Annotated in this window: 52 protein-coding genes (1 of these 52 cut by a window edge); 33 read left to right on the forward strand and 19 right to left on the reverse strand. The window is 71.5% G+C overall.

Features of this window, described 5'->3' with window-relative positions:
* The first annotated feature begins 23 nt into the window (after positions 1 to 23).
* Entirely contained in the window at positions 24 to 725 is a 702-nt protein-coding gene (gene dapB, locus LL946_RS14715; RefSeq protein ID WP_404386919.1) for a 4-hydroxy-tetrahydrodipicolinate reductase, read from the forward strand.
* Here the strand turns inward: dapB and LL946_RS14720 are convergent.
* Genes LL946_RS14720 through LL946_RS14735 form a run of 4 tightly spaced genes read right to left on the reverse strand, consistent with a single transcriptional unit; the run spans position 722 to position 3124 of the window.
* A complete protein-coding gene (locus tag LL946_RS14720; RefSeq protein WP_404381907.1) occupies positions 722 to 1039 on the reverse strand; it encodes an AzlD domain-containing protein in 318 nt (105 codons plus the stop codon). The genes dapB and LL946_RS14720 overlap by 4 nt on opposite strands.
* Entirely contained in the window at positions 1036 to 1824 is a 789-nt protein-coding gene (locus LL946_RS14725; RefSeq protein ID WP_404381909.1) for an AzlC family ABC transporter permease, read from the reverse strand. The genes LL946_RS14720 and LL946_RS14725 overlap by 4 nt, the downstream gene beginning before the upstream one ends.
* A complete protein-coding gene (locus LL946_RS14730) occupies positions 1821 to 2399 on the reverse strand; it encodes a GNAT family N-acetyltransferase (protein ID WP_404381911.1) in 579 nt (192 codons plus the stop codon). Before LL946_RS14730 ends, LL946_RS14725 begins: the two co-directional genes overlap by 4 nt.
* Positions 2396 to 3124 carry an enoyl-CoA hydratase-related protein gene (locus LL946_RS14735; protein ID WP_404381913.1) on the reverse strand — a complete coding sequence of 243 codons (729 nt, stop codon included), beginning with the start codon at positions 3122 to 3124 and terminating at the stop codon, positions 2396 to 2398. Before LL946_RS14735 ends, LL946_RS14730 begins: the two co-directional genes overlap by 4 nt.
* 33 nt (positions 3125 to 3157) lie before the next feature.
* Here LL946_RS14735 and LL946_RS14740 point away from each other — a divergent pair, with 33 nt between their 5' ends.
* Positions 3158 to 3982: an FAD-binding oxidoreductase gene (locus tag LL946_RS14740; RefSeq protein ID WP_404381915.1), complete on the forward strand. Its 825-nt coding sequence runs from the start codon at positions 3158 to 3160 to the stop codon at positions 3980 to 3982.
* A 38-nt stretch (positions 3983 to 4020) separates the two neighbouring features.
* Here the strand turns inward: LL946_RS14740 and LL946_RS14745 are convergent, their stop codons facing one another.
* Positions 4021 to 4485 carry a dihydrofolate reductase gene (locus tag LL946_RS14745; RefSeq protein ID WP_404381917.1) on the reverse strand — a complete coding sequence of 155 codons (465 nt, stop codon included), beginning with the start codon at positions 4483 to 4485 and terminating at the stop codon, positions 4021 to 4023.
* A gap of 106 nt (positions 4486 to 4591) precedes the next feature.
* A complete protein-coding gene (locus LL946_RS14750; protein ID WP_404381919.1) occupies positions 4592 to 5401 on the reverse strand; it encodes a thymidylate synthase in 810 nt (269 codons plus the stop codon).
* Positions 5402 to 5474: 73 nt separating this feature from the next.
* On the opposite strand from LL946_RS14750, the gene dapA reads away from it, so the two are divergent.
* From dapA to LL946_RS14765, 3 genes are all read left to right on the forward strand, one after another.
* Positions 5475 to 6362: a 4-hydroxy-tetrahydrodipicolinate synthase gene (gene dapA / locus LL946_RS14755; protein ID WP_404381921.1), complete on the forward strand. Its 888-nt coding sequence runs from the start codon at positions 5475 to 5477 to the stop codon at positions 6360 to 6362.
* Positions 6359 to 8044: a ribonuclease J gene (locus LL946_RS14760; RefSeq protein ID WP_404381923.1), complete on the forward strand. Its 1686-nt coding sequence runs from the start codon at positions 6359 to 6361 to the stop codon at positions 8042 to 8044. Before dapA ends, LL946_RS14760 begins: the two co-directional genes overlap by 4 nt.
* Positions 8045 to 8299: 255 nt before the next feature.
* On the forward strand, positions 8300 to 11032 hold the full coding sequence (locus LL946_RS14765) for a DNA translocase FtsK 4TM domain-containing protein (protein ID WP_404381925.1): 2733 nt from the start codon (positions 8300 to 8302) through the stop codon (positions 11030 to 11032).
* Here LL946_RS14765 and LL946_RS14770 read toward each other — a convergent pair.
* Complete coding sequence (locus LL946_RS14770) at positions 11016 to 12122, reverse strand: MauE/DoxX family redox-associated membrane protein (protein WP_404381927.1); 1107 nt, start codon at positions 12120 to 12122, stop codon at positions 11016 to 11018. The two genes, LL946_RS14765 and LL946_RS14770, sit on opposite strands and share 17 nt — an antisense overlap.
* A gap of 53 nt (positions 12123 to 12175) precedes the next feature.
* Between LL946_RS14770 and LL946_RS14775 the strand changes: the two genes are divergently transcribed.
* Positions 12176 to 12883, forward strand: coding sequence for an ion channel (locus tag LL946_RS14775; protein ID WP_404381929.1), 708 nt, complete (start codon positions 12176 to 12178; stop codon positions 12881 to 12883).
* Between the two features lie 6 nt (positions 12884 to 12889).
* On the opposite strand, the gene LL946_RS14780 is transcribed toward LL946_RS14775, so the two are convergent.
* Positions 12890 to 14083 (reverse strand): dipeptidase, encoded by a 1194-nt coding sequence (locus LL946_RS14780; RefSeq protein ID WP_404381931.1) that lies wholly within the window; start codon positions 14081 to 14083, stop codon positions 12890 to 12892.
* 71 nt (positions 14084 to 14154) lie between these two features.
* Here LL946_RS14780 and rimO point away from each other — a divergent pair, with 71 nt between their 5' ends.
* The 5 genes from rimO (at position 14155) to LL946_RS14805 (ending at position 17683) form a co-directional block, all read left to right on the forward strand.
* The gene (rimO, locus tag LL946_RS14785; protein WP_404381933.1) at positions 14155 to 15570 is read left to right on the forward strand and encodes a 30S ribosomal protein S12 methylthiotransferase RimO; all 1416 of its coding nucleotides are present in this window, start codon (positions 14155 to 14157) and stop codon (positions 15568 to 15570) included.
* Positions 15567 to 16223 (forward strand): CDP-diacylglycerol--glycerol-3-phosphate 3-phosphatidyltransferase, encoded by a 657-nt coding sequence (pgsA, locus tag LL946_RS14790; protein WP_404381935.1) that lies wholly within the window; start codon positions 15567 to 15569, stop codon positions 16221 to 16223. Before rimO ends, pgsA begins: the two co-directional genes overlap by 4 nt.
* Entirely contained in the window at positions 16220 to 16711 is a 492-nt protein-coding gene (locus LL946_RS14795; RefSeq protein ID WP_404381937.1) for a CinA family protein, read from the forward strand. The genes pgsA and LL946_RS14795 overlap by 4 nt, the downstream gene beginning before the upstream one ends.
* 91 nt (positions 16712 to 16802) lie before the next feature.
* On the forward strand, positions 16803 to 17105 hold the full coding sequence (locus tag LL946_RS14800) for a helix-turn-helix domain-containing protein (protein WP_404381939.1): 303 nt from the start codon (positions 16803 to 16805) through the stop codon (positions 17103 to 17105).
* An 11-nt stretch (positions 17106 to 17116) separates the two neighbouring features.
* Positions 17117 to 17683: a GrpB family protein gene (locus LL946_RS14805; protein WP_404381941.1), complete on the forward strand. Its 567-nt coding sequence runs from the start codon at positions 17117 to 17119 to the stop codon at positions 17681 to 17683.
* Here LL946_RS14805 and LL946_RS14810 read toward each other — a convergent pair.
* From LL946_RS14810 to LL946_RS14825, 4 genes are all read right to left on the reverse strand, one after another.
* Positions 17668 to 18534 (reverse strand): Fpg/Nei family DNA glycosylase, encoded by an 867-nt coding sequence (locus LL946_RS14810; RefSeq protein ID WP_404381943.1) that lies wholly within the window; start codon positions 18532 to 18534, stop codon positions 17668 to 17670. The genes LL946_RS14805 and LL946_RS14810 overlap by 16 nt on opposite strands.
* 158 nt (positions 18535 to 18692) lie before the next feature.
* A complete protein-coding gene (locus LL946_RS14815; protein WP_404381945.1) occupies positions 18693 to 23441 on the reverse strand; it encodes an ATP-dependent helicase in 4749 nt (1582 codons plus the stop codon).
* 15 nt (positions 23442 to 23456) lie between these two features.
* Positions 23457 to 24668, reverse strand: a complete 1212-nt coding sequence (locus LL946_RS14820) for an MFS transporter (protein ID WP_404381947.1) — start codon at positions 24666 to 24668, stop codon at positions 23457 to 23459.
* 38 nt (positions 24669 to 24706) lie between these two features.
* Positions 24707 to 25294, reverse strand: a complete 588-nt coding sequence (locus tag LL946_RS14825; protein WP_404381949.1) for a helix-turn-helix domain-containing protein — start codon at positions 25292 to 25294, stop codon at positions 24707 to 24709.
* A gap of 98 nt (positions 25295 to 25392) precedes the next feature.
* On the opposite strand from LL946_RS14825, the gene LL946_RS14830 reads away from it, so the two are divergent.
* Positions 25393 to 25617, forward strand: a complete 225-nt coding sequence (locus LL946_RS14830; RefSeq protein ID WP_404381951.1) for a DUF3046 domain-containing protein — start codon at positions 25393 to 25395, stop codon at positions 25615 to 25617.
* 3 nt (positions 25618 to 25620) lie between these two features.
* On the forward strand, positions 25621 to 26628 hold the full coding sequence (locus tag LL946_RS14835; protein ID WP_404381953.1) for an NAD(P)H-dependent flavin oxidoreductase: 1008 nt from the start codon (positions 25621 to 25623) through the stop codon (positions 26626 to 26628).
* A gap of 33 nt (positions 26629 to 26661) precedes the next feature.
* Here the strand turns inward: LL946_RS14835 and LL946_RS14840 are convergent, their stop codons facing one another.
* On the reverse strand, positions 26662 to 27561 hold the full coding sequence (locus LL946_RS14840; protein WP_404381955.1) for an RNase H family protein: 900 nt from the start codon (positions 27559 to 27561) through the stop codon (positions 26662 to 26664).
* A 35-nt stretch (positions 27562 to 27596) separates the two neighbouring features.
* Here LL946_RS14840 and LL946_RS14845 point away from each other — a divergent pair, with 35 nt between their 5' ends.
* From LL946_RS14845 to LL946_RS14855, 3 genes are all read left to right on the forward strand, one after another.
* Positions 27597 to 28055, forward strand: a complete 459-nt coding sequence (locus LL946_RS14845; RefSeq protein ID WP_404381957.1) for a GNAT family N-acetyltransferase — start codon at positions 27597 to 27599, stop codon at positions 28053 to 28055.
* Between the two features lie 238 nt (positions 28056 to 28293).
* Entirely contained in the window at positions 28294 to 29349 is a 1056-nt protein-coding gene (gene recA, locus LL946_RS14850; protein WP_404381959.1) for a recombinase RecA, read from the forward strand.
* Between the two features lie 161 nt (positions 29350 to 29510).
* Positions 29511 to 30161 (forward strand): regulatory protein RecX, encoded by a 651-nt coding sequence (locus tag LL946_RS14855; protein WP_404381963.1) that lies wholly within the window; start codon positions 29511 to 29513, stop codon positions 30159 to 30161.
* Between the two features lie 78 nt (positions 30162 to 30239).
* Here the strand turns inward: LL946_RS14855 and LL946_RS14860 are convergent, their stop codons facing one another.
* Complete coding sequence (locus LL946_RS14860) at positions 30240 to 30869, reverse strand: YceI family protein (protein WP_404381965.1); 630 nt, start codon at positions 30867 to 30869, stop codon at positions 30240 to 30242.
* Positions 30870 to 31043: 174 nt separating this feature from the next.
* Between LL946_RS14860 and LL946_RS14865 the strand changes: the two genes are divergently transcribed.
* From LL946_RS14865 to miaB, 3 genes are all read left to right on the forward strand, one after another.
* Entirely contained in the window at positions 31044 to 32015 is a 972-nt protein-coding gene (locus LL946_RS14865) for a homocysteine S-methyltransferase family protein (protein ID WP_404381967.1), read from the forward strand.
* Positions 32016 to 32089: 74 nt separating this feature from the next.
* Positions 32090 to 32902, forward strand: coding sequence for a YoaK family protein (locus LL946_RS14870; protein ID WP_404381969.1), 813 nt, complete (start codon positions 32090 to 32092; stop codon positions 32900 to 32902).
* Between the two features lie 20 nt (positions 32903 to 32922).
* Positions 32923 to 34440, forward strand: coding sequence for a tRNA (N6-isopentenyl adenosine(37)-C2)-methylthiotransferase MiaB (miaB, locus tag LL946_RS14875; RefSeq protein ID WP_404381971.1), 1518 nt, complete (start codon positions 32923 to 32925; stop codon positions 34438 to 34440).
* Positions 34441 to 34550: 110 nt separating this feature from the next.
* Here miaB and LL946_RS14880 read toward each other — a convergent pair whose 3' ends face one another.
* Entirely contained in the window at positions 34551 to 34787 is a 237-nt protein-coding gene (locus LL946_RS14880) for an antitoxin (RefSeq protein ID WP_404381973.1), read from the reverse strand.
* Positions 34788 to 34896: 109 nt separating this feature from the next.
* Here LL946_RS14880 and def point away from each other — a divergent pair, with 109 nt between their 5' ends.
* The 4 genes from def to ggt all read left to right on the forward strand — a co-directional run bounded on the left by def (position 34897) and on the right by ggt (position 39289).
* Positions 34897 to 35556, forward strand: coding sequence for a peptide deformylase (gene def, locus LL946_RS14885; RefSeq protein ID WP_404381975.1), 660 nt, complete (start codon positions 34897 to 34899; stop codon positions 35554 to 35556).
* Complete coding sequence (miaA, locus tag LL946_RS14890; protein ID WP_404381977.1) at positions 35546 to 36487, forward strand: tRNA (adenosine(37)-N6)-dimethylallyltransferase MiaA; 942 nt, start codon at positions 35546 to 35548, stop codon at positions 36485 to 36487. Before def ends, miaA begins: the two co-directional genes overlap by 11 nt.
* Positions 36480 to 37364 carry a diaminopimelate epimerase gene (dapF, locus tag LL946_RS14895; RefSeq protein ID WP_404381979.1) on the forward strand — a complete coding sequence of 295 codons (885 nt, stop codon included), beginning with the start codon at positions 36480 to 36482 and terminating at the stop codon, positions 37362 to 37364. Before miaA ends, dapF begins: the two co-directional genes overlap by 8 nt.
* A gap of 92 nt (positions 37365 to 37456) precedes the next feature.
* On the forward strand, positions 37457 to 39289 hold the full coding sequence (gene ggt / locus LL946_RS14900; RefSeq protein ID WP_404381981.1) for a gamma-glutamyltransferase: 1833 nt from the start codon (positions 37457 to 37459) through the stop codon (positions 39287 to 39289).
* A gap of 41 nt (positions 39290 to 39330) precedes the next feature.
* Here ggt and LL946_RS14905 read toward each other — a convergent pair whose 3' ends face one another.
* Complete coding sequence (locus LL946_RS14905) at positions 39331 to 39954, reverse strand: class I SAM-dependent methyltransferase (protein ID WP_404381983.1); 624 nt, start codon at positions 39952 to 39954, stop codon at positions 39331 to 39333.
* Positions 39955 to 39975: 21 nt separating this feature from the next.
* On the opposite strand from LL946_RS14905, the gene hflX reads away from it, so the two are divergent.
* Positions 39976 to 41457, forward strand: a complete 1482-nt coding sequence (hflX, locus tag LL946_RS14910) for a GTPase HflX (protein ID WP_404381985.1) — start codon at positions 39976 to 39978, stop codon at positions 41455 to 41457.
* A 37-nt stretch (positions 41458 to 41494) separates the two neighbouring features.
* Positions 41495 to 42556, forward strand: a complete 1062-nt coding sequence (locus LL946_RS14915) for a GNAT family N-acetyltransferase (protein ID WP_404381987.1) — start codon at positions 41495 to 41497, stop codon at positions 42554 to 42556.
* 201 nt (positions 42557 to 42757) lie between these two features.
* Here LL946_RS14915 and LL946_RS14920 read toward each other — a convergent pair whose 3' ends face one another.
* Positions 42758 to 45352 carry a DEAD/DEAH box helicase gene (locus LL946_RS14920; protein WP_404381989.1) on the reverse strand — a complete coding sequence of 865 codons (2595 nt, stop codon included), beginning with the start codon at positions 45350 to 45352 and terminating at the stop codon, positions 42758 to 42760.
* A gap of 134 nt (positions 45353 to 45486) precedes the next feature.
* Between LL946_RS14920 and LL946_RS14925 the strand changes: the two genes are divergently transcribed.
* The 5 genes from LL946_RS14925 to rpsT all read left to right on the forward strand — a co-directional run bounded on the left by LL946_RS14925 (position 45487) and on the right by rpsT (position 52891).
* A complete protein-coding gene (locus LL946_RS14925) occupies positions 45487 to 46230 on the forward strand; it encodes a hypothetical protein (protein WP_404381991.1) in 744 nt (247 codons plus the stop codon).
* A 55-nt stretch (positions 46231 to 46285) separates the two neighbouring features.
* Entirely contained in the window at positions 46286 to 49006 is a 2721-nt protein-coding gene (locus LL946_RS14930; RefSeq protein ID WP_404381993.1) for an MGH1-like glycoside hydrolase domain-containing protein, read from the forward strand.
* 80 nt (positions 49007 to 49086) lie between these two features.
* Positions 49087 to 51363 carry an ATP-dependent DNA helicase gene (locus tag LL946_RS14935; RefSeq protein ID WP_404381995.1) on the forward strand — a complete coding sequence of 759 codons (2277 nt, stop codon included), beginning with the start codon at positions 49087 to 49089 and terminating at the stop codon, positions 51361 to 51363.
* Between the two features lie 60 nt (positions 51364 to 51423).
* Positions 51424 to 52419: a DNA polymerase III subunit delta gene (gene holA, locus LL946_RS14940; RefSeq protein ID WP_404381997.1), complete on the forward strand. Its 996-nt coding sequence runs from the start codon at positions 51424 to 51426 to the stop codon at positions 52417 to 52419.
* 211 nt (positions 52420 to 52630) lie between these two features.
* Positions 52631 to 52891 (forward strand): 30S ribosomal protein S20, encoded by a 261-nt coding sequence (gene rpsT / locus LL946_RS14945; RefSeq protein ID WP_404381999.1) that lies wholly within the window; start codon positions 52631 to 52633, stop codon positions 52889 to 52891.
* A 74-nt stretch (positions 52892 to 52965) separates the two neighbouring features.
* Here rpsT and LL946_RS14950 read toward each other — a convergent pair whose 3' ends face one another.
* Positions 52966 to 53448 (reverse strand): type II toxin-antitoxin system PemK/MazF family toxin, encoded by a 483-nt coding sequence (locus tag LL946_RS14950; protein ID WP_404382001.1) that lies wholly within the window; start codon positions 53446 to 53448, stop codon positions 52966 to 52968.
* 174 nt (positions 53449 to 53622) lie between these two features.
* On the opposite strand from LL946_RS14950, the gene lepA reads away from it, so the two are divergent.
* The 3 genes from lepA to LL946_RS14965 all read left to right on the forward strand — a co-directional run bounded on the left by lepA (position 53623) and on the right by LL946_RS14965 (position 56514).
* On the forward strand, positions 53623 to 55491 hold the full coding sequence (gene lepA, locus LL946_RS14955) for a translation elongation factor 4 (protein WP_404382003.1): 1869 nt from the start codon (positions 53623 to 53625) through the stop codon (positions 55489 to 55491).
* Between the two features lie 89 nt (positions 55492 to 55580).
* A complete protein-coding gene (locus tag LL946_RS14960; protein ID WP_404382005.1) occupies positions 55581 to 56045 on the forward strand; it encodes a hotdog fold domain-containing protein in 465 nt (154 codons plus the stop codon).
* A gap of 28 nt (positions 56046 to 56073) precedes the next feature.
* Entirely contained in the window at positions 56074 to 56514 is a 441-nt protein-coding gene (locus tag LL946_RS14965) for a nitroreductase/quinone reductase family protein (protein ID WP_404382007.1), read from the forward strand.
* A gap of 15 nt (positions 56515 to 56529) precedes the next feature.
* Here the strand turns inward: LL946_RS14965 and LL946_RS14970 are convergent, their stop codons facing one another.
* Positions 56530 to 56833: the 3' portion of an NUDIX hydrolase gene (locus LL946_RS14970; RefSeq protein WP_404382009.1), read on the reverse strand. Its footprint extends 260 nt past the window's final position; the window shows 304 of its 564 coding nt (coding positions 261-564); the start codon falls outside the window, past its right edge; it ends in the stop codon at positions 56530 to 56532.

The following is a 56833-nucleotide window of genomic DNA, read 5'->3' on the forward strand; positions in this document are numbered from 1 at the left end:
CGGTCATCGGCGCATCCGGTCGCATGGGCTCGGAGGTGTGCCGTGCAGTGGAGTCCGCGGACGGCCTCGCGCTCGTCGGGCGCTTCGACGTCGGTGACGACCTCGGAGACCTCGCCGGCGCGGACGTCGTCGTCGAGTTCTCGGTTCCGGCAGCCTCACCCGCCAACGTGGCGCACTGCGTCGACCGCGGTGTCGACGTCGTCGTGGGCACGACCGGGTGGGATGACTCCCGCCTCGCCGAGCTCCGCAGCCAGCTCGAGGCCCACCCCGACGTCGGCGTCCTCATCGCCCCCAACTTCGCGATCGGTGCGGTGCTCATGATGGCGTTCGCGCAGAAGGCCGCCGAGTTCTACGAGTCCGCCGAGGTCATCGAGCTCCACCACCCCGACAAGGTCGACGCCCCCTCGGGGACGGCGGCGCGGACAGCCGAGCTCATCGGCGCCGCGCGTGAGCGGGCCGGCCTCGCCGACGTCCCGGACGCGACGACGAGCGACCCGGACGGTGCCCGCGGCGCGCGAGTGCACGGCATACCCGTGCACTCGGTGCGCCTGCGCGGCCTCGTGGCGCACCAGGAGGTCCTCTTCGGACAGACCGGCGAGATGTTGACCATCCGGCACGACTCGTTCGACCGGGTCTCGTTCATGCCCGGTGTCGCCGCCGCCGTGCGCGCGGTGGGGGATCACCCCGGTCTCACCGTGGGGCTCGAGCACTACCTCGGGATCTAAGCCGCCCAGCCGAGGGCGCGAAGCCCTCCGGCCACCACGGCCGCCCCGATGACGACCAGCAGGAAGTTCGCCCGGAGCAGCAGCAGGACGATGGCGGCACCGACCGCGGCGAGTCGCGCGTCGACGTGGAGCGAGCCGCCGTCACCCCCGAACGTCTGGATCGCCACGAGCCCGGAGAGCAGGGCCACCGGCAGCAGGGTGAGCACGCGGCTGCGCTTCGGCCCCTCGACCCAGGCCCCGGGCACGAGGTAGCCGGCGAGCTTGGTCGCATAGGCCAGCGCGGACGCGAGCAGCACGACCGTCCACGTCGTCACGACTCGTCCACCTCCGCCCGTTTCTCGTGCCGCCCGCCGCCGCTGAGCCCCACGACGACGGCAGCGACCACGGTGAGGATGACCGGCACCCCCACCGGCAGGAGCGGGGAGGCGAGGAGGGCGATCGCGATGGCGAGCACCATCGTCGCCGCGGCGTCACGGCTACGCAGTCTCGGCCACAGCAGGGCGGTGAAGGCAGCGGCAGCCGCGGCGTCGAGCCCCCACTGCTCCGGGTCGCCGAGCGCGTTGCCGACGAGGGCGCCGAGCAGGGTCATGAGGTTCCACAGGACGAACACCGTGACGCCGGTGACGAAGAACCCGAGCCGGCCTGCGCGCCGGTCCTCGCGTCCCACCGCCACAGCCGTCGACTCGTCGATGGTGAGGTGGGCGGCCCACAGCCGACGCAGGCCGTGGACGTCGAGGACCCGTGAGGTCTGCAGGGCGTAGAGGCCGTTGCGCACGCCGAGCAGGGTCGAGGTCGCCACCGCGGCCGGCCCGGTGCCACCGGCACCGAGGATCCCGACGAGCGCGAACTGCGACCCGCCGCTGAAGAGCAGGACCGACAGGGCCACGGTCTGCAGGATGCTCAGGCCGGACGCGACCCCAAGCGCGCCGAAGCTGATCCCGTAGGCGCCCGTCGCCAACCCGATCGAGAGGGACTGTCGCACCACGCTCCTGCGTGTGTGGTGCTCCAACGGCTCGTCTGCCGGCCCACGCAGCGCGTGGGACCCGCGCTCACTGGCCGCCGCCGTCTCGCCTTCGGCGTCGGCGGCCTCGGTGCTCACTCCGTCTCGTCCGTCGCGAGCGAGGCGACGAGGCGAACCTCCCGCAGGGTCGAGCCGTCGGGGGAGACGACGCGGTCGCGGAACGCACCGTCAGGGCCGAGTCCGGATGCCACGAGGAAGGCCCGGGTGTCCTCGTCGTCGGCGAGCACCCAGATCGCGACGTCGTCGGCGCCTGCGCCGCGCAGGGTGTCGACGCACGCGTTGAGCAGGCGCGACCCGTGGCCGAGGCGACGGGCGCCCGGGTGGACGCCGATGGCGGTGACCTCGCCGCGTGCGGGCCCGGAGTCGGGGTCCTGGCTCGGACCGATGGCGGCGAAGCCGACGACCTGCTCGCCGGCACGCGCCACGAGGAGCCGGTGCACGCCCTCGGGCGGGCTCTCCAGCGACTGTCGCCAGGCCTTCGCGAAGGCCGGAGCCTGGAACAGGGAGACGACCTCGTCGGGCACGCGGCCGGCATACGCCTGCGTCCAGACGGCGGACTGGACGACGCCCACGGCGGGTGCGTCCGTCGGCTTGGCGATGCGGACGCTCGCGTCGGCGACCGGGCCGGGCTCGTGGGAGTGGTCGTGGCTCATCGGCCCTGGAACTCCGGCGTGCGTCGCTCGCGGAAGGCGGAGCGCCCCTCGCTCAGGTCGTCGCTCGACCAGGCGGTGGCGAAGGCGGCCTCGTAGCGGGCCACCTGGGCGTGGTCGCCGCCGTGTGCGTCGAAGCCCAGCTTGGACCCGGCCTGGGTCAGCGGGGCGAGGTCGACGGCGCGGCGGGCGAGCTCCAGGGCTGCGTCGAGGTCGCCGCGGACCTGGGTGAACCCGAGCCGCCACGCGTCGTCCGCGGTGAGGACGGCACCGGTGAGCACCATGTGTCGCGCCGCACCCTCACCCCAGAAGCGGGTGACACGCTCGAGCGTCCAGTGGTTGACCATGAGACCGAGCCTGGCGACGGGCAGCGCGAACGAGGCGTCGTCGCTGACGACCCGGAGGTCGGACGCCACCGCGAGCTGCATGCCGAGCCCCATGCACGACCCCGAGATCGCCGAGATCGTCGTGATCGGGGCCTGCGACAGGCGGGCGAGCACCTCGTCGAGGCGGTCGGTGAAGCCCACGTCCTCGAGCTCGGTGAGATCGGCGCCAGCACAGAAGTGGCCACCGGCGCCGGTGACGACGAGGGCCCTCGAGGTCTCGACTGCACGCGCCACGGCCGCGTCGAGCTCGTCGAGGGCGTCGTGGTTGAGCGCGTTGCGCCGTTCCGGACGGTCGAGGGTGAGGACGGTGACCCGGTCGGAGGTTCGTGAGGTGATCGCCACGCGGTCGAGCCTAACGCTGTGGCGTTTGTGAGGATGGGGGGCGTGTCCCTGCTGCGCCGTCCCTCGAAGCCACACCCGACCTTCCGGCCGCTCGCGGTCGCCGAGGTCGAGCCGGTCGCCGAGCACGCGGTGTCGATCGGGTTCGACGTGAGCGAGATGCCGGGCTTCCTCGACTACCGGGCGGGCCAGTACGTCACCCTGCGGGCGCTCGTCGGCGGCGAGGACGTGCGCCAGTCGTACTCGATCTGGGTGCCGCCGAGCCGCGCTCGCCGCGACGGCGTCATCCGCGTCGCCGCCGCTGCGGTGCAGGGCGGACGGATGTCGCCGTGGCTGGCCAACGAGGTCGAGGTCGGCGAGGTCATGGGGGTGCTGCCTCCGCTCGGTGAGTTCGTGCTCGACGAGGTCGTGGGCCCGCGCCACCACGTCGGTGTCGTCGGCGGCTCCGGCATCACGCCGGTCCTCGCCATCGCGGCCGCGGCGCTCGAGCAGGACCCCGGGTCGACCGTGGACCTCGTCGTCGCCAACCGCACCCGTGAGTCGACCGTGCTCGGGCGCGAGCTCGCCGAGCTGGAGGCTGCCTTCGAGGGCAGGCTGCGGGTCGAGCACGTGCTCAGCCGGGAGCGGGTGCCCGGTGTCCGGCATGGGCGGATCGACCCGCTGCTGCTGCGCAGCGTCCTCGCCCACGTCGGAGGCCTCGACGGGGTCGACGACTGGTGGCTCTGCGGTCCGGAGGGGCTCATCGCCGACGTCGAGGCGTGGCTCGGGGGAGAGGGCATCGCCGCCGAGCACATCCACCGCGAGCGGTTCACCTCGACCGGTCCGGTGGACCCGCGCAGGCCGTCAACGTCCGGCGGCTGAACGGCATACGGCCCGTAGTTGCGGACGCACGGTGAGCGTCACCGCTCGTAGGTCACCCAGGCGAAGCCTTCACGCTCCTCGCGGCCCGTCTCGTGCCACACCGTCGGGTCGATCTCGGGGAACCGCACGTCGCCCTCGGGCTCGTGGTCGACCTCGGTGATGAGCAGCCGGTGCGCGAACGGCATTGCCTGCTCGTAGATCTCGCCGCCACCGGCGACGAACACCTCGCCCACGGGGCCCGCGAGACCCAGCGCATCGTCGAGCGAGTGCACGGTCTCGACGTCGGGGTGGTGCCAGTCGGCCTGCCGCGTGATGACGATCGTGCGCCGGCCCGGCAGCGCCCGCCCGATCGAGTCGAACGTCTTGCGGCCCATGACCATCGCATGGCCCATGGTCGTCCGCTTGAAGAACGCGAAGTCCTCCGGCAGGTGCCACGGCATGTCGTTGTCGGAGCCGATGACGCCGTTGCGCCCGACCGCTGCGATGAGGGTCACCTGGGTCATGCGCCTCACCCTAGGGGCGTGGGACCCACGACGTCTCGTATGCCGTGAGCGCGCCGTGCGCCGACGTCACCCACACTCAGCGTGGGCCGGCATACGGACGCCTTGCTCAGACGGCGATCGGCGCCTTGATCGGCGGGTGCGGGTCGTAGCCGACGAGCTCGAAGTCACCGAGGTCGTAGTCGTCGATCGCGCCCCGGGGGGTGATGCGCATCGTCGGCAGCGGGCGCGGCTCGCGGGTCAGCTGGAGGCGGGCCTGCTCGAGGTGGTTGGAGTAGAGGTGGGCGTCACCGAGCGTGTGCACGAACTCGCCGGGCTCGAGATCGGTGAGCTGGGCGACCATCATCGTGAGCAGCGCGTACGAGGCGATGTTGAAGGGCACGCCGAGGAAGACGTCGGCCGAGCGCTGGTAGAGCTGGCAGTGCAGCTTCGCTGCCCGGCCGTCGGCGGCTGGGCTCACATAGAACTGGAAGAGCGCGTGGCACGGAGGCAGCGCCATGTCGTCGACGTCGGCGACGTTCCAGGCGCTGACGATGTGGCGTCGGCTGTCGGGGTTGGTGCGGATCGACTCGATGACCCTGGCGATCTGGTCGACCTGTCGCCCGTCCGGCGTGGGCCACGAGCGCCACTGGTGGCCGTAGACCGGACCGAGGTCACCGAGCTCGTCCGCCCACTCGTCCCAGATCGAGATCCCGCGCTCCTGGAGCCAGCGCACGTTGGTGTCGCCACGCAGGAACCACAGCAGCTCGCCGATGATCGACCTGAGGTGGAGCTTCTTGGTCGTGACGACCGGGAAACCCTCGGACAGGTCGAACCGCATCTGGTGGCCGAAGACCGAGCGCGTGCCCGTGCCGGTGCGGTCGGACTTCTCGACTCCCTCGTCGAGGATGCGGTCGAGGAGGTCGAGGTACTGGCGCATGGCTCCAGAGCGTAACCGCGTGCGCCGACGACGGCGGGAGGACCCCGTGTCGTCAGCGACTACCCTGAGGGCCATGACGACGAACCCCTTCGGCCGGGTCATCACGGCCATGGTCACACCCATGCGCCCCGACGGATCGATGGACGAGGCCGGGGTGCGCGCCGTTGTCGAGCACCTCATCGCGAGCGGGCACGACGGCATCGTGGTCAACGGGACGACGGGGGAGTCGGCCACCCTCACCGACGACGAGAGCATCGAGGCGGTCCGCATCGCCGTCGACGCCGCCGGTGGGCGCGCGGCGATCACCGCCGGTGTCGGGTCGAACGCCACGGCCCACAGCATCGACATGGCCGCTCGCGCCGTCGAGGTGGGCGCCGACGCCCTGCTCCTCGTCTCGCCCTACTACAACAGGCCGACCCAGGCCGGATTGCTCGCGCACTGTCGCGCCGTCGCCGACTCGACCGACCTGCCGGTCATGCTCTACGACATCCCCGGTCGCACCGCCACGGCGTTCAGCACCGAGACGCTGCTCGCGCTGGCCGAGCACCCGCGGATCCTCGCGGTCAAGGACGCCAAGGCCGACCTCTGGGCCTCGACCCACGTCATGGCGGCGACCGACCTCCTCTGGTTCAGCGGCGACGACGTCCTCTCGCTCGCGCACCTCGCACAGGGTGCCGTCGGCGTCGTCTCCGTGGTCGGTCACGTCGCGGGCAAGGAGTATGCCGCGATGATCGCCGCCGTGGACGGCGGCGACCTCGCCACGGCGCGCGAGATCCACCAGCGGCTCATCCCGGCGGTCGACGCGATCATGACGACGTCCCAGGGTGCGATCATGGCCAAGGCCGCGCTGGCGGAGCTCGGGGTGATCGAGTCCGCGTTCGTGCGGCTGCCGCTCGTCGAGTCGCCACCGGAGCACCTCGAGATCCTGCGCAAGGGTCTCGCGGAAGCAGGCCTGCGATGAGCCACCCGCACCCCGAGCTCTCCCTGCCCGCCCCTCTGAAGGACGGCGGCGTCCGCGTCGTCGCTCTGGGAGGCCTCGGCGAGGTCGGCCGCAACATGGCGGTCATCGAGCACAAGGGCCAGCTGCTCATCATCGACTGCGGCGTGCTCTTCCCCGACGACCACCACCCGGGCATCGACCTCATCCTCCCGGACTTCAGCTACATCAAGGACCGGCTCGACGACGTCCAGGCGATCGTCCTCACCCACGGCCACGAGGACCACATCGGCGCCGTGCCGTTCCTGCTTCGCCTCAAGCCCGACATCCCGCTCATCGGCTCCCAGCTGACCCTGGCCCTCATCGAGGCCAAGCTCAAGGAGCACCGGATCAAGCCCTACACGCTCTCGGTCAAGGAGGGCGGGCGCGAGACCTTCGGCGTCTTCGACTGCGAGTTCGTCGCGGTCAACCACTCGATCCCCGACGCGCTCGCCGTGTTCGTGCGGACCTCCGGCGGCACCCTGCTCCACACGGGCGACTTCAAGATGGACCAGCTGCCCCTCGACGGACGGCTCACCGACCTGCGGGCCTTCGCCCGTCTCGGCGAGGAGGGGGTCGACCTCTTCCTCACCGACTCCACCAATGCCGAGGTCCCGGGGTTCACGACTCCGGAGAAGGACATCGCGCCGGCCATCGACCGCGTCTTCCGGCACGCCAATCGCCGGATCATCGTGGCCTGCTTCTCCTCCCACGTGCATCGCGTGCAGCAGGTGCTCGACGCCGCCGAGAAGTCGGGCCGCAAGGTCGCGATGGTCGGGCGCTCGATGGTGCGCAACATGGGCATCGCCGCCGACCTGGGCTACCTCCACGTCCCCGACGGGATCCTCGTCGACTTCAAGAAGCTCGGCGACCTGCCGGACAACAAGGTCACGCTCATCTGCACCGGCTCGCAGGGCGAGCCGATGGCGGCGCTGTCGCGGATGGCCAACCGCGACCACCAGATCGAGGTGGGGGAGGGCGACACCGTCCTCCTGGCCTCCTCGCTCATCCCGGGCAACGAGAACGCCGTCTACCGCGTCATCAACGGGCTCATGCGGCTCGGGGCCGACGTCGTCCACAAGGGCAACGCCAAGGTCCACGTCTCGGGCCACGCCAGTGCCGGCGAGCTCCTCTACTGCTACAACATCGTCAAGCCGCGCAACGTCATGCCGGTGCACGGCGAGTGGCGCCACCTGCGCGCCAACGCCGACCTCGCGCTCGCGACGGGCGTGCACCCCCGGGGTGTCGTCGTCGTCGAGGACGGTGTCGTCGTCGACCTCGTCAACGGCAAGGTCAAGGTCGCCGGTGCGGTCGAGTGCGGCTACGTCTACGTCGACGGCTCGTCCGTGGGCGAGGCCGACGACGCCCTGCTCAAGGACCGGCGGATCCTGCGCGACGAGGGCTTCGTGTCCGTCATCGTCGTCATGGACGCCTCGACCGGCAAGATCGTCGCCGGTCCCGAGATCACGGCGCGCGGCTTCGTCGAGGATGACGTCATCTTCGACGACGTCATGCCCCAGCTCACCCGAGCCCTCGACGACGCCACCTCACAGGGCGTGACCGACACCTACCAGCTCGAGCAGGTCATGCGCCGCACGGTCGGTGGCTGGGTCGGTCGCAAGATCCGCCGTCGCCCGATGATCATCCCCGTCGTCATCGAGGCGTGACCGCCTCGCTGAGCTCCGTGGGCCCGCCCGTCGTCATCGAAGCGTGACCGCCTCGCCCCATCAGCCTCACCAGCCTCACCAGTCTCACCGCCCGGCTGCCGCATTATCGGGTCACCCGAGAAACGTCCTCTTGACCCGGGGTGCCAACTCGGGTCGAGGACCCCTTTATCGGGTGACCCGATAAAGGGGCGAGCGCGGGCGCGTGGTGCGCGTGTGACACGTGTGTCTGTGGTGACTTTGGCCTAGGGTGCGAGCATGGCCTCCCGTCCGACATCACCTGCGCGTTCCCGCACGGCCTCCTCCCGGCCGGCGAACCGCCGCGCACCTGCTCGCACGAGCACCCGCGAGAAGGCTCCGGCCAAGGGCGGCACGCCCATGCCGGTCGCGGCCGTGCGGGGCGCCTGGATGGGGTTGGCCCACGTCACCGGCGGCACCGTCCGCAAGGTGTCGCACGTCGGTCAGGACCTCGAGCCCGAGCACCGCCGCGACGGTGCCGGGCTCACGCTCATCGCCCTCGCGGTCGTCGTCGCCGCGCGGGAGTGGTGGGGACTCGACGGCATGGTCGGTGAGGCCACCCACGCCGTCGTGGCCGGCACGTTCGGTCGCGTCGGCTACGCGCTGCCCATCGTCCTGCTGCTCTTCGGCCTGCACCTGTGGCGCACCCCGCGTGAGCATCCCGCGACCAACCGGATGGCCATCGGCACCGCGATCCTCGCGTTCGCCGCCTGCGGCGTGGTCCACGTGGCCGCCGGCATCCCCGAGCCCCCGGCCGGGGCCGACGGCATGCGTGCCGGCGGCGGGATCATCGGCTTCCTCGCCTCGAGCCCGCTCGAGGCCGCGGTCTCGATCTACGGCACCATCCCGCTGCTCATCCTCATCGGCATCTTCGGGCTGCTGGTCCTCACGGCCACGCCCGTCCACGAGATCCCCGAGCGACTCGACCACCTGCGGGCCACGCTCCTGGGGCGGCCGGCATACGAGGACTCCGACGACACGGACGAGGTGCCGGTCAAGAAGCCGCGCCGCTCGCGCGCCTCGAGCGACGAGCCGATGGTCGGGGACGAGGCCTACGAACAGGCCGCGATCGTCGACTACGAGGACAGCAAGGGCCGCAAGTCCCGGCGCGTCCCCCCGCCCGCGGAGGTCGACGAGGGTGGCCCGCGCCCCGGCGAGAAGCGCCCGACCGCACCCGGGGTCCTCGCCCCGGCCGCCAAGACCGTGGCCGAGCAGGTCAGGCTCGAGGCGCCGCCGACGACCCCGCTCCCTCAGCGCGTCGAGCAGCTGTCGCTGGCCGGTGACATCACCTACACGCTCCCCGACAACGCCGCCCTCAAGCAGGGCGCCCCGCACAAGGAACGCTCCGAGGCCAACGACCGCGTCGTCGAGTCGCTCACGACGGTGCTCGACGAGTTCGGCATCGACGCCCAGGTCACCGGCTTCACCCGTGGGCCGACGGTCACCCGCTACATCGTCGAGCTCGGACCCGGCATCAAGGTCGAGCGCGTCACCGCGCTCTCCAAGAACATCGCGTATGCCGTCGCGTCGGCCGACGTGCGCATCCTCAGCCCGATCCCGGGCAAGTCCGCCATCGGCATCGAGATCCCGAACCCGGACAAGGAGATGGTCTGCCTCGGCGACGTCCTCCGCAGCCGGGTCGCCCGGGACAACCACCACCCGATGGTCATGGGCGTCGGCAAGGACGTCGAGGGCGGCTACGTCATCGCCAACCTCGCCAAGATGCCGCACCTCCTCGTCGCCGGTGCGACCGGCTCCGGCAAGTCGAGCTTCGTCAACTCGATGATCACGTCGGTGCTCATGCGGTCGACCCCCGACGAGGTCCGCATGGTCCTCGTCGACCCGAAGCGGGTCGAGCTCACGGCATACGAGGGCATCCCGCACCTCATCACCCCGATCATCACCAACCCCAAGAAGGCCGCGGAGGCCCTCCAGTGGGTCGTGCGTGAGATGGACGCGCGCTACGACGACCTCGCGGCCTACGGCTACAAGCACGTCGACGACTTCAACAAGGCGGTGAAGTCCGGCAAGGTCCAGCCGCTGCCGGGTTCGGAGCGGGTCATCCACCCCTATCCGTACCTCCTCGTCGTCGTCGACGAGCTCGCCGACCTCATGATGGTCGCGCCGCGCGACGTCGAGGAGTCGATCGTCCGCATCACCCAGCTCGCCCGCGCCGCCGGCATCCACCTCGTCCTCGCGACGCAGCGTCCCTCCGTCGACGTCGTCACCGGCCTCATCAAGGCCAACGTGCCGAGTCGCATGGCGTTCGCCACGTCCTCGCTCGCGGACAGCCGCGTCGTCCTCGACCAGCCGGGAGCCGAGAAGCTCCTGGGCCAGGGTGACGGGCTCTTCCTGCCGATGGGCGCGAGCAAGCCGATGCGCGTCCAGGGCGCCTGGGTCACCGAGTCCGAGATCCAGGAGATCGTCGCCCACGTCACCGGCCAGCTCAAGCCCACCTACCGCGAGGACGTCACCGTCGTCGCTGCCAAGAAGCAGATCGACGACGACATCGGCGACGACCTCGACCTGCTGCTGCAGGCGACCGAGCTCGTCGTCACGACACAGTTCGGGTCGACGTCGATGCTCCAGCGCAAGCTGCGCGTCGGGTTCGCCAAGGCCGGGCGGCTCATGGACCTGCTCGAGTCACGGGGTGTCGTCGGTCCGTCCGAGGGCTCCAAGGCGCGCGACGTGCTCGTGCGCCCCGACGACCTGCCGACCACGCTCGCGCTCATGCGGGGTGAGGACGTGCCCGAGACCGAGGTCGCCTTCGACAACGAGGCGGACGACGGCTCGGGAGCCCGGGACCAGGCCGACCCGGCGCCCCAGGAGTCGGCTCCGACGCAGCAGCTCCCTCATGACCGCTACGGCAAGGACGCCGTGGCCGACGACCTCGCGCGTCGTCCCCAGGTCGCGGCGTGGGACGAGGACGAGGACGACAGCGAGGACGCGTGGGAGCTCACCGGTCGCCGGTGAGCTGACCGTCCTCGGTGAGCCGAGCGTCCTCGGAGAGCCGACCGTCCTGGGCGGGGTCGGGTGCCGCCCCGGCCACCGACTCCTGCAGCGCGTCGACCACGTCGTCGACGAACTCCCTCACCTCGGCGGTCCCGGACACCGGGCCGCCCGCGAGGTGGTCGTCGACACCGAGGAGCACCGCACTCGGTGACCCGCGGAGCCCGAGCGCGAGCCAGGCCAGACCCCGGTGGTCGAGCAGGGTTCGAGGCGGCGGTGGGCCGACGAACTTCTCGGCGATCGGGACCGCGAAGACGAGCCGCACGTCGACGAGGTCGCTGCGCGCGTCCCACGCGGTGATCTCGGCCATGACCTCCTTGGTGGAGGCGCAGTAGCAGTTGACGAAGACGAGGAGCTGCGCACGCCGACGGGTCAGCTCCTGCAACGTCACCGGCCCGGACGCCGGGTCGTGGATGGCGAGCACGGGAGTGGGGGTGCGGACGTAGTCCTCCTCGTCGTCCCCGTCGCCGAGCTCGGTCGCGGGGTCAGCCGCGGCGGTCGCGGTCGCGGTCGCGGCAGGCTCGTCAGGGTCCGGGGAGCCACCCAGCACGAGGCCGGTGACGAGGCAGGCGAGGGCGCCCAGCCCGAGCCACAGCCAGTCGCCGGTGGCGGACCCCTCGAGCAGAGACCACACTGTGCGCCCGGACAGCCCGACGGCGAGGGATGCGGTCGCGGCGGCGACGAGCAGGGTGTTGCGCACGAGGGTCCGGACCGAGATGCGCTGGTCGCCCACCTCTCCGAAGCAGCCGCAGTGCGGCCTGGGGGTGAGGCTCAACCCGCGGGCGATGAGCGCCCAGTAGGTGAGCATGAGGACGAGCGTTCCCGCTGCGGCGATCGTGAAGGTGGCGCGCCACGGCGTGAGCAGCCCTGCGGCGAGCGCCAGCTCGATGCCGGGGACGGCCCGCGCGAGCTGGCGCGGCAGCACCCACTCGGGCAGCTCGAGGTTGCGGATGATCGTGCGCAGGGACTCGCCCTTGCCGAGCTTGGTGACGGCGCTGAAGCCGATGACGGCGACGAGGACCAGGGGAGCGACGACCCACGCGACGTGGTGCATGTCGTCATCCTAGGTCGGGGCCCCGGCGCCGCGTCCGCGCCTAGAGTGGCGGGATGGAGACCAAGCTCTGGGACGACCTGCGCGAGCCGCCGACGCGGATGGAACGCTGGGGCGCCATCCTGCGCAAGCAGCCGTCTGCGTTCCTTCTCGCGGTCCAGCTCCTCGTCATCGTCCTGCTTCCATGGCTGCAGGACCTTGATTACGGCCGCGTCGCCCTCACGGTGCTCAGCCTGTGCGCCCTCACGGTCGCGGTCTTCACCGTTCGCAGCACGCCAGCGCTGACCTGGCTCTCGATCCTCATCGGTCTCCCCGCGGCCGTCCTCGAGGTCTGGTCGGTCGCGTCGCCGGGGAATGCGCTCATCGTCGCCCTGGCGCACACGGCGCTGTCGATGTTCTACTTCTACACGGCCTACGGGCTCGTGTCCTACATGTTCGAGGACGCGTGGGTGACCAAGGACGAGCTCTTCGCGGTGGGTGCGGCGTTCACGGTGCTGCTCTTCGCCTTCGCCTACCTCTTCCTGGCCATCCAGGAGGTGTGGCCGGGGTCGTTTGTCGGTCACAGCCAGGCCGAAAACCGCACCTTCCTCGAGTTGCTCTTCTTCTCGGCCGCCAACCTCACGAGTGTCGGTCTCTCGGATGTGGGAGCCGTGGGGGCCCAGGCGCGGTCGGTCACGATCTTGGAGCAGCTCGGCGGTGTCATGTACATCGCCATGGTGATCTCTCGCCTCGTCGCACTCACCGTCATGCGCAACCGGGGCTGACCCGGGTCAGGAGTCGCCCGCGACGTCGGTGTCCTCGATCCTGGCGTTGCTCGGTCCCCGGGTCGCGGACACCTCCCGTGACACCGCCTCCACGCCCTCGAGCACGCGCAGCGCGTTGCTCCACGTGAGCCGGCCGAGGTCCTCGTCGGACCAGCCGCGCTCGGCCAGGGCCTCGAGCAGCCGCGGGTAGCCGGCGACGTCCTCGAGCCCGGTCGGGAGCTGGCCCACGCCGTCGTAATCGCCGCCGAGCCCGATGTGCTCGACCCCGGCGACCTCGCGTACGTGCTCGACGTGAGCGACGACGTCGTCGATCGTGGCGTGCGGCTGTGGTCGAGCCTGTGTGTAGCGCTCGATGAACGCGCTGTATGCCGTGTGGTCGGCCCAGTGGACGTCCTCCGCGGCTGCCGCCTCGGCTGCCTCGAGGTCCCACTCGCGCACCGCCGGCGAGATGAACTTGGGCACGAACGTGACCATGCAGACCCCGCCGTTGTCGGCGAGCATGGCGAGCACGTCGTCGGGGACGTTGCGCGGGTGGTCGCACACAGCCCTCGCCGACGAGTGCGAGAACATCACCGGCGCCACCGAGGTCTCGAGCGCGTGACGCATCGTGTCGGCGGAGACGTGCGAGATGTCGACGACCATGCCGATGCGGTTCATCTCCCGGACCACCTCGCGCCCGAAGGGGGACAGGCCCCCCAGCACGGGCTCGTCGGTCGCCGAGTCGGCCCAGGGCACGTTGTCGTTGTGGGTGAGCGTGAGGTAGCGCACGCCGAGGGCGTGCAGCATGCGCAGTGCCCCGAGCGAGCTGTCGATGCTGTGGCCGCCCTCGGCCCCCATGAGGGAGGCGATGCGTCCCGACTCCCGGGCGGCCCGCACGTCCGCCGCGCTGACCGCGAGAGCCAGCTCGCCGGCATACCGGCTCGTCATGGTGCGGACGAAGTCGACCTGTTCGAGCGTGGCCGTGACGGCCTTCTGGCCGGCCCACTTGGCATCGACGTAGACCGACCAGAACTGCGCACCCACGCCACCGCGGCGCAGGCGGGGCAGGTCGGTGTGGGTCGAGGCGACGTCGCCGCCGATGTCGAGGCGGTCGAGGTCGTACGCCACCTGCTCGCGCGCGGCCCACGGGAGGTCGTTGTGGCCGTCCCAGACCGGATGCGTCTCGAGGAGGTCGGTGATGCGCTGGGCCGTCGTGTTCATCGCCCCAACCTAGAGGCCTCCCACGCTCGTGCGCGTGCGGGAGGTCCCGGTCCGGCAACTACAGTGGGCGCATGCCTGCACCCGACACGACCACGCGTTCGGTGGCCGTCGTCACCTTGGGATGCACCCGCAACGACGTCGACTCCGAGGAGCTCGCCGGGCGGCTGGCGGCCGGCGGGTGGACGCTGGTCGACGACGCCGCCGAGGCCGACGTCGCGGTCGTCAACACGTGCGGGTTCGTCGAGCAGGCCAAGAAGGACTCCATCGACAGCCTCCTCGAGGTGTCCACGCTCAAGGAGCACGGACGCACCCAGAAGGTCGTGGCGGTGGGCTGCCTCGCCGAGCGCTACGGCCAGACCCTGGCCGACGAGCTGCCCGAGGCCGACGCCGTGCTCGGCTTCGACACCTACGCCGACATGTCGACGCACCTGCGCACGATCCTCGACGGTGGCAGCGTCCCGAGCCACGTGCCCAGCGACCGGCGCAAGCTCCTCCCGCTGTCGCCGGCGACCCGCCAGGTGGCGTCGGCCGACGTGGCGCTGCCGGGTCACTCGGCCCCCCGCGCCCGCCTCGGGACCGGTCCGTGGGCCCCGCTCAAGATCGCCTCGGGGTGCGACCGCCGCTGCGCGTTCTGCGCGATCCCGATGTTCCGTGGCTCGTTCGTCTCCCGACGACCGACCGACGTCATCGAGGAGGCGCGCTGGCTCGCCGCCGAGGGCGTGCGCGAGCTCTTCCTCGTGAGCGAGAACTCCACGTCCTACGGCAAGGACCTCGGTGACCTCGGCCTCATGGACGCGCTCCTGCCCGAGCTCGCCGACATCGAGGGGATCGAGCGGGTCCGCGTGTCCTACCTCCAGCCGGCCGAGGTGCGACCCGGCCTGCTCGACGCGATGGTCGCGGTGCCCGAGGTCATGCCGTGGTTCGACCTCTCCTTCCAGCACGCCTCGGCTCCGCTGCTGCGCCGGATGCGTCGCTTCGGCGGGACCGAGAGCTTCCTGGGGCTCATCGACGACGTTCGACGCCGCTCGCCGCTCGCCGGCATCCGGAGCAACGTCATCGTCGGCTTCCCGGGGGAGACCGAGGACGAGGTCGACGAGCTCGCCGCGTTCCTCACCGCAGCGCGTCTCGACGTGGTCGGGGTGTTCGGCTACTCCGACGAGGACGGGACGGAGGGCGAGCTCCTGCCGGACAAGGTGGCCGCCGAGGAGATCGCCGAAAGGGTGGCGCGCATCACCGACCTCGTCGAGGAGCTCACCGCGCAGCGTGCCGAGGACCGGATCGGCGAGACCGTCCGCGTTCTCGTCGAGGAGGCCGCAGAGGCCGGCGACGAGGGCCGCGACCGAGGCGTGGTCGGGCGCGCGGAGCACCAGGGGCCAGACGTCGACGGGACCACCCGGGTGACCGGGACCAGTGCTCGTGTCGGGGAGACCGTGGTCGCCACGGTGGTGGGGACAGAGGGCATCGACCTCGTCGCGGAACCGACATGAGCGACCGGCCCTCGCCGGTCGCGCGCATGGCGCCCAGCGCGTGGAACATCGCCAACGGGCTGACCGTCCTGCGCCTGCTGCTCGTGCCCGTCTTCGGGTGGCTGCTCCTGTGGGGTGACGGGCAGGACGCGGGCACGCGCTGGTGGGCGTTCGCCGTCTTCACTGTGGCCATGGTCACCGACCGGATCGACGGCGACATCGCGCGCAGCCGGGGGCTCATCACCGACTTCGGCAAGGTCGCCGACCCGATCGCCGACAAGGCGCTCGTGACGATGGCCCTCGTCGGGCTGTCGATGATCGGCGACATCCCGTGGTGGATCACCCTCGTCATCCTCGTTCGCGAGTGGGGCATCACCGCCATGCGCTTCTGGGTGATCCGGCACGGCGTCATGGCGGCCGGGCGTGGCGGCAAGGTCAAGACCCTCCTGCAGGCGCTGGCCCTCGGCTTCTTCGTCATCCCGCGCTTCTCGCTGCCGCTCACCGAGGTCCTCGACGCCGTCGCGTGGGTCACCCTGGTCGCCGCGCTCGTCGTCACCGTCGTCACGGGCGTCGACTACGCCGTCGACGCCTTCCGCCTGCGCCGGACCAGCCCGCGCGCGCTCGCCAAGAGGGCTGCGCGGGCCGCCGCCCGAGACCGAGGCCGCGACACGTGAGCTCGCCCGACGCCGTCGTCGGGGCGCTCGTCGCCCGTGGTCTCACCGTGGCCACGGCGGAGTCCCTCACCGGCGGCCTTGTCTGTGCGGCGCTGACCTCTGTCGCCGGCTCGTCCCGCACCGTGCGGGGCGGGGTCGTGTCCTACGCGACCGACGTCAAGGCCGACCTCCTGGGTGTCGATGTCGAGCGCCTGCGGCAGGTCGGCCCGGTGGACGCCGTCGTGGCGGAACAGATGGCAACCGGAGCGGCTCGCCTTCTCGGGGCGGACGTCGGACTGTCGACGACGGGCGTCGCCGGTCCCGGACCTGCGGAGGGTATGCCGGCCGGCACCGTCTTCGTCGCGGCCCACGGCCCGTGGCCCTCCGGCGTCCAGAGCCGGCGGCTGCACCTCGGGGGTGACCGGGAGGCCGTGCGGGCGGCGACGGTGGATGCGGTCCTCGAGCTCGTCGCGGAGCTGCTGCGGGGGTGGCCGCGACCCGGGGAATAGCCCGGGTCGGGGAAGTCTGGGACGAGAGGTCACCCTCTCGATGTAGCGTGGAGGCTGACGACCACCGGTCACGACGAAGGGAGGCCCGATCATGATCCTGCTCCGACACGAGCTCGGTGAGGCGCTGCGCGAGCGGCGCCAGGAGCAAGGGCGCACCCTGCGTGACGTCGCCGCGGCGGCATCGGTGTCCCTGGGCTACCTCAGCGAGATCGAGCGCGGCGTCAAGGAGGCCTCCTCCGAGCTGCTCTCCGCGGTGTGCCTCGCCCTCGACGTGCCCCTGTCCGTCGTGCTCGACGACGTGAGTCGCCGGGCCGCCCACATCGAGTCGCTCGGCGCCCCGGTGTCGCTCCCGGTCGCCGGCCGGTCGCAGGACGTCTCCGCCTCGGCGGCCTGAGCCGCCCCATCGTGCCGGCCGAGTACGTCCAGGGCCGGGAGGAACCGTGGTCCGTCGCCGTCGTCCTGCACGAGCCCGACCCACGGTGGCCGGTGCTGTTCGACGCCGACGCCGCCGAGATCCGCGACGCCCTCGGTGACACCGCGCTCGCCGTGGACCACGTGGGCTCCACGTCGGTCCCGGGACTGCCGGCCAAGCCGATTGTCGACATCCTCCTGCAGGTGGCCGACCCCGCCGACGAGGAGGCCTACGTGCCGGCGCTGGTCGAGCGGGGCTACACCCTGCAGATCCGCGAGCCCGACTGGCTGGAGCACCGGGTCCTGTACCAACGCATCGAGCGCGGGAACTCGCACGGCGTCAACCTGCACGTGCTGGCCCCGGACACCGGGCGCGAGGAGATCGGGCGGATGATCGGACTGAGGGACTGGCTGCGCTCGCACCCCGACGACCGGGATCTCTACGCGGCGGAGAAGCGTCGTCTCGCCGGCCAGCGCTGGCGCTACGTGCAGGACTACGCCGACGCGAAGTCGACGGTCGTCGAGGAGATCCTCGGGCGCGTGGCTCAGGCCCGCCGGTAGGGAGTCCCGCGGCCACCTGCGGACCCGAGCGGGCGTTGGGGACGACCGTCGTCGCCCGGTGCCAGCCCTCCCTGGCAGGTGGGGCAGTAGAACATCGTCCGCTCGCGTCCCGGTGGCCCGATCATCGCGACCCGCACGGGGTCCCCACACCGGCGGCAGGGGCGCCCGGACCGGGCGTGGACGTAGTGCTCCTCACCCTTGCGGCGCACACCGGTGCTGGACTGGACGGCGTGGTGCCGGGACGTGTCGAGCAGCCGGTGGGCCCGGGCCACGAGTGCGTCGATGCGCTCGGGACCGACGTCGGCCGTCGCGGTCCACGGTCCGATGCGCTCGAGGAAGAGCGACTCGGAGGCCCAGAGCGTCCCCACTCCCGCGAGGACTCGCTGGTCGAGCAGGGCCGCGCCGATGACGGTGCCGGAGGCCAGCAGCCGCGCCGCAGCCTCCCTGGGGTCCCAGTCAGGGCCCAGGACGTCGGGGCCGAGGTGTCCCACGACCTCGTCCTCACGTCCGGTCGGCAGGACCTCGAGCATCCCCAGACGCAGCCCGAGCGCCGACCACGTGTCGGTGCCCACGGCGGCACGCAGGTCGGCGCGGCGCAGCCACGAGGCGGTATCCGCCGGACGCGCCACCCGCCACTGGCCCTCCATCTTGAGGTGGGAGTGGATGGTCAGGCCGGAGTCGACGCGGTGCAGGAGGTGCTTGCCTCGGCTGACCACCTCGCTCGTGATGCTCCCTCTCAGGTCGAGGGTCGCGATCTCGGGGAAGCGGAAGTCGCTGAGCGTGATCGTCTCTCCGGCCAGTGCGCGGTGCAGCCGGTCGGCCGTGCGCCAGACCGTGTCGCCCTCAGGCATGCTGAAGCTCGCGGGGGCTCCTGGACGCTTGGGCCGGCGAGCGGGTCGGCGTGGGCGTGGGCGTCCGGGTGCAGGTCGGCGTGTGCGTGGAGGTCGGCGGCGTCCACCTCTCCGGCGTCCACCTCTCCGGCGTCCGTGTCGCGGCGTGCGTCACGGTGTCACCGCCGCAGGCGCAGGCCGCGCGGCGTCGCGTGGAAACCGGCCTGCGCCAGGGCGTCGACGAGGGGATGCCCGGAGCCGAGCAACGCGTCTCCGTCGGCCTTCTCGACGGTGAGCCGACCGAGAGCGCCCTCGCGCACGGCCAGGGCCAGGGCGTCGGCTGCTGCCTGCAGTCGCATCGGGTCGTCGGTCCACGACAGCAGCGTCTTGCCGCCGCGCTCGACGTAGAGGACGAGGTCGCCGTCGACGAGGACGACGAGGGCGCCCGCCTTGCGCCCCGGCTGGTGACCCTTGCGGCCGGCACCTGCCGAGTCGTCCGTCGTCGGAGCCACCGGCCGGTCGGGCCAGGGCAGGGCCGCGCCGTAGGCGTTGGCCGGGTCGGTGGCGGCGAGCACGAGGGCGTGCTGGGTGCTCGCGTCGGGCGCGGCTCCGAGGGTGCGCGCCCCGGCTCGCAGCCGGTCGATGGCGCCGGTGGTGGCGAACTGGGCAGCCCCCAGCGACTCGACGAAGTAGCCGCGCCGCACCCGGCCGGACTCCTCGGCGGCCGCGAGCACGCGGTAGACGGCCGCGAAGCCACCGGTGACGTCCTCGGCGACGACGCTGCCCCGGGTGAGGACGCCGTAACGGTCCTGGAGGATCTCGGCGGTCGCGAGCGTGCGCACCGTGGCGTCCGCCTCGACCTCGGGCAGCAGCGACCACCGGCCGGCCGCAGCGCCCGGTGCGGAGCGCGCGACCGCCGGTAGGGGCCGGGAGGCGCCCCGCCGCCCGCCGAGGGTGCCGAGCGCACCGGCGCGGCCGGCATACCGAGTCGACCGCGGACCGGAGGAAGCGCGCTTGTGCGCGGTCCGACCGCCGGCGAGAAGTGCGCGCACGGGGGCGAAGGTGTCGCCGGAGACGTGACCGGACCAGACGAGCGACCAGAGGTCGTCCAGGACCTCGGAGTCCGAGCCCTCGACGGCGTCGGCGAGCGCCCGGAAGAAATAGGCGCCACCTCGGGCGAGGACGTCGAGGATGGCTTGGGCCCGGTCGCCGAGCTCCGCGTCGTCGGGGGCCGTCATCGTCAGGTGTGCGGTGTCGGCGAGGTGCAGCGAGACCCAGCCGTCGTCCCCGGGCAGCGAGCCGTGGCCCCGCCAGACGACCTCGCCGATGCTCATGAGCTCGTCGAGCATCGCGGGGGAGTAGCCGACCACACGCGCGGGGAGCACGAGCGTCTCGAGGGCGCTCGCGGGCAGGAGCGCTCCGGCCAGCTGCTCGATGGCCCGGACGAGACCCTCGCGACCGCGCAGGCCCCCGCCCACCGACTGCCACTGCGGCAGGAACCTCGCCAGCTCGACGGCGGCCACCGGCTCCACCTCGGCGCGCAGTGCCGCGAGCGAACGACGACGCAGGGTCCGCAGCACCTCGGCGTCGCAGTAGTCGAGACCATGCACACCACCCCCGCTCTCGGTCGGGAGCAGCTCACCCTCGACGACGCGGCCGGAGGAGACGAGGCGGCGCAGCGCGTCGAGGGCCACGGCCGGGCCGACGCCCCACCACTGGGCGACGGCGGAGACCGGGAAGGGCGCGTGGGTGCGGGCGTAGCGGGCGACGAGGTCGCCGAGCGGGTCCGGGACGGGGTCGAGGAACGCCTGGGGCACTCCGACGGGAAGCGAGGCTCCGAGGGCGTCGCGCAGCCGTGAGGCGTCCTCGATGGCAGCCCAGCGCTCTTCGCCGGCGATCCGCACACGGATGACGCGGCGGGCGCCCTCGAGGTCCACGAGCCAGGACCCGAGGTCACGGGCGCTCGCGCCGTCGCGGGTCCGTCGCTCGATCTCTGGCAGCGACATCGGCCCGAGGGTGCGCAGCAGGTCGGCGACGTCCTCGCCGTCGCGGCAGCGACGCTCCTCGGCGAGCCGCTGCAGCTCGGACTCGGTGCGTGCCACGGCCTCCGGGTCGAGCAGGTCGCGCAGCGACAGACCCTCGCCGCGGCCGAGCAGCTCGGCGAGGAGGGTGGGGTCGAGCGAGAGGGCCGCGGCCCTCTTCTCGGCGAGTGGGCTGTCGCCCTCGTAGAGGAACTGGGCGACGTAGCCGAACATCAACGAGCGCGCGAACGGCGAGGGCTGGGACGACTCGACGTCGACGAGCGTCACCTCGCGCGAGGCGATGGACGACATGAGGGCGGTGAGGCCCGGCACGTCGAAGACGTCCTGGACGCACTCGCGCACGGTCTCGAGGACGATGGGGAACGAGGCGTACTGGCTTGCGACCTGCAGCAGCTGGGCGGCCCGCTGGCGCTGCTGCCAGAGCGGCTGACGCCGATCGGGGCGACGACGCGGCAGCAGCAGTGCCCTCGAGGCGCACTCGCGGAAGCGGGCGGCGAAGAGGGCCGACCCGCCGATCTCGCCGGTGACGAGGTCGTGCACGTCGTCGGGGTCGAGCCGGACGAGGTCGAGGAGCTCGGCCGCAGCGCCGCGTCCGCCCGCGCCCTCGCCGTCGAGCTCGAGGTCGGGCAGGCGGAAAACGATGCCGTCGTCGCCGTGCATCGCCTGGACGTCGACGCCGAAGCGTTCGCGCATGCGTGCCGAGACGCACAGCGCCCACGGTGCGTGCACCTGCCCGCCGAAGGGGCTGTGCACGGCGACCCGCCAGTCACCGATCTCGTCGCGGAAGCGCTCGACGACGATCGTCCGGTCGTCGGGGACGTGCCCGGTCGCGGCTCGCTGCTCCTCGAGGTAGCCGACGAGGTTGTCGGTCGCCCACTCGTCCAGACCGGCTGCGCGCACGCGCTTGCGCGCCTGGGCGGGCGTCGACGCCGCGACCTCGCGCACGAAGGCCCCGACCGCCTTGCCGAGCTCGGCGGGCCGACCGAGCTGGTCGCCCTTCCAGAAGGGGAGCCGGCCGGGCTGCCCCGGCGCGGGCGTCACGAGCACCCGGTCGTGGGTGATGTCCTCGATCCGCCACGTCGAGGTGCCGAGGGTGAAGAGGTCACCGACCCGCGACTCGTAGACCATCTCCTCGTCGAGCTCGCCGACGCGGCGCCCCGTGCCCTCCCCGGTGGCGAGGAACACGGCATACAGGCCGCGGTCCGGGATCGTTCCGCCGGAGGTGACCGCGAGGCGCTGGGCACCCGGGCGGCCCGACAGCACCCCGGTGACGCGGTCCCAGACGATGCGCGGGCGGAGCTCGGCGAACTCGTCGCTCGGGTAGCGCCCCGACAGCATGTCGAGCACCGACTCGAGGATGGCGCGGGGGAGCGAGGCGAACGGCGCCGCGCGGCGCACGACCTGCTCGAGGTCGTCGACGGCCCAGTCGTCGAGGGCGGTCATGGCGACGACCTGCTGGGCGAGCACGTCGACGGGGTTGGCCGGGACACGCAGCGACTCGATCGCTCCGGCCCTCATGCGCTCGACGACGACCGCGGTCTGGACGAGGTCGCCGCGGAACTTGGGGAAGAGGACGCCACGGGACACGGCCCCCACCTGGTGGCCGGCGCGACCGACGCGCTGCAGGCCGCTGGCCACCGACGGCGGCGACTCGACCTGCACGACGAGGTCGACCGCACCCATGTCGATGCCGAGCTCGAGGCTGGACGTCGCGACGACCGCGGGGAGGCGCCCGGCCTTGAGGTCCTCCTCGATGAGCTGCCGGTGCTCCTTGCTCACCGAGCCGTGGTGCGCGCGGGCGAGCACGGGCGGGGCCCCGGACGACGCTCCCGACTGGGCCATGACCTGGGCGGGGGTGCGGGACGAGCCGGTGTGCCGGCCGCCCTGGTCTGCGGCCACCGCGCCTTCGCCGGCCGAGCCGTCGAGCTCGGCGGCCTCCGCGGCGGCGCTCAGGCGCTCGTCCCAGATCTCGTTGAGCCGGGCGGTGAGCCGCTCGGCGAGGCGGCGGGAGTTGGCGAAGACGAGGGTGGACCGGTGTGAGGCCACGAGGTCGACGATGCGCTCCTCGACGTGCGGCCAGATCGAGGCCCGCCGCTCCGCACCCGACGCCGGGCCGCTGAGGTCGTCCTCGATGACCTCGCCGAGCGAGGACATGTCGGCGATGGGCACCACGACGTTGAGGTCCCACTCCTTGGTGGACGGGGGCCGCACGACGTCGACGGGCCGACCCCCGGCGAGGTAGCGCGCGACCTCGTCCACGGGCTCGACGGTCGCGGACAGCCCGATGCGCTGTGCCGGCTGGTCGAGCAGCGCGTCGAGCCGCTCGAGTGAGAGCGCGAGGTGAGCGCCGCGCTTGGTGCCGGCGACGGCGTGCACCTCGTCGAGGATGACCGTCTCGACGCCGCGCAGCGCCTCGCGCGCCTGCGAGGTGAGGATGAGGAAGAGCGACTCCGGGGTCGTGATGAGGATGTCGCTGGGGGTGCGAGCGAACGCCCGGCGCTCGTTGGCGGGGGTGTCGCCGCTGCGCACCGACACGGTGATGTCGGGCTGGGCCTGGCCGAGACGGGTCGCGGCGTGCCCGATGCCGACGAGCGGGCTGCGCAGGTTGCGCTCCACGTCGACAGCGAGGGCCTTCATCGGCGAGACGTAGAGGACGCGGCACCGCTTGAGCCGCTCCTCGGGCACCGGCTCGGTGCCCAGCCGGTCGAGGGCCCAGAGGAAGGCCGAGAGCGTCTTGCCCGAACCGGTCGGTGCCACGACGAGCGCATGGTGGCCCGAGCTGATCGCCTCCCACGCCCCGGCCTGGGCGGCCGTGGGCGCGCTGAACGAGTCCCGGAACCACGTCGCCGTGGCCGGGGAGAACCGCTCGAGAACGTCAGAGGTCATGAGAGGGCAAGCCTCTCACTCGGGACCGACACCCGACCGGGAGCGGTCCATCTCCCGCCACTCCGGCCGGACCCCCGGGACCACGGTCGAGACGAGGTATGCCGTCCCCGCGACTCCGAGCGCCGGCGCGGCTCCCAGCGCCGTCACCGCCACGCCTCCGACGACCCCGCCGACCGGGAGGCCGACCCATGCCAGGGCGTCGGCGAGCGAGCCGACGCGCCCGACGAGGTGCCGGGGGACCCGCTCGAAGAAGAGCGCGTTGACGGTCGGGTTGACGAACCCCGCGCCCAGCCCGGCGACGACGTTGGCGGCCAGGATGAGCCAGAGCGGGGCGCCGAGGGCGAGGGCGAGGTAGCGAGGCGCGCCGGAGAGCGTGAAGCCGGCGAGGAAGGCCGTCCGGCGGCTGAAGCGACCGGCCATGGTCGTGGCGACGACGCTGGCGGCCACCGCCGAACCGCCGTAGAGGACGCCGACGAGTCCGACGAGGCTGGCGTCGTAGCCGTTGTCGTAGGCCCACGAGGGCAGCATGACGCCGATGTAGGCGGCCTCGAGCAGGTTGGTCACCGCGATCATCGCCAGGATGCTGCGCAGGAGCTTGTCACCGCGCAGGTAGTCGACCCCGGCGCGCAGCTGCTGGAGGTAGGAGCCCTGGTCCTCCGCGTGCCCGGACCGGAGGTGGGGCACGAGCGTGGCCACGACGAGGGCGCTGATGAACGATGCTCCCGCGGTGAAGGCGACGGTCTGGGCCGCACCGAAGCCGGCGACGAGCAGGCCGCCCACCCCGGCACCGAGCAGACCGCTGGCCCGGTCGATCGTGCTGTCGAGGCCCGTGATCCGTTCGACCGGCATCCCCACGTGGTCGGCCACCCCGGGGATCATCGCGTTGCGCGCGCCGTCACCGGGACCACGGACCGCACCGGCCAGGGCCACGAGGGCCAGCAGCAGCGGCAGCCGGTCGGGCAGCGAGAGCTGGCCCACGGCATACAGGATCGGGATGAGGGCGAGGAAGGCGCCACTGAGGATGTCACCGGCGATGCTGATGAGCCGAGGCCCGTAGCGGTCGACGAGAGGGCCGCCCAGGGCCTTCGAGACGACGTACGGCGCCATCTCCGCGGTGAGCACGAGACCGGCGTAGGCCGGCGACCCGGTCTCGGTGAGGACGAGCCACGGCAGCGCGATCGTCGCGATGCGCGTGCCCGCGATCGACACGCCCGAGGCCAGGAGCATGCCGTGCAGACTGCGCCTGGACGGGCGCGGGTGCGTGCTCACTCCGTGGGCATCCCGGGGGAGAGGAAGACCTCGAGGTTGACGGACACGGGGCGGGCGTCGTCCGGAGCGTCGGTCGTGCCCTGGTGCGGGCGGTAGCCGCGGATGAGCGAAGTGAGCTCGGTGATGAGCCGGGCCGCCTCGTCGGGGGTGAGGCGCAGGGTGAAGTTGCTGAAGGTGCCGGCGTCCTCCCACTCGGGAGGGAGGGTCGCGATCTCGGCGATGGCGCGCTGTGCGCTGTCGGCGTAGCCCGCGGCCACGGCCGAGAGGTAGGCGGCGGACGTCTCGGTGTCGGCGTCGTGGGTGTCGAAGTAGGTGCGGGCGTGGGCCGCCCGCCACCACCGGTCACGCGCGTTGCCCATCTCGGTCGCCTCGACGACGAACCCCGCCTCGGCGAGCTGGCGGACGTGGTAGCTCGTGGCACCGGTGTTGACGCCGAGGTGCTCGGCCAGACGGGAGGCGGTGGCGGGTCCGTGGAGGCGCAGGGCGCTGAGGATCCGGGGGCGCAGGGGGTGGGTCAGGGCCTTGAGGGTCGTCGCGGTGAGGACGAGATCCCGCCTCGGGTCCGGCTCCAGTGCACGCGACATGTCGATGACCTTACAAAGGAAGTTCTGGAAACGCAGTATAGAACCGGCGAGTTGCCCGCGGCAGCGTTTTGACGGGACGGTGTGACACACTCGCGGCCATGCGGATCAGCCATTTCTGGACGCTGATGAACGACGAGTTCGGCGAGACCTACGCACCGACCCTGGCGCGAGACCACGTCCTCGGAGTCCTCGGCGGTCGCAGTGTCGCCCAGGCGCTCGAGGACGGCATGCACCCCCGGCTCGTGTGGCTCGCCCTGTGCGACGACATGGACGTCCCGCCGGAGCGCCGGCTCGGCCGGGTCGACGCCCCGCGGCGCGGCTGAGCGGTGACCCTCCTCGACCGGCGGCTCGTCCTCGCGCCCATGGCCGGAGGTCCCAGCACGGTCGAGCTCGCGGCGGCGGTCACGGCGGCCGGAGGCTTCGGCTTCCTCGCCGGCGCCTACCTCGCCCCGGACCGGCTCCGCGACGACATCGTGCTGCTGCGCGCCGCGGTCGGCGGTGCCCCCTTCGGTGTCAACCTCTTCGCGCCCTCGCCCTACGAGCCGGGCAGCGCGGCGCGTGTCCTCGAGTACGCCACCCGGCTCCAGCCCCTGGCCGACAAGGCTGGCGTCTCGCTCGGTGAGGCGATCCACGACGACGACTCCTTCGACGCCAAGATCGAGGTCGTCCTCGCCGAGCGTCCGCCCGTCGTCTCCTTCGCCTTCGCGTGGCCGCCGGCCGACGTGGTCGACCGCCTCCGCGCTGCCGGCATCGAGGTGTGGGTCACCGTCAACGACCCCGGCGAGACCGCCTGGGCCGAGGAGCTCGGGGTGGACGCCGTCGTGGCACAGGGCTGGGAGGCCGGAGGGCACCGTGGGGGTCCTGTCGACACCGGCCACCACCAGGCGCCGACCCGGATGCTGCTCCAGGGCATCAGCCGCCTCACCTCGCTTCCGGTCATCGCCGCCGGCGGGGTAGGCGACGGTGCGCACGTGGCCGCCCTTCTGTCAGCCGGTGCCCACGCGGTCGCCTGCGGCACCGCGTTCCTGAGGGCCCACGAGGCCGGCACCGCCGAGGTGCACCGCCACGAGCTCTCGAGGCGGTCGGACACGGTCGTGACGCGGGCCTTCACCGGGCGCAGCGCACGAGCGCTCGTGACGTCGTGGACGGAGGTGTTCACCGAGGTCGCTCCCGCGGCCTACCCGCAGGTGCACCACCTCACGGCTCCGCTGCGCCGCCACGGCCGGGCCACCGGCCAGCCGGACCTCGTGCACCTGTGGGCGGGCACCGGCCACCGCAGCGCCCGCGAGGCCCCCGCGGCCGAGATCGTCGGCGACCTGCTCTCGCACGCCTGAGCGCGGCCCGAGCCGCGCGAGGGCGCGGTGGAGTCAGGCCGTCTCCGGGGTGCCCTGGTGGTGGAGCTGCTGCCAGTGGCCCTTGTCCCTGACCCAGAGCGACGAGCGCAGGGTCGACCCCGAGTCCGTCACCGAGCGCCAGGTGAGGAGCATCGCGTCCGGGCCGACCGGCATACAGGCCAGGACGTCGAGGGACGCCTCCTCGTCGAGAGGACCGATCTCGTCGAGGATCTCCTCGCGGGACCACAGCCGGCCCGACCGGCCGACCTCGGTCCACTGCGGATGGAGCAGCGCGGCGACCGCGGCCGGGTCGCTGCGGACCTCGTCGGTCAACAGGGAGCGTTCGAGGGCGATGACGTGCTCGGCCTCGGAGGCGGGGGAGGACTCCGCCGCGAGCTGCGAGAAGAGGTCCGGCTCCACCGCGGCGGCAGATGGCTTCGGAGCGGGTCGCTCGGGGGCGGGCGTGCCGCGGCCGGCCCACCCGGGACCGGGGTCCGGGGCACTGCCCTTCTGGTATGCCGTCGCGGCACCGTTGGCGAGCCGGTCCGCCGCCTCGTTGAGCACGTGGCCCGAGTGCCCCTTGACCCACTCGAAGCGGACGCGGCGCCCGGCCATCGCCGCGTCGAGCGCCTGCATGATCTCGACGTTGAGCACGGGCTTGCCGTCACCCTTGCGCCAGCCCTTGCGCTTCCAGCCGGGCATCCACTGGGTGACCGAGTTGATGACGTACTTGCTGTCGCAGTGGATGACGAGGTCCTCGTCGGAGCTCGCGGTCTGCTGGAGCAGGTCGAGGACGGCGGTGAGCTCGCCCTGGTTGTTCGTGCCGTGGGGCCATCCGCCCGCGGCCCAGTGGTCGTCGTCGACGTACCAGGCCCAGCCTGCCGGTCCGGGGTTGCCGAGGGCCGAGCCGTCCGCTGCCGCAATGATCGTCACGGCGCAGGAGTCTGCCAGTTGCCTAGGGTGGGCTCGTGGACCAGCCGCAGCCCGACCTCCGCGTCCAGCGCTTCGCCGACCTCGATCCGGTTGTCGCATACCGGTTGTGGGCGTTGCGCTCGGAGGTGTTCGTCGTCGAGCAGGCGGCTGCCTACCTCGACCTCGACGGGCGCGACGCCGAGCCCGGGACGTGGCACGTGTGGTGCGCCGACGCTGACGGCTCGCCCGTGGCGACCCTGCGGGTGCTCGCCGACGGCGGTGAGTGGCGGGTCGGTCGGGTGGCCACGGACGTGGCCCACCGGGGGCGTGGCCTCGCCGGCGCGATGATGCGGGAGGTGCTGTCTCGCTGGGGGAGCGAACCCGTCGTCCTCGACGCGCAGGTGTACCTGCAGCAGTGGTATGCCGGCTTCGGCTTCGTCGTGACCGGTGACCCCTACGAGGACGAGGACGGCATCCCACACGTCCCGATGCGACGCGAGGGCTCGCCCGGCTGAGGGTGCGCGAAAAGGCTGCGGCGTGTCGCCGTGTCGATCGCCGTGTCGAACACGTGTTCGTCTACTGTTGTCCACAGGTCGCCGCACCCGCAGCACTCGTCCACAGCCTCTTCGGCAGCTGCAGACGGCTGTCGGTGCGACGACCTAGCGTCTGACCCGAGATCGCGACGAGACCGACCGCGGACACGGGTCGCCGGCGGGCGCGCACATCGAACGACACAGGAAGAGCAGGTGCGACATGGCTGCAGCAGCCGTCACGAACGACCGCGCGAAGTCGCTGGGAGTGGTCCTCGGACAGATCGAGAAGCAGCACGGCAAGGGTGCGGTCATGCGCCTCGGCGACGACGTGCGTCCGCCCATCGAGGTCATCCCCACGGGGTCGATCGCCCTCGACGTCGCGCTCGGCATCGGCGGGCTGCCCCGCGGCCGGGTCGTCGAGATCTACGGCCCCGAGAGCTCGGGCAAGACGACGGTCGCCCTCCACGCGGTGGCCAACGCGCAGCGGGCCGGTGGCATCGCGGCGTTCATCGACGCCGAGCACGCCCTCGACCCGGAGTACGCCGCGAAGCTCGGTGTCGACACCGACAACCTGCTCGTGTCCCAGCCCGACACCGGTGAGCAGGCGCTCGAGATCGCCGACATGCTCATCCGCTCCGGCGCCCTCGACATCATCGTCATCGACTCCGTCGCCGCCCTCGTGCCGCGCGCCGAGATCGAGGGCGAGATGGGTGACAGCCACGTCGGTCTCCAGGCCCGTCTCATGAGCCAGGCGCTCCGCAAGATCACCGGTGCCCTCAACAACACGGGCACGACCGCGATCTTCATCAACCAGCTCCGCGAGAAGATCGGCGTGATGTTCGGCTCGCCCGAGACCACGACCGGTGGCAAGGCCCTGAAGTTCTACGCGTCGGTGCGCCTCGACGTGCGCCGGATCGAGACCCTCAAGGACGGCACCGACCCGGTCGGCAACCGCACCCGCGTCAAGGTCGTCAAGAACAAGGTCTCGCCGCCGTTCAAGCAGGCCGAGTTCGACATCCTCTACGGCCACGGCATCTCCCGCGAGGGCGGGCTCATCGACATGGGTGTCGACCAGGGCTTCGTCCGCAAGGCCGGCGCCTGGTACACGTACGAGGGCGACCAGCTCGGTCAGGGCAAGGAGAACGCCCGCAACTTCCTCAAGGACAACCCCGACCTCGCCGACGAGATCGAGAAGAAGATCAAGGAGAAGCTCGGTATCGGGCCGCAGGTCGACAAGCCCCTCGAGGCCGTGCCCGACGTCCCGGTCGACTTCTGAGCCGGCTTCCGATCCTCGACCCGAGTTCCCGGATGCCGTTCGCGGACTCTTCGTCCCCGCCGCCCGAGTGGGCGGCGGGGACGACGCCGTTCACCGACCAGGGGGACACTGCGACACCGTCTCCCGACCAGCCGGCGGGGGCGGCCCCATCTCCGGACCCGGTGACTGGGGCGGCCACCTCTCCCGACGAGCTTCGGGCGGCTCTCGACCGGCACGTCGCGTCGGCGTCGTCGGCGCGACCGACGGCGCGCCGCTCACGCCGTGGGGCAGGCCTGTCGGCCGCCTCCGCGCCCCCTCCGCCGGACGACGCGGCCGAGGGGGTCGAGCCGGACGCGCACGACGTCGCGCGCCAGATCGTCCTGCGGCAGCTGACGAACTCACCCAAGTCGCGCGCCCAGCTCGAGCAGGCGCTCGCCCGCAAGGGGTGTGACCCGGCGGTCGCGGCCTCGGTGCTCGACCGCATGGAGGAGGTCGGCCTCGTCGACGACGAGGCCTATGCCGGCATGCTCGTCCGGTCGCAGCAGGTGGGGCGTGGTCTGGCCCGCCGGGCCCTCGCCAAGACACTGCGCCAGAAGGGCGTGAGCGACGAGGTCGCCGAGTCAGTCCTCGACGACGAGGTCGACCCGGCCGACGAGGAGGAGCGCGCGCGAGAGCTCGTCGACAAGCGGCTTCGGCGGCTGCACGGTCTCGACCCCGTGGTGCAGACCCGGCGGCTCGCCGGGATGCTCGCCCGCAAGGGCTACCCGTCGGAGGTGTCCATGAGGGTCATCCGCGAGGCCGTGGCCTCCGCCGAGGAGCACCGGCGCGACTGAGCGTTTGACGCCCCCAGGGGCACGCGAGAGGGGCGAGGACCGGTCGGTCCTCGCCCCTCTCGACGGACGGTGTGTCGGTCAGGCGACGGCCGGGACCTGGGCGATCGCCGAGATGTCGAACTCGAGCTTGACCTTCTCGCTCACGAGCACGCCACCGGTCTCGAGGGCGGCGTTGAAGCTGAGGTCCCACTCGGTGCGGTCGATGGTCGTGTCGCCCTCGAAGCCAATGCGGGTGTTGCCGTACGGGTCCTTGGCCGAGCCGGTCTCCTCGAAGTCGATGGTGACCGGCTTGGTGACGGCGTTGATCGTGAGGTCACCGGTGATGGACCACTGCGAGCCCTGACGCGTGACGTCGGTCGACACGAAGGTGATCGTCGGGTAGTTCTCGACGTCGAAGAAGTCCGCGGTCTTGAGGTGACCGTCGCGCTGCTCGTTGCCCGTGGTGACGGAGGCGGCCTGGATCGTGACCTCGACCTTGGACGCGGCCGGGTTGGCGGTGTCGACGTGGGCAGTGCCCTCGAACTCCTCGAAACTGCCGCGGACCTTGGTGACCATCGCGTGGCGGGCCGAGAAGCCGAGACGCGAGTGGCTCGGGTCGAGGACGTAGTCGCCGGCGATGTCGGAGACGAAGGTGCTGGCGGGCTGAGCGGCCGCAGCGACGGGCTGGGCGGCGGGGACGGACGACTTGGAGCGGTTGAACAGACCCATGAGAGGTTCCTTCGTGGAGGGGTAGTTGTACTTTCAATAAAGACGATGACACGGATAAGTTGTTGTGTCAAGTATTGATCTGGCCAGTCGGGCGCCATCCGGACGGGCTCTGGTGCGCGACCCCCTCCGGTCGCCACGCTGGGGGCTCCGGACCGACAGGAAGTCGAGGCCTTCATGAGTCATGGAACGGTGTCGATGGGCGAACCCCAGCGAGCCGGCGGCGGCCCGAGCTGGGTGACCGACGGAGGGCTGGAGACCGACCTGATCTTCCATCGCGGCGTCGACCTGCCGCACTTCGCCGCCTACCCGCTGCTCGACACCCCCGAGGGCCGTGCCCTGCTCACGGACTACTACACGGCCTACGCCGAGGTGGCGCGCCGCGCCGGAGCCGGACTCCTGCTCGAGACGCCGACCTGGCGGGCGAACCCCGACTGGGTCGCCACCGTCGGTGGTCCTGCCGACGACGTGCGTCGGGTCAACCTCGAGAGCGTCGTCTTCCTCGCCGCGCTGGGGGAGTCCCTGGTCGCGGCGGGAGTGCTCCGCACCGACTCCGACGACCAGTACGGCGGCTTCCGGGTCTGCGGGGTGGTGGGCCCACGAGGGGACGGCTACGTGCCCGGCGAGAAGATCTCCGCCGACGAGTTTGCCACCTACCACTCGAGCCAGGTGGCGGCCTTCGCCGACAGCGGGGCCGCAAGGGTCACGGCATACACGCTCACGACGGTCTCCGAGGCGGTGGGCGTGGTGCAGGCGGCCCGTGCCCACGACGTGGACGTCTCCGTGTCGTTCACGGTCGAGACCGACGGCCGACTCCCCGACGGGACGCCGCTCGGCGAGGCGGTCGCCTCGCTGTGGGACCAGGCGGCGCCGGACGGCTTCCTCGTCAACTGTGCGCACCCGAGCCACGTCGCCCGGGCGCTCGACGACGACGTCTGGACCGACCGCGTCACGGGCCTGCGGGTCAACGCGTCCCGGCAGTCGCACGCCGAGCTCGACGCTGCGGAGGAGCTCGACGAGGGCGACATCGCCGACCTCGTGCGTGAGCACGACCTGCTCGCAGCCCGACTCCCGAACGTCGACGTCGTCGGTGGCTGCTGCGGCACTGACGCCCGACACGTGGGCGCCCTGTGGGGCGTGGCGGTGTGACGGTCGGCGGCCTGTCCGCGGGGCGAGGCCGGGGAACCGCGGAGACGTCGCGACCAGCCGCGTAGCGTCGACGCGTGAGCGGAACGCGTCCTGACCCCGACGAAGGTCGGCTGAACACCACCGCCGCGCGGGTCGGGCGCCTGGCGGGTGCGGATCGCACCGTCCGCCGCAACCAGTGGCTCGCGGCGGTCCTGGCCCTGGTCGCCGGTGTGCTGAACTCCGTGGGGTTCGTCGCGGTCTCGGTCTACACCTCGCACATGACCGGCATCACCGCCCTCATCGCCGACCACCTCGTCCTCGGATCGCTCGGTCTGGTCCTCGTCGGCGTGGAGGCCCTCACGGCCTTCGTCCTCGGCGCCATGACCTGCGCCGTCGTCTTCAACTGGGGTCGGCGGCGAGGCCTTCGGAGCCGGTTCGCCAACGTCCTGCTCCTGGAGGCCGCCCTGGTCCTCGCGTTCGGGGGACTGGCCGACCAGCTGACCTGGTCGGGTAGGGAGCACGTCTTCGTCGTCGTGCTCTGCTTCACCATGGGACTGCAGAACGCGACCATCACCAAGGTGTCGAACGCGCAGATCAGGACGACCCACGTCACGGGGATGGTCACCGACATCGGCATCGAGCTCGGCAAGCTCGGATACCGCAACCGCCTCACCGGCCAGCCGCCGGTGCAGGCCGACCTCGGCCGGCTCGGCATGCTCTCGGGACTCGTGGCCCTCTTCTTCCTCGGGGGAGTACTCGGGGCGGCCGGCTACCTCGCACTCGGGTTCCGGATCCTTCTCGCCCCCGCCCTGGCGCTGTTCGCAGTGGCCATCCCACCCGTGGCCGCCGATCTCCTCCGGCGTGGGCAGCCGTCGCAGCCGGACCACAGCGGGAGGTGGTCGCGATGAGACGTACCCTTGTGCGTGCCATGAGTGACCTGAAGACCTACGACGTGCGCACGCACGGCTGCCAGATGAACGTCCACGACTCCGAGCGCCTCGCAGGCTTGCTCGAGACCGCCGGGTACGTCGACCTGGCCAGCGTGCCCGCGCACGACCGTCCCGCCACCGCCGACGTCGTCGTGTTCAACACGTGCGCCGTGCGCGAGAACGCCGACAACAAGCTCTACGGCAACCTCGGTCAGCTGCGCCCCGCCAAGACGCTCAACCCCGACATGCAGATCGCCGTCGGCGGCTGCATGGCTCAGAAGGACCGCGCGACCATCGTCCAGCGGGCGCCGTGGGTCGACGTCGTCTTCGGCACCCACAACATCGGCAGCCTGCCAGCGCTGCTGGACCGTGCCCGCCACAACAAGCGTGCCGAGGTCGAGATCCTCGAGTCGCTCGAGACCTTCCCCTCGACGCTCCCCACGAGGCGCGACTCCGCGTACGCCGCGTGGGTCTCGATCTCGGTCGGGTGCAACAACACCTGCACGTTCTGCATCGTCCCGAGCCTGCGCGGCAAGGAGACCGACCGCCGACCCGGCGAGATCCTCGCCGAGATCCAGGCGCTCGTCGACCAGGGCGTCGTCGAGATCACCCTGCTCGGGCAGAACGTCAACACCTACGGCGTCGAGTTCGGCGACCGCCTCGCCTTCGGCAAGCTGCTGCGCGCCTGCGGCGAGATCGAGGGGCTCGAGCGGGTTCGGTTCACCAGCCCGCACCCGGCGGCGTTCACCGATGACGTCATCACGGCGATGGCGCAGACGCCCAACGTCATGCCCAGCCTGCACATGCCGCTGCAGTCGGGCTCGGACAAGGTGCTCAAGGACATGCGCCGCTCCTACCGCAGCGCGAAGTTCCTCGGCATCATCGACCGCGTCCGCGAGCAGATCCCCGACGCGGCGATCACGACCGACATCATCGTGGGCTTCCCCGGCGAGACCGAGGAGGACTTCGCCGAGACGCTCCGCGTCGTCGAGCAGTCGCGGTTCTCGAGCGCCTTCACCTTCCAGTACTCCATCCGCCCGGGCACGCCCGCGGCGACGATGGAGGACCAGGTCCCCAAGCCCGTCGTCCAGGAGCGCTTCGAGCGCCTCGTCGCCCTGCAGGACGAGCTGTCCTGGGCCGAGAACCGCGCGATCGAGGGGCGTACCGTCGAGGTGCTCGTCGCACCGTTGGAGGGGCGCAAGGACACCGAAACGGCCCGCATGAGCGGCCGCGCCAGGGACAACCGTCTCGTCCACTTCTCCGTCCCCGACGGTGGCGAGCGTCCCCGTCCCGGTGACGTCGTGAGCGTCGACGTCACGTACGGCGCGCCGCACCACCTCGTCGCCGACGGCGCCCTCCACGGTGGCACCTATGCCGTGCGCCGCACCTCGGGCGGCGACGCCTGGGAGGCGCTGCAGGACGCACCGGTGCCGGGCAAGCCGGGCGTGAGCCTCGGTATGCCGTCGATCGGCAGGCCTGCCGCCGCACCCGTGACTGCCCCGGCCTGCGGGGCCTGACCGGCACGTCTCGCACCGCTCACCGACAACGAGCGCGTCGCAGATCAGCACACCGGAAGGCTCCGATCCCTCAACGGGGATCGGGGCCTTCTCGTGTGTCCGGGGCGGGATCAGGGTTGTTCGGACGTCCCGGCTTCGGGGTTCGTCGCCTCGCCGCGCTCGCCGATGCGCTCGTCGAGGACGTCGCGGCCCTGGTCGACGTGGTCGGCGCCGAGGCCCTTGCTCTCGGCGAAGTCACCCGCCTGGTCGAGACCGCGGTCGCTGTGCTGCTCGATCGCCTCGCTGTGCTCGTCGAGCTTGTCGCTGTGCTCGGCGATGAACTCCTTCGCCTTGTCGAACATGCTCATGGTCGCTCCTCACGTCTCGGGACACGGACAGTTCCACTGTGCCGCACCTCCCTCGCCGCGTGCACCCGGAGGCGTCGGCCATCTCCGTCGATCTGAGAGAATCGGGCCCATGACGATCCGCCCCATCACCATCACCGGCGAGCCGGTGCTCCACCGCCGGGCCGAGCCGGTCGAGGTCATCGACGACGGCATCCGCGAGCTCGTGGCCGACATGTTCGAGACGATGGACGCCGCGCGAGGCGTCGGCCTGGCCGCGCCGCAGGTGGGTGTGGGCCTGCGGATCTTCACCTGGCAGATGGACAACCGCGACGGCATCCCGCCGCGTGGCGTCGTCATCAACCCGTTCGTCTCGGCGAGCAAGCCGGCCGTTGGTGACCCGGATCCGCACGAGGAGTCCGAGGGCTGCCTGTCCGTGCCGGGGGAGTCGTTCCCGCTGCGTCGCGGCGAGTCGGCCACGCTCACCGGCCTCGACCTCGACGGCAACGAGGTCTCCTACACCGCGACCGGGTGGTTCGCCCGGATGTTCCAGCACGAGTACGACCACCTCAACGGCTTCCTCTACGTCGACCGGCTCCAGGGCAAGTGGGCACGCAAGGCCAAGAAGGCCGTGAAGTCGAACGAGTGGGGCAAGCCCGGCCTCACCTGGATGCCGGGTCAGGACCGCGACCCGTTCGGTCACGACGACGTGGACTCCGAGGACACTGACGAGTTCGGCACCGTGCCCGAGGGCGGCCACACCGAGGCGTCCGAGGACGAGCTTGCCCGCTGACGGTCCCAGCGGCGGGCCGCTGGTCGTCGCGGTGGTCGGTCCCACCGCCAGTGGCAAGTCCGATCTCGCCCTGCGCCTCGCGGAGACGGTCGGCGGCGAGGTGGTCGGCGCCGACGCGATGCAGCTCTACCGCGGCATGGACATCGGCACCGCCAAGCTGTCCCTCGCCGAGCGCCGAGGCATCCCGCACCACCAGGTCGACGTCCTCGACGTCACCGACGAGGCGACGATCGCCCGCTACCAGGTCGAGGCCCGGGCCTCGATCGACGACGTCCGTGGCCGCGACCTCCATCCGGTGGTGGCCGGCGGATCGGGTCTCTACGTGCGCGCGGCGGTGGACCACCTCGACATCCCGCCCACGGACCCATCCGTCCGCGCCCGCCTCGAGGATGAGGCCGAACAGCGCGGCGGAGATGCCCTGTATGCCGTCCTCTCCGAACGCGATCCCGTTGCGGCACAGGCGATCGAGCCACGCAACGTGCGCCGGGTCATCCGGGCGCTCGAGGTCATCGAGATCACTGGCCGGCCGTTCAGTGCCTCGATGCCGGAACGCCGTCACCTGCACCCGACGGTGACCGTCGGCCTGCGGCCACCCCGGGCCCTGCTCGACGAGCGCATCGACCTCAGGGTGGCGCAGATGTGGCGCGACGGTCTCGTCGACGAGGTCCGAGGCCTCGTGCCGCGGGGCCTCAGGGAGGGCCGGACCGCGTCGCGAGCGCTGGGCTACGCGCAGGCCCTCGCCGAGATCGACGGCACGATGAGTGAGGCCGAGGCCCAGGCCGAGACCGCGCAGCTCACTCGGCGCTATGCCCGTCGCCAGGAGTCGTGGTTCCGCCCCGACCCGCGCATCACGTGGTTCGACCCGACGGTCGACGGCGCCCTCGACGAGGCGGTGGCCCACGTCGAGCGAGCCATCACGGACAATGGCTGACATGTCTGCCGAGCTGCGCTTCACCAAGGGTCACGGCACCGAGAACGACTTCGTCCTCGTGCCCGACGTCGACGCAGGCCTCGACCTCGATGCAGACCTTGTCCGACGGCTGGCCGACCGGCATGCCGGCGTGGGGGGAGACGGTGTCATCCGCGTCGTGCCGACGGCCGCCGCGGCCGAGGAGTCCGTGCGTGCGATGGCCGACCGTGCGCCGTGGTTCATGGACTACCGCAACGCCAACGGCTCCGTCGCCGAGATGTGCGGCAACGGCACTCGGGTCTTCGCGGCATACCTGCGTCGTCAAGGCCTCGAGACGTCGGGTGAGTTCGAGATCGCCACGCGCGCCGGAATCAAGGGCATCCGCTTCGAGGGCGACCTCATCGCGACCAACATGGGACCGTGGCGCTTCCCCGAGGAGGCGCGGGCCCAGAGCGATGGCTTCGACGCTCTCGTGCACGTCGCCGGCCACACCGAGCCGTGGTCAGCGCTCTCCGTCGACATGGGCAACCCGCACACCGTCGTGGCCCTGCCCGAGGGCGTGGACCTCGACGGCCTCGACCTCCTGCACGCCCCCGAGGTGCGCCCGGTGCCGCCGCACGGCACGAACGTCGAGCTCGTCCGGATCCTGGGGCCCGGGCACATCGCCATGCGCGTGCACGAGCGTGGCGTGGGCGAGACGCGGTCCTGCGGGACCGGCGTGTGTGCCGCGGCCCTGGCGACGAGCTTCTGGGCCGGGGAGCCCGAGCCCACCCGGGACTGGACCGTCGACGTCCCGGGTGGCCGCCTGCGCGTGCGTGCCCTCCCGCGGCACGAGGTCGAGCTGGCCGGGCCGGCGGCACTCGTGGCCGACGGCACGATCGACCTCGCTTCGCTCTGAGGCGACCTCAGCCGGCCACCTACGGGTGACCTTGCGCTGGGCGCCGACCGCTCCGGATGCGGTACTCGTCGGTCACTTCTAGCGTCGAGGGCATGAGAGCTCCCACCACGTTCCTCACCCTCGTCACCGCCGGCGGAGTGGCCGCGGCACTCGCCCTGCCGGCCACCGCTGCACCCGCAGCCCCACCCTTCCGGGGCGGGCCTCCACCTGTCGGTCACGAGCTGCCCAAGGTCCCGGTGATGACCGGTGGCGGCGGAGCCGTCGCCTCGGTCGACCCGATCGCCTCGCAGGTCGGGATCGACATCCTCGAGAAGGGCGGCACGGCCGCCGACGCGGCGGTCGCCACGGCAGCCGCGGTCGCGACGGTCGAGCCGTACTCCTCGGGCATCGGCGGCGGCGGGTTCTTCGTCCACTACGACGCCGAGACCCAGAAGGTCACGACTCTCGATGGGCGCGAGACAGCGCCCGCGACCTTCGACGAGAAGGTCTTCCTCAACCCCGACGGTTCGCAGATGGACTTCAACACGGTCGTGAACTCCGGTCTCTCCGTGGGCACCCCGGGCACCGCGGCGACGTGGGACGAGGCCCTGAGGACCTACGGGACGATGGACCTCAACACCGTGCTCAAGCCCTCCGAGGAGATCGCCCGCAAGGGCTTCGTCGTCGACGCGACCTTCCACCAGGACACGCTCGACAACGCCAAGCGGTTCTCGATGTTCCCCGCGACCGCCGAGATATACCTGCCGGGGGGCGCTCCGGTTCCCGTCGGCGGTGTCCAGCGCAACCCCGACCTCGCCAGGGCCTACCGCGAGCTCCGCACCCACGGCGTCGAGTCGCTGCACGCGGGTCGCATGGGCCAGGACCTCCTCAGGGAGGTCCAGAACCCGACGACCGCGCCCGGCGTCACCGTGCCCAAGGGGCAGCTGACCGCGGCAGACCTCGCGGCCTACGAGGTCAACCACAGGGCGCCGACGCACACGGAGCACCAGGGTGTCGACGTCTACGGAATGGACACCCCGAGCAGCGGAGGCATCGCCGTCTCCGAGATTCTCAACCTGCTCGAGGCGTTCGAGGAGCGCACCGGCAAGACGGTCAAGGACCTCAGCGAGGCCGAGTACCTGCACTGGTTCAGCGAGGCGTCCGCGATGGCCTTCGCCGACCGCAACCGCTACGTCGGTGACGTGCCCGGCGTGCCGACCGCCGAGCTCACCTCGCAGGAGTTCGCCGACGAGCGGTCCTGCCTGTTCAGCGACGACACGGCGCAGAAGAGGCCGGTGCCGTTCGGCTCGCCCGACGGCGACTACGACGAGGAGTGCGCCGCCGCCGGCACCTCGCTCCTGCCCGGGGACGGGCAGTCGACGACCTCGCTCACCGTCACCGACAGGTGGGGTGACGTCGTCACCTACACCCTGACCATCGAGCAGTACGGCGGCTCCGGCATCGTCGTGCCGGGCTGGGGTTTCCTGCTCAACAACGAGCTCACCGACTTCAACTTCGCACCGACGACGCCGGGCGTGCCGGACCCGAACCTGCCCGGTCCCGGCAAGCGGCCACGCAGCTCGATGAGCCCGTCGATCGTGCTCGAGGACGGCAAGCCGTACCTGACCGCCGGCAGTCCGGGCGGCGCCACGATCATCACGACCGTCGCGCAGATCATCGCCGGCGTCGTGGACCGCGGCCTCCCGGTCGGGGACGCGGTCGCCGCGCCGCGGCTCTCGTCGCGCAACGGCACCGAGGAGGCCGAGACGGCCATCTTCGCCACCGCCATCGGCGACGAGCTCCGCGCCAAGGGGCACGTGCTCCGGTCCCGGCCGGTCATCGGCAACGGCACGGCGATCCGCAGCCTGTCACCCTCGCTCTGGACGGCCGCGGCCGAGCCGGTGCGCCGCGGTGGCGGCTCTGCCATGGTCGTCGACCCGCAGTAGCCGACGAGATGGACCCGGGCGGCACCGCCGCCCGGGTCCTCTCACGTCGCCTTGACCTCGAGGACGCGGAAGCCCTTGCTCGTCGCGAACCGGGCGCACGGCATACGGAGGTCCGACTCGATCCAGCGCTGCAGGCTGTCCGAGCCGAGGTTCTTCTGGACGACGAGGTAGGCCGTCCCGTCGGGGGCCAGCCGCCGCAGCCAGGTGCGCAGAAGATCGTGCAGGGCGGCCTTGCCGATGCGGATCGGGGGGTTGGACCAGATGAGGTCGTATGCCGTCCCGTCGTCGACCGCGTCCGGCGTCACCGCGCGCACGTGGTCGAGTCCGAGCGCGGCGGCGTTGCGGCTGGTGAGGTCGACGCTGCGCTCGTTGACGTCGACGCCGGTGACGTCCGCGTGCTCCGACAGCAGGCCCAGGGTCAGCGCGATGGGTCCCCACCCGCAGCCGAGGTCGAGGAAGCGGCCCGAGGGCGGGGGGTCGGGGACCTCGTCGAGGAGGACGGCGGTGCCCTTGTCGAGCCCGCCGGGGCTGAAGATGCCGCCGGCGACCTCGACGGTGACCCGTCGCCCTGCGAGCGTGACGTCGAGGGGGCGGCGTTCGTCCGGGGTGGCCGGATGGGCGGTGAAGTAGTGCTCGCGCGAATCCGTTCGCCCCGAGTCGGTCATAGGTGAGACCCTAGACGGAACATGACAGAACGACACGACATCTTCTCCGACCAGGCCGACGCACTCTCGGGGGACGCCTACGACGACGACGGCTTCGAGTTCGAGGGCGACGACGACGAGTCGCGGCCCTCGGCCCTCTACGACGGCGACCAGCTCGAACGCGAGGAGCGCGCGGCCCTGCGACGCGTCGCCGGCCTCTCGACCGAGCTCGAGGACGTCACCGAGGTCGAGTATCGCCAGCTGCGACTCGAGCGGGTGGTGCTCGCCAGCGTCTGGTCCGAGGGGACCCTCGTCGACGCCGAGAACTCCCTGCGAGAGCTCGCCGCCCTGGCCGAGACCGCGGGAGCCCTCGTGCTCGATGGCCTCATCCAGCGGCGCCAGAAGCCCGACACCGCGACCTACCTCGGCAAGGGCAAGGCCGAGGAGCTGCGCGACGTCGTCATCAACGAGGGCGCCGACACCGTCATCTGCGACACCGAGCTCGCTCCGTCCCAGCGACGCGCCCTCGAGGACGTCGTCAAGGTCAAGGTCATCGACCGGACCGCTCTCATCCTCGACATCTTCGCCCAGCACGCCAAGAGCCGGGAGGGCAAGGCGCAGGTCGAGCTCGCCCAGCTCCAGTACCTCCTGCCGCGGCTTCGTGGATGGGGTGAGTCGATGTCGCGCCAGGCCGGTGGTCAGGCCGCCGGTGGTCAGGGCATGGGCTCGCGCGGTCCGGGTGAGACCAAGATCGAGCTCGACCGTCGCCGCATCAACACCCGCGTCTCCAAGCTCAAGCGCGACATCGCGGGCATGAAGACGCACCGCGACACCAAGCGGGGGAGCCGTCGCGCCAACGGCATCCCGAGCGTCGCGATCGCCGGCTACACCAACGCCGGCAAGTCCTCGATCCTCAACCGGCTCACCGGTGCCGGCGTCCTCGTCCAGAACCAGCTCTTCGCCACCCTCGACCCGACGGTGCGCCGCAGCGAGACGCCGGACGGGCGCGAGTTCACCTTCGCCGACACCGTCGGCTTCGTGCGCCAGCTGCCGCACCAGCTGGTCGAGGCGTTCAGGTCCACGCTCGAGGAGGTGGCCGACTCCGACCTGCTGCTCCACGTCGTCGACGGGTCGCACCCCGACCCGGAGGGCCAGATCTCGGCCGTGCGCGCGGTGCTCGCCGACGTCGGCGCGACCGACGTCAAGGAGATCATCGTCGTCAACAAGGCCGACATCGCCGACCCCGAGGTCGTCGACCGGCTGCTCCGCCAGGAGAAGCACGCCGTGGCCGTCTCGGCGCGCACCGGCGAAGGGCTCGACGCCCTGCGCCAGCTCATCGCCGACGAGCTGCCGAGCCCGGACATCGACGTCGACGTCCTCCTGCCCTACGGCCGGGGCGACCTGCTGAGCCGGATCCACGACGAGGGAGAGATCCTCGCGAGCGAGCACGTCGGCGAGGGGACCCGCGTCACCGCACGCGTCAACCCCGACCTCGCAGCCGAGCTCACGGGCTACCGGGCCTGAGGCGCTTGTTGCGAATCCTTCGCAATAAAATCGTCGTATGCCGTCCCCGCGCGTCGTCGAGACTGCCCACCTGACCCTCCGGCCGCCGACCACGGCGGACCGCGACGCCTGGGTGAGCCTGCACCGGGACCCCCGCACCTACTGGCACGCGCCGCACGCGATGTCACAGACCGACGACGACGCGGTCGCCTTCTTCGAGCGGTCCCGGCAGCACTGGGCCGAGCGAGGGTTCGGCTTCTGGCTGGCCGAGGACCGCGTCACCCGTGACGTCGTCGGCGTCTGCGGCCTCAAGGACATCGAGGGTGCCTTCCTCAACCTCTACTACCGCCTGACCTTCGACCACCTCGGCCGGGGGATGGGCCGCGAGATGGCACGGGCCTCGGCGGCGCACGCGGTCGAGTTCCTTCCCGCGCTGCCGGTCCGAGCCCTCGTCAAGGAGATCAACACGCCGTCGGTGCGCACGGCGCTGGGCTCGGGCTTGGAGCGGGTCGGCACCAGGGCGCTCCACGACGACCTGCCCGACGAGCCGCCGTCCACGGTGTTCGAGGCACCCCTCGCCGACGCGGTCACGACGTTCGACGAGGCGACCCGCGAGCAGGTGCTCGACCTCTGGATGCGCACCAACGACGCCGGCGGAGCCGTCGGCTTCCTCCCCGGAGCCCAGCGAGACATGGTGGACGAGGCGCTCGCACAGCACGAGCACTCGATGGCGGTCGGCAGCACGGTCGCGGTCCTCCTGCGGTCCGCCGCCGACGACCGCGTCCTCGGCCTGTCGTTCCTCGTGCAGGGCAGCAACCCGCTGCTCGACCACACGCGCACCGTCTACCGCTTCATGATCGACCCGGACCGCCGCGGCCAGAACCTCGGGCGGCTCCTCATGGCAGCCACCCACCGGGTCGCCCGCGAGTCCGTCGTCGAGATCCTCACCCTCGGCGTCCGCAGCGGCACGGGCACGTCCGCCTTCTACGAGGCCTGCGGCTACCGCGAGTCCGGCCGCGTCCTCGGCGCCATCCGTGTCGCACCCGGCGACGAGCGCGACGACATCACCATGACCCGCCGCCTCGACGACCGCACCCTCGCCCCTGACGCGCGCAGCTAACTCGCCTGAGCGCGCGGGTCACGCAGCACTGTCGATTCGCCGCAGTCCCATCCGACGCTCGCGCGCTGAGCGCGCTTCGCGTCTCCCGCCAGGCCCAGCCAGCGGCGAATCGGCAGTGCTGCGTTCCCTGGGCCCCCTCGCCCGCGCCTCAGCGGCGGTCGTCGCCGGGCCGCCAGTGCGGTGAGCTCGGCACAACGAGGACTACAGGCGGCGGAGACCGGTGGTCACGAGGACGAGCTCGCCGGCGGCATCGCTGGCGTCGAGGTCGACGACGGCCTCGATGACCCAGTCACGGTCGTCGGCAGGGTCGGCCAGGACCTGGCGCACGCGCCAGATCCGGTGCTCGGTGTCGTCGTCGAGGCCGGGCACGACGTCCAGGGTCGGCTCGACCTGGAGCAGCTCGGGGCCGCGCGCGTCGGCGTCCTTGCCGATCGAGCCGTGTTCGTCCCAGTACGCACCGAGTGCCTCGTCCCACGCTGCGTACGTCATGACCGCGCTGCGGCCGTCCTCCGGGACATCCGCCGCCGCCACTTCCAGCAGGGCCAGGCCGTTGACGTCGTCCTGCTCGGCGAGCTCGACCCGGCGCCACATCGCCTGACGCACCATCGCGCGGAAGGCCCTGTCGTTGGCCGTGATCGGTCGAGGGGGAGGCGGTGCGTCGCCGTGCGCGGCGGCGGCGTTGCGGACCGACTCGGGGTCGGTGAGGGCGGCCCATTCGTCGATGAGGGACGAGTCGGTCTGGCGGATCGTCTCGCCGAGCCAGTCGATGAGCGTGTCCAGCTCCTCGTCGCGGTACGTCTCGGGCACGGTCTGGCGCAGCGTGCGATAGGCGTCGGAGAGGTAGCGCAGCACCACGCCCTCGGACCGGGTGAGGCCGTAGCGACGGATGAGGTCGCCGAAGCTCATCGCCTGCTCCCACATCTCGCGCACGATGCTCTTGGGGTCGAGGGCCTCGTCGGGCAGCCACGGGTGCGTCTGCCGGTAGGTCTCGTAGGCCGGCTCGAGCATCTCGAGGAGCGGGCGCGGCCAGGTGATCTCCTCGACGATCGCGGTGCGCTCGTCGTACTCGACACCCTCGGCCTTGAGCTCGGCGATCCGCTCCCCTCGAGCGGCCCACTGCTGGGCACGCAGCACCGGCCGCGGCGAGTCGAGGACCGCTTCGACGACCGAGACGACGTCGAGGGCATGGGTGGGCGAGTCGGGGTCGAGGAGGTCCAGGGCTGCCAGGGCGAAGTGGGCCAGCGGCTGGTTGAGCGCGAAGTCGGCGGGCAGGTCCACCGTCAGCTCGACCGTGCGACCGTCGGCGGCCGGTTCCGGCAGCCTCACGACGACGCCGGAGTCGAGCAGCGAGCGCCCGAGCCGGATGGCGCGGCGGGCCAGCCGGGCCTGGCCGGCGAGCGTCTCGTGGTTGTCGCGCACGAGCCGGCTCACCGCGGCGACCGGGTCGCCGGGGCGGGCCATGAGAGCGAGGATCATCGAGTTGTCGATCCGCATCTTCGAGGTGAGGGCCTCCGGCTCGCTCGCGACGAGCTTGTCGAAGGTCTGCTCGGTCCAGACGATCGACCCCTCCGGGGCCTTGCGCCGCTGCACCTTGCGCAGCTTCTTGGGGTCGTCGCCGGCCTTGGCGAGGTTGCGCTCGTTCTCGATGACGTGGGGTGGCGCCTGGACGATGACGGAGCCGCTCGTGTCGAACCCCGCGCGACCGGCGCGACCGGCGATCTGGTGGAACTCGCGGGAGCGGAACACGCGGTCGCGCTGCCCGTCGAACTTGGCGAGCCCGGTGAAGAGCACCGTCCGGATGGGCACGTTGATGCCGACGCCGAGGGTGTCCGTGCCGGCGATGACCTTGAGCAGTCCCGCCTGCGCGAGCTGCTCGACGATGCGCCGATAGCGGGGGAGCAGGCCGGCGTGGTGCACGCCGATCCCTCGACGGAGCAGGCCCGACAGGGTCTTGCCGAACCCGGCGGCGAACCGCACCGGCGCGAGCCGCTCCGCGATCGCCACCTTCTCCTCGGGTGTGAGGAGCTTGAGCGTGATGAGGGATGCCGCGTGCTCGGCCGCCAGCTGCTGGGTGGGGTGCACGACGTAGACCGGCGCCTGGTGGGTCGTGACGATCTCCTCGACCATCTCGGCGAGGGGAGTGAGCGACCACGTGAAGGACAGCGGCACGGGACGCTCGGCGGTCGTCACCAGTGCCACGTCGCGACCCGTGCGCGAGCTGAGGTCCTCCGAGATCTGGCTCATGTCACCGAGCGTCGCCGACATGAGGAGGAACTGTGCCTGTGGCAGCTCGAGCAGCGGCACCTGCCACGCCCACCCGCGCTGGCCGTCGGCGTAGTAGTGGAACTCGTCCATGACGACGAGCCCCACGTCGGCCGAGCGGCCCTCTCGCAGAGCGATGTTGGCGAGCACCTCGGCGGTGCAGCAGATGATGGGGGCGTCCGCGTTGACCGCGGCGTCGCCAGTGAGGAGCCCGACGTTCTCGGCGCCGAACACGTCGCAGAGGGCGAAGAACTTCTCGTTGACCAGTGCCTTGATGGGCGCGGTGTAGAAGCTGACCCGGTCGCCGGCCAGCGCCGCGAAGTGGGCGGCGACCCCCACGAGCGACTTGCCCGACCCGGTGGGTGTCGCCAGCACGACGTTGCGGCCCGACACCACCTCGATGACCGCCTCGTCCTGGTGGGGGTACAACGCGATCCCGGACTCCTCCGCCCACGCCGAGAAGACGGCATACAGGGTGTCGGGATCGGTCGTGACGGACGTCAGGGCGCGCTCGGCCAGCGGGTGGGAGGTCATCGTGCTGCATCCTCCCACCTCGCGCACCGGCCGAGGTGCCCGTGAAGTCGGGACGGCTGCCTCTGCCGGGCGGGACGCCGGGCGCGACAGGCTCCGACGCATCACAGCACCCCGACCAGGAAGGACGGTGCGCCATGCGGAACCTCCGCAGCAATCCCGACACGATCCGCCGCTGGACCACCGGTGGCGTCCTCTGCCTCGCGGCAGTGCTCATGATTGGCGCCCTGTTCGTCGACCCGGGCACCTGGGGCGACGACCGTGAGGCGGTCAGCTACCAGGACAACCCCGCGCTGGCCCAGCTCCAGTCCGCGATGTACCACTTCGCCTACCTGCTCATGGCGATCGCCGTGCTCGGGCTGGCCCACTTCACCCGACTGCGTGCCACGCTGGCCGGCCACGTCACCGCGGGCCTGGCGGCGATCGGCTGGATCAACCTCTCGGCGCTGCTCCTCACCGACCCGATCGCGTGGTGGTTCGGGGCGCGTCACCCCGCCGAGGAAGCCGAACGTCTCACCGACGAGATGCTCGAGCTGCCGAACGTCATCTTCGGGTTCATGATCCCCGGGCCGTTCCTCGCCCTCGGTGGGACTGCACTGCTGCTGGTCGTGCTCTGGCGTGCCGGGTTCGTCCACTGGCTGGCGCCGCTGATGTTTGCCGCGTGGTGCGCGGGCAGCTTCGTCGTGCCGTACGGCCCTGCCGCCATCCCGCTGTGGCTCGCCGGTGCCGGTGTGCTCACCTACCTCGGTGTCCGCATCCTGCGGATGGGCGACGACGTGTATGCCGCCTACTACCGGCCGCGGCCGGCGCCGGTCGTCGAGACGGCAGCGCACGCAGAGCCGGCGCTGCCGCCGGAGCAGCAGGTGACCGCCGACGCCTGAGCCTGCACCGACGTCATGCCCCCACCTCGGTCACCCCGCGTGCCAAGGTGGGGGCATGACGTCGGTCGAGCCCGAGGAGCCCGCTCAGACCGAGGAGCACCGACGACTGGCGCACTCTCCGGACGACGGGGATGCGTGGAGGGCGTGGGGGCCCTACGTCTCCGGTCGGCAGTGGGGGACCGTCCGGGAGGACTACTCGGCGGACGGCGACGCGTGGTCGTTCTTCCCGTTCGACCACTCGCACGCCCGCGCCTACCGGTGGGGCGAGGACGGGATCGCCGGCCTGTACGACCGCTACGGCTTCCTCAACCTCGCTGTGTCGATGTGGAACGGCCGCGACGACCGGCTCAAGGAGCGCTACTTCGGCCTCACCAACGGCGAGGGCAACCACGGCGAGGACGCCAAGGAGTACTGGTGGCACCTCGACGCGACACCGACCCACAGCTGGGCACAGCACCTCTACCGCTACCCGCAGGCCGCCTTCCCGTATGCCGTCCTGCGCGAGCAGAACGCCGCTCGCGGTCACGACCAGCCCGAGGTCCAGCTCGTCGACACCGGCGTGCTCGACGAGGACCGGTTCTTCGACGTCGTGACGACCCACGCCAAGGCCGCGCCGGGTGACGTCCTCGTCACCCTCGAGGCAACGAATCACGGGCCTGACGCGGCGCCGCTCGACCTCGTGCCGCAGCTCTGGTTCCGCAACACCTGGGCGTGGGGCAGGGACGACCGCACCCCCGTGATCGAGGTCGTCGGTGAGGGGCCCGAGGGCAGTGTGCAGCTGCGGGCCGTCCACGCCCACATCGGCGTCGTCGAGCTGTTCGCGGAGGGCGCGCCGGAGGTTCTCGTCTGCGACAACGAGACCCACGTCGAGGCCGTGTTCGGCGAGGGCGAGAGCCTCAGCCCGCACCCCAAGGACGCCGTCGGCAGGGCGATCGTCCACGGCGACCGCAGCCTCCTGGCTGCCGACGGCCGCGGCACGAAGGTGGCGCTGCGCTACCACTTCGAGGCCGTCGCGTCCGGTGAGACCGTGCGGGTGTGCCTGCGCCTGCGCGACGACGCCTGGGGCGAGGGCTCGACCGGTGACGTGGGGGCAGAGCAGGCCTTCGGGCGCGGCTTCGACGACGTGCTGGCCGCACGACGGGCCGAGGCGGACGCTTTCTACGGCGCCGTCATCCCTGAAGGTGTGACCGAGGAGGAGCGCCTCGTCGCGCGCCGCGCCTTTGCCGGGCTCAACTGGTGCAAGCAGCTCTACCGCTACGACGTGCGCGAGTGGCTCGAGGGCGACCCCGCGGGTCCGCCCCCACCGGACTCGCGCCGGGCCCGCGAGCCCGAAGGGCGCAACACCTCGTGGAACCACCTCGCGCTCGCCGACGTCATCTCGATGCCGGACGAGTGGGAGTACCCCTGGTTCGCGGCGTGGGACCTCGCGTTCCACACGGTCGCGATCGCCCACATGGACCCCCAGTTCGCCAAGAACCAGCTCATGCTCATGTGCCGCGAGTGGAGCCAGCATCCCAACGGCCAGCTCCCGGCATACGAGTGGTCCTTCGGCGACGTCAACCCGCCGGTCCACGCGTGGGCCGCGTGGCACGTCTACGTGCTCGACGGGTCGCGGGACCACGGGTTCCTCGTCCGTGTCTTCACCAAGCTGCTCTTCAACTTCTCGTGGTGGCTCAACCGCAAGGACTCCGACGGGTCCAACCTCTTTGAGGGCGGCTTCCTCGGCATGGACAACATCAGCGTGTTCGACCGGTCCCGTGAGGTGCCGCAGGGGTGGCGGCTCGAGCAGTCCGACGCGACGAGCTGGATGGCGTTCACCTGCCTCCAGATGCTCCGGATCGCTCTCGAGCTGAGCCGGGTCGACCGTGCGTGGGACGGGTTGGCGACGACCTTCCTCGAGCACTTCTTCTCCATCGCGGAGGCGATGGAGACGTTCGGCACCGAGGGAGTCTCACTCTGGGACGACGCGGACGAGTTCTTCTACGACGTGCTCGTCGACGGGGACGACAAGGGCTCACCGGTCCGGGTGCGCTCGCTCGTCGGGCTGCTGCCGCTCATCGCCGTCGCCAACGTGCCAGCGTGGGCGTTCGACGAGCTCGCGGACTTCACCTCGCGGCTCAGGTGGCTCCAGGACCGGCGCCCCGACCTCACCGACTCCCTGCTGCACAGCCGGGACCGGGAGGGGGTCCACAACAGCCTCACACCTGTCGTCCGCTCCCGTCTCGAGGCGATCCTGCGTCGGCTCTTCGACGAGGACGAGTTCCTGTCACCGCACGGGATTCGGTCGCTGTCGGCGGCCTACCGCGGAGGGGTTGACCTCGAGGTCGGCGGCACCTCGGTGCACATCGAGTACGACCCCGGCGAGTCCTCGACCGGCATGTTCGGAGGCAACTCGAACTGGCGAGGTCCCGTCTGGTTCCCCGTCAACGTGCTCATCCTCGACGCCCTGCTCGTCCTCGCCGACGGAGCTGACGGGGACGTCCGGGTGGAGTTCCCGACCGGGTCAGGGCAGGAGGTCGCGCTCGAGGAGGCCGCCATCGGCCTGCGAGGCAGGCTCATCGCGCTCTTCCTGCCCGATGACCGGGGCCGCAGGCCCGGCACCCCGCGTGAGTACCCCGGTGGTGACCTCTGGGACACCCACCCGACCTTCAGCGAGCACTTCAACGGAGACACCGGGGTCGGTCTCGGGGCCTCCCACCAGACCGGCTGGACCGCCCTGGTGGCTCACCTCATCTGCACCCCACCCGACGCCCTACGCGACGAGATCGACGCCTGAGCCCCCGGGCTCACGCCATGACACGACGGGCCTGTGGAGGACGGCGACCGGCTGTCCTCGCGGCCGCATAGGCTGGGCCGGTGCCGACCCTCGACGACCTCCTCGCCGCCGCCGTCAGCGGGGTCAAGGGGAGCGAGCGACCGGGCCAGGTCTCGATGGCCAAGGCGGTGGCCAACTCGATCGAGACCGGTGAGCACCTCCTCGTCCAGGCCGGCACGGGCACCGGCAAGTCCCTCGCCTACCTCGTGCCCGCCGTGCAGCACGCCATCGACGTCGGCAAACCGGCGGTCGTCGCCACCGCCACCCTCGCGCTTCAGGCCCAGATCGTCGACCGCGACATGCCCCGCGTCGCCGACTCGCTGGCCCCGCTGCTCGGCCGGCGCCCCACCTACGCGATCGTCAAGGGCCGGCGCAACTACCTGTGCGCCCACAAGCTCGAGGGCGGCTTCCCCGACGACGAGGAGGGGCTGTTCGGCGTCGGTGACGTCGACAAGCAGGCAGGCCGCCTCGGGCAGGAGGTCGTGCGGCTGCGTGAGTGGGCCGGTGACACCGAGTCCGGCGACCGTGACGAGCTCGTGCCCGGTGTCTCGGAGCGGGCCTGGCGCCAGGTCTCGGTGAGCGCCCACGAGTGCCTCGGCAGCAAGTGCCCCATGGTCGCCGACTGCTTCGTCGAGCGGTCGCGCGAGGCCGCCAAGAGCGTCGACGTCATCGTCACCAACCACTCGTTCATGGCCATCGACGCCTTCGAGGGTCGCCAGATGCTGCCCGAGCACGACGTCCTCGTCGTCGACGAGGCGCACGAGCTCGTCGACCGCGTGACGGCGACGATCACCGACGAGGTCACGCCGGGCATGGCCCGCATCGCCGCCAAGCGCGCCGGCCGCCAGGCCGACTCGAGCGAGACGGTCGACGACGCCGGGACCTTCCTCGAGTCGGTCCTCGACGAGATCCCCGAGGGCCGGCTCACCGGCATACCCGACAACCTCGCGCTCGCGCTCGCCCGGCTGCGCGACACGACCCGGCAGGTGCAGACCGAGCTCAAGCCGACGCCCGGACAGGAGGTCGACGGGTCTCGGCAGGTCGCGCGCGCAGCGATCGACGAGCTCAACGAGAACGCCTCGCGAGTCCTCGAGGAGCGCGAGCTCGACGTCGTCTGGGTGAGCAAGGACCCGCGCCGGGGGAGCGTCCTGCGGGTGGCGCCGATGAGTGTGGCCATGCTCGTGCGCGACAAGATCTTCGAGGAGCGCACGGTCGTCCTCACGTCCGCCACCCTCGAGCTCGGCGGCACGTTCGACGCCGTCGCCGGCACGATCGGCCTGCGTGGAGAGGGCGCGCCGGAGTGGACCGGGCTCGATGTCGGCAGCCCGTTCGACTACCCGCAGCAGGGCATCGCCTACGTCGCCAAACACCTGCCCCCGCCCGGTCGTGACGGCGCGTCCCCCGAGACGATGGACGAGATCGAGGCCCTCGTCCGGGCCGCCGGCGGTCGCACCCTCGGTCTCTTCTCGTCGATGCGGGCGGCCCGTGCCGCAACCGACGAGATGCGCGAGCGCCTGACGGACCTCGACGGCGAGGTCGCCGTCCTGTGCCAGGGCGAGGACCAGATCTCGACGCTCGTGCGCCAGTTCGCCCGTGACCCGCGCACCTGCCTCTTCGGCACGCTCAGCCTGTGGCAGGGCGTCGACGTGCCCGGGTCGAGCTGCCAGCTCGTCATCATCGACCGCATCCCGTTCCCGCGTCCGGACGACCCGCTCGCCTCGGCGCGCTCGCAGGCCATCGCCCGGATGGGCGGCAACGGGTTCATGGCCGTGTCGGCGACGCATGCAGCGCTGCGGCTCGCGCAGGGCGCGGGACGCCTCATCCGCCGCGGCGACGACCGCGGCGTGGTCGCCTTCCTGGACTCGCGGATGATGAGTGCCCGGTATGCCGGGTTCCTCCAGCGCTCGCTCCCGCCCTTCTGGCCCACCGCGGACAGGACGCTCGTCCTCAACGCCCTCAAGCGCCTCGACGAGACGGCGCCACCACCGCTCGACGTCGCGGACCCCGCACTGCGCGGGCTCACCGGCGCCGTGGCCGGCACCACCATGGGCGACGCCGAAGTCCGGGGCGCCGTCGACGCCACCGACACCCGGCCCGTGGCCACCGCGCCTCCCGCAGCGCCCTCGTCGCGCACGGCCGTCACCCAGGGCCACGCGTGGACCGACCAGGAGGACGAGGAGCTGCGCGACGGCGTGGCGCTCGGCCTCGACGTCGAGGAGCTGAGCGAGTCCCTCGAGCTGCCGGTCGACGTCATCGCGGCCCGGCTCGCCGGGCTGGGGCTCGAGGCCGGCACGGGCGCCACCCTGAGCTTCGACTGACCGGTTGCGGCGGCCGAGGCCTTGTCGGGGGTGGCGGGGGCGTCGGACCGGCGTGGCAGAGTGACCGCCGTGAGTGATCTGGTCGAGGTGCACCGTCGCGTGCCGCCGCTCGTGCTCATCGCCGGTCCCGAGCAGGTCCTCGCCGAGCGAGGACTCGCCGAGGTGCTCCAACACGTCCGTGAGCGCACGCCCGACGTCGAGGTGATCCGTCTGTACGCCGCCTCCTACGAGGCCGGTGAGCTCATGGTCCACGCCAGCCCCTCTCTCTTCGGCGGTGACAAGGCGGTCGTCGTGCACGACCTCGACGAGGCCGCCGACGAGCTCCAGCAGGACCTGCTCTCCTACCTCGCGGCGCCGCCGGACGACGTGACCCTCGTCGTGGTCCACAAGGGTGGCAACCGCGGCAAGAAGGTCCTCGACACCTTGAAGAAGTCACGGGCTCGCATCATCGACGCACCGGCGATCAAGACCGACCGCGACAAGGCCGACTTCGCCATGCACGAGTTCCGGGCGGCCAAGCGCCGGGCCACCGGCGAAGCCGTCCAGGCGCTCGTCGACGCCATCGGCAAGGACCTGCGTGAGCTCGCCTCCGCGTGCCAGCAGCTCATCTCCGACACCACCGGCGTCATCGACGAGCAGGTGGTGCTGACTTACCACGGTGGCAAGGTCGAGGCCACGGGCTTCAAGGTCGCCGACGCCGCGGTTGCGGGAGACGCAGGGGAGGCCCTCCGACTCCTCCGGCACGCCATCGCCGTCGGCGTCGACCCCGTGCCGATCGTCGCCGTCCTCGCCCAGCAGCTCCGCCAGCTCATCAAGGTCGGCTCGGCCGGGCGAGGACGCTCCGCCGACCTCGCTCGCGACCTCGGCATGGCGCCGTGGCAGGTCGACAAGGCTCGGCGCTCGCTCCAGGGCTGGACCGCCGAGGCGCTCGCCCGGTCGCTGCGGGCCGTCGCCGCGGCCGACTTCGAGGTCAAGGGTGGTGGCCGCGACCCCGTCTACGCCGTCGAGCGAGCCGTGCTCACGATCACCCGCGAGAAGGCCGAGAGCGACCGCTGAGCGGCAGGGGAGCGGACGGCATACGCGCTGATTCCGGCGTTTTGGCTGTCGGGGCGACCCGCTGGTAGATTTGTCCCTTGCGTGCGCGCTCAGGTCGTGCGCGTACGTAGATCCATCCAGAGCGGTTCAGCAAGGGTGTCCCCACTCCCGGTCCCGAGCCGCTTCTGCCGCCCTCTAACGGCAACCACCGACCTCTCAGAAAGTTCTCTTCGTGGCAAACATCAAGTCCCAGCTCAAGCGCATCAAGACCAACAAGACGGCGACCGAGCGCAACAAGGCCGTCAAGTCCGACGTCCGCACCGCGGTTCGCAAGTTCCGCGAGCTCGCCGACGCCGGCAAGGTCGACGAGGCGAAGGAAGCCCTCAAGGCCGCCTCCACCAAGCTCGACAAGGCCGTCAGCAAGGGCGTTCTGCACAAGAACAACGCGGCCAACAAGAAGTCGGCCATGGCCAGGAAGGCCGCCGGCCTCTGAGCCAGTCGCACCGCGGTCGCTGACCGCCAAGCACGAGGGCCCGTCACCATCTCGGTGACGGGCCCTCGTGCGTGTCAGTGGCGCCGGAAGACGTCGATGAACCGATCGAGTGTCGAGCGGCGGGGTCGAGGCGACCGGTCTCCCTGAGGGTGAGGGTGGGCGGCGTTCGCGGCGATGACCTCGTCCCACCTCGCGCGGTCCAGAACGGCACCCTCGCGGCGGACCGTCGACGGGTCGATGCGCACGACCCGGTTGACCCGGACCTCGGACGGACGGGACTGGCCGTCCCAGCCGCCGGAGCCGACGTCGACCCAGTAGCGCCCGGCACGCTCCTCCTGGGCTGCGTCCCGGTCGTGGTCCCGGCTCGTGAGCTGCATCCCGAGCAGCCACCGGCCGTCGCGTCCGACGACGAGCACCGGTCGGTCCTTGCCCCGGCTGTGGTCGTCCTCGAAAGGCACGTGGGCCCAGACCACCTCGCCCGGGTCGGGCTCGCCGTCGACCTCCGGGGCGTAGCCGGGGTCGAGAGGGCCGTCGTAGTCGCCGGGGTAGGTCGCCATGCGCGTCACGCTACCCAGCGTGGACCGACAGACGTCGTATGCCGTGTCGCACCATGACCCTCGGCCTCGGCTCCCGGGTGGTCGGCACGCGAGCATGCGTGGTTCGGCGCCACGGCGTCGTCATGGGAGACTGTCCCGACTCCCCGTTCCACACTTCCCGAGGACTTAGCGACTGTGTCTCCCCGCGCCCGCACCGTGCTCCAGCCGCACGCCACGCCGCCGGAGGCGATCCGCAACTTCTGCATCATCGCCCACATCGACCACGGCAAGTCGACGCTCGCCGACCGCATGCTCCAGATCACCGGGGTGGTCGACGACCGCGCCATGCGCGCCCAGTACCTCGACCGCATGGACATCGAGCGCGAGCGCGGCATCACGATCAAGAGCCAGGCCGTGCGCATGCCGTGGGAGACCTTCGACGCCGAGGGCCGCTCCGGCAACTTCATCCTCAACATGATCGACACCCCGGGACACGTCGACTTCACCTACGAGGTGTCGCGCTCGCTCGCTGCCTCCGAGGGCGCGATCCTGCTCGTCGACGCGGCTCAGGGGATCGAGGCGCAGACCCTCGCCAACCTCTACCTCGCGATGGAGAACGACCTCACCATCGTCCCGGTCCTCAACAAGATCGACCTGCCGGCGGCGCAGCCCGAGAAGTACGCCGAGGAGCTCGCCAAGCTCATCGGGTGCGAGCCCGAGGACTGCCTCCAGGTGTCCGGCAAGACCGGCGTGGGCGTCGAGCCGCTGCTCGACGAGATCGTCCGTCAGATCCCGCACCCCGTCGGCGACCCAGACGCACCCGCGCGAGCGATGATCTTCGACTCCGTCTACGACACCTACCGCGGCGTCGTGACCTACGTGCGTGTGGTCGACGGCAACCTCAACCCGCGCGAGAAGATCATCATGATGTCGACCCGGGCGACGCACGAGCTCCTCGAGATCGGCGTCATCAGCCCCGAGCCCGTGCCCGGCAAGGGCCTCGGCGTCGGTGAGGTCGGCTACCTCATCACCGGCGTCAAGGACGTCCGGCAGTCGCGCGTCGGTGACACCGTCACCAACGAGCGCAAGCCGGCGGCGACCGACCTCGGCGGCTACCGCGATCCCAAGCCCATGGTCTTCTCGGGACTCTTCCCGATCGACGGCTCGGACTACCCGCTCCTGCGCGACGCCCTCGACAAGCTCAAGCTCAACGACGCGGCGCTCGTCTACGAGCCCGAGACGTCGGTGGCGCTCGGCTTCGGGTTCCGCTGCGGCTTCCTCGGCCTGCTCCACCTCGAGATCGTCCGCGAGCGGCTTGAGCGCGAGTTCGACCTCGACCTCATCTCGACCCAGCCCAACGTCGTCTACGACGTGACGATGGACGACGGTTCCGTCATCGTCGTGACCAACCCCAGCGAGTTCCCCTACGGCAAGGTCGCCGAGGTGCGCGAGCCCGTCGTCAAGGCGACGATCCTGGCGCCGAGCGAGTTCATCGGGGCGATCATGGAGCTCTGCCAGAGCAAGCGCGGCCAGCTCCTCGGCATGGACTACCTCTCCGAGGACCGGGTCGAGCTGCGCTACACGTTGCCGCTCGCCGAGGTCGTCTTCGACTTCTTCGACCAGCTCAAGTCGCGCACCCGCGGCTACGCCTCGCTCGACTACCAGGAGGCCGGTGACCAGGTCGCCGACCTCGTCAAGGTCGACATCCTGCTCCAGGGCGAGAACGTCGACGCGTTCAGCTCGGTCGTCCACAAGGACAAGGCCTACGCCTACGGCAACATGATGGCCGGCAAGCTCAAGGAGCTCATCCCGCGCCAGCAGTTCGAGGTGCCCATCCAGGCCGCCATCGGCGCCCGGGTCATCGCCCGCGAGAACATCCGCGCCATCCGCAAGGACGTCCTCGCCAAGTGCTACGGCGGTGACATCAGCCGCAAGCGCAAGCTGCTCGAGAAGCAGAAGGCCGGCAAGAAGCGGATGAAGAACATCGGCACCGTCGAGGTCCCGCCGGAGGCCTTCATCGCCGCGCTCTCCTCCGACGACGGCGGCGAGTCCAAGAAGAAGTAGCCGGCTGGCGCGGGTGAGCGTGACCACGGGTCGCGGGCGCGGGTCCCACGCTCTGCGTGGGCCGGCATACCGGGAAGTAACATCATCGTATGCCGGAGACCTTCGCCCTGTACCGCAAGCTCACCTCCCTGCCCCTGGGCAAGCAGGCGTTCTCGTTCCTCTTCGCGCAGAAGGCGCCGTACTTCTGGACCGTGCGTCCGCAGGTGCGCGAGGTGCGCGAGAACCACGCCGAGCTCGTCATCAGGAAGCGTCGCGCGGTCCAGAACCACATCGGCACGGTCCACGCGATCGCGGTCTGCAACGGGCTCGAGGCGGCCATGGGCCTGCTCGCCGAGGCGACGACCCCTGTCGGACGGCGCTGGATCCCCAAGGGCATGGAGGTCGCCTACACCGCGAAGTCGACGACCGACCTGCTCTGCACCGCCGACACCGACCCCGCGGACTGGGCCCACCCGGGCGACGTCCCGGTGCGGGTCAAAGCCATCCGCGAGGACGGCACCGTCGTCGTCGAGGGCGTCATCACGATCTATGTGAGCGACAAGAAGTCGGCATAGACCTCGTGCGCGTGGTGTTGTCGCGGACATGACGATCACCGGAACCTACGTCCCGAGCCCCAGTGGCTGGGTGCGCAGGCAGGTCGAGACCATCGAGTCGACGGGGACGACCGAGTCCGTCGACATCCTGGGACGCCCCGTGGTGCTGCTCACGATGAACGGCGTGACCGGCACCGTGCGCAAGGTGCCGCTCATGCGGGTCGAGCACGATGGGGTGTATGCCGCCGTGGCCAGCAAGGGAGGAGCGCCCGAGCACCCGAAGTGGTACGCCAACCTGCGCAAGAACCCGGTCATCGAGCTCCAGGAGGGCACCCGCACGTGGGTGGCGCGCGCTCGTGAGCTGGAGGGTGAGGAGCGCGAGGAGTGGTGGCCGCGGTGCGTGGCGGCCTTCCCGAACTACGCGGAATACCAGCGCAGGACCAAGCGGCTCATCCCGGTCTTCGTGCTCGAGCCGGTCGACGCGACTTAGGCGATACCCCGGGGCTCAGCCCGGTGCGACGGTCGACTCGTCGACATCGCCCAGGGCCAGGGGTGCGCCCGGTGCGATCCCCGCTGGCGGCACGTGGGACCAGATCCGCAGCAGGTCCCGCGGCCAGATCTCTTCGGTGGTGGCCTCGAGCTCGGGCCGGGTCCACCAGTGGTGGGCCGTCATCGTGGCGAGCTCGACCTCGGTGTGACCCACCGTCGACACCTCGAACGCGGTGCACCGGAGGAACCAGAACAGCTCGTCCTGGGTCGTGACGACGTCGCTGTAGCCGTGGACGACGCACCGCTCGGCCAGGGGTCCG

This window comes from Knoellia locipacati (assembly GCF_044791685.1).
Taxonomy (GTDB): domain Bacteria; phylum Actinomycetota; class Actinomycetes; order Actinomycetales; family Dermatophilaceae; genus Knoellia; species Knoellia locipacati_A.

Excerpts from the sequence above, each read along its gene's own strand:
- LL946_RS14780 (WP_404381931.1), bottom strand. The coding sequence starts at position 14,083 with ATGAACACGACGGCCCAGCGCATCACCGACCTCCTCGAGACGCATCCG.
- LL946_RS14920 (WP_404381989.1), bottom strand. The coding sequence starts at position 45,352 with ATGACCTCCCACCCGCTGGCCGAGCGCGCCCTGACGTCCGTCACGACC.
- LL946_RS14730 (WP_404381911.1), bottom strand. The coding sequence starts at position 2,399 with ATGAGCCACGACCACTCCCACGAGCCCGGCCCGGTCGCCGACGCGAGC.
- LL946_RS14815 (WP_404381945.1), bottom strand. The coding sequence starts at position 23,441 with ATGACCTCTGACGTTCTCGAGCGGTTCTCCCCGGCCACGGCGACGTGG.
- LL946_RS14770 (WP_404381927.1), bottom strand. The coding sequence starts at position 12,122 with ATGCACCACGTCGCGTGGGTCGTCGCTCCCCTGGTCCTCGTCGCCGTC.
- def (WP_404381975.1), top strand. The coding sequence starts at position 34,897 with ATGACGATCCGCCCCATCACCATCACCGGCGAGCCGGTGCTCCACCGC.
- LL946_RS14915 (WP_404381987.1), top strand. The coding sequence starts at position 41,495 with ATGCCGTCCCCGCGCGTCGTCGAGACTGCCCACCTGACCCTCCGGCCG.
- rimO (WP_404381933.1), top strand. The coding sequence starts at position 14,155 with ATGCCTGCACCCGACACGACCACGCGTTCGGTGGCCGTCGTCACCTTG.
- LL946_RS14775 (WP_404381929.1), top strand. The coding sequence starts at position 12,176 with ATGGAGACCAAGCTCTGGGACGACCTGCGCGAGCCGCCGACGCGGATG.
- LL946_RS14865 (WP_404381967.1), top strand. The coding sequence starts at position 31,044 with ATGAGTCATGGAACGGTGTCGATGGGCGAACCCCAGCGAGCCGGCGGC.
- dapA (WP_404381921.1), top strand. The coding sequence starts at position 5,475 with ATGACGACGAACCCCTTCGGCCGGGTCATCACGGCCATGGTCACACCC.
- dapF (WP_404381979.1), top strand. The coding sequence starts at position 36,480 with ATGGCTGACATGTCTGCCGAGCTGCGCTTCACCAAGGGTCACGGCACC.
- LL946_RS14760 (WP_404381923.1), top strand. The coding sequence starts at position 6,359 with ATGAGCCACCCGCACCCCGAGCTCTCCCTGCCCGCCCCTCTGAAGGAC.
- LL946_RS14820 (WP_404381947.1), bottom strand. The coding sequence starts at position 24,668 with ATGCTCCTGGCCTCGGGCGTGTCGATCGCGGGCACGCGCATCGCGACG.
- LL946_RS14810 (WP_404381943.1), bottom strand. The coding sequence starts at position 18,534 with ATGCCTGAGGGCGACACGGTCTGGCGCACGGCCGACCGGCTGCACCGC.
- LL946_RS14765 (WP_404381925.1), top strand. The coding sequence starts at position 8,300 with ATGGCCTCCCGTCCGACATCACCTGCGCGTTCCCGCACGGCCTCCTCC.
- LL946_RS14965 (WP_404382007.1), top strand. The coding sequence starts at position 56,074 with ATGACGATCACCGGAACCTACGTCCCGAGCCCCAGTGGCTGGGTGCGC.
- ggt (WP_404381981.1), top strand. The coding sequence starts at position 37,457 with ATGAGAGCTCCCACCACGTTCCTCACCCTCGTCACCGCCGGCGGAGTG.
- LL946_RS14800 (WP_404381939.1), top strand. The coding sequence starts at position 16,803 with ATGATCCTGCTCCGACACGAGCTCGGTGAGGCGCTGCGCGAGCGGCGC.
- LL946_RS14950 (WP_404382001.1), bottom strand. The coding sequence starts at position 53,448 with ATGGCGACCTACCCCGGCGACTACGACGGCCCTCTCGACCCCGGCTAC.
- recA (WP_404381959.1), top strand. The coding sequence starts at position 28,294 with ATGGCTGCAGCAGCCGTCACGAACGACCGCGCGAAGTCGCTGGGAGTG.
- LL946_RS14830 (WP_404381951.1), top strand. The coding sequence starts at position 25,393 with ATGCGGATCAGCCATTTCTGGACGCTGATGAACGACGAGTTCGGCGAG.
- LL946_RS14960 (WP_404382005.1), top strand. The coding sequence starts at position 55,581 with ATGCCGGAGACCTTCGCCCTGTACCGCAAGCTCACCTCCCTGCCCCTG.
- hflX (WP_404381985.1), top strand. The coding sequence starts at position 39,976 with ATGACAGAACGACACGACATCTTCTCCGACCAGGCCGACGCACTCTCG.
- LL946_RS14925 (WP_404381991.1), top strand. The coding sequence starts at position 45,487 with ATGCGGAACCTCCGCAGCAATCCCGACACGATCCGCCGCTGGACCACC.
- LL946_RS14930 (WP_404381993.1), top strand. The coding sequence starts at position 46,286 with ATGACGTCGGTCGAGCCCGAGGAGCCCGCTCAGACCGAGGAGCACCGA.
- LL946_RS14860 (WP_404381965.1), bottom strand. The coding sequence starts at position 30,869 with ATGGGTCTGTTCAACCGCTCCAAGTCGTCCGTCCCCGCCGCCCAGCCC.
- pgsA (WP_404381935.1), top strand. The coding sequence starts at position 15,567 with ATGAGCGACCGGCCCTCGCCGGTCGCGCGCATGGCGCCCAGCGCGTGG.
- LL946_RS14750 (WP_404381919.1), bottom strand. The coding sequence starts at position 5,401 with ATGCGCCAGTACCTCGACCTCCTCGACCGCATCCTCGACGAGGGAGTC.
- LL946_RS14825 (WP_404381949.1), bottom strand. The coding sequence starts at position 25,294 with ATGTCGCGTGCACTGGAGCCGGACCCGAGGCGGGATCTCGTCCTCACC.
- LL946_RS14745 (WP_404381917.1), bottom strand. The coding sequence starts at position 4,485 with ATGACCCAGGTGACCCTCATCGCAGCGGTCGGGCGCAACGGCGTCATC.
- LL946_RS14905 (WP_404381983.1), bottom strand. The coding sequence starts at position 39,954 with ATGACCGACTCGGGGCGAACGGATTCGCGCGAGCACTACTTCACCGCC.
- LL946_RS14880 (WP_404381973.1), bottom strand. The coding sequence starts at position 34,787 with ATGAGCATGTTCGACAAGGCGAAGGAGTTCATCGCCGAGCACAGCGAC.
- LL946_RS14740 (WP_404381915.1), top strand. The coding sequence starts at position 3,158 with ATGGGGGGCGTGTCCCTGCTGCGCCGTCCCTCGAAGCCACACCCGACC.
- dapB (WP_404386919.1), top strand. The coding sequence starts at position 24 with ATGGGCTCGGAGGTGTGCCGTGCAGTGGAGTCCGCGGACGGCCTCGCG.
- miaB (WP_404381971.1), top strand. The coding sequence starts at position 32,923 with ATGAGTGACCTGAAGACCTACGACGTGCGCACGCACGGCTGCCAGATG.